This is a genomic window from Qipengyuania benthica (assembly GCF_030717865.1).
In the GTDB taxonomy this organism is placed as follows: Bacteria; Pseudomonadota; Alphaproteobacteria; order Sphingomonadales; family Sphingomonadaceae; genus Qipengyuania; species Qipengyuania benthica.
On the sequence record NZ_JAVAIL010000001.1, the window covers coordinates 389,574 to 444,783 of the forward strand.

Below are 55,210 nucleotides of genomic sequence, written 5' to 3' on the forward strand. Positions count from 1 at the left end.
TGCTTATTCGCCCGTCACCGGATGATCGGAGTAGCTCGTGCGGCAATTGACCATCGTAATACCTCCCGCCGGTGCCGATCGCGTGCGCGCGGCCGCGGAAGACAATGCGATCGAGGTGATGGCCGAGGTGGCGGCGGTGCGCGACGGTGCGCAGCGCACGCTGATGCTGTGCGATGCTCCCAATGCGAAGATCGAGGGCTTTCTAGCCGCCCTCGAGGATGTCGAGGAGCTTCGCGTCACCTTCGCGACGCAAGGGGTTCTGGCGCTGCGGCCGCCCGCGAACGAGCCCGAGGATCAGGTCACCGACATCCAGCCGCGCAGCCCGCTAGAGATCTTTCTCTCGGGGCTGCAGAGCATCGGGTCCTGGACCGGCTTCCTTAGCTATGCCGCGCTCGGCGGGGTGGTGGTGTGGATCGCGCTGTTCACCGAGAGTATCTTTCTGTTGGTCGCGGCGATGCTGATCGCACCCTTTGCCGGGCCGGCGATGACCACCGCGCTCGCCACCGCGCGCGGCGATCTCTACCTGCTCAGGCGGTCGCTGCTGCGCTACGTCGCGGCGCTGGCGACCGCGATCGCGGTGGCGGCGATCCTGAGCCTGCTTTTCGACCAGGATATCGCCACGCCGCTGATGACCTCGGTAAGCATGCGTTCGGTCATTTCGGTGCTGCTCCCGCTGGCTGCGGGCGCGGCGGGGGCGCTCAACCTTTGCCAATCCGAACGCAGCAGCCTGGTGAGCGGCGCGGCGACGGGGATGCTGGTCGCCGCAGCGCTGGCGCCGCCGGCCGGGCTGGTCGGGATGGGGCTGGTGATCGGACAGATGGATATCGTCTATTCGAGCCTGTGGGCGCTGGCGATCCAGATCGTCGGCATCAACCTGTCGGGCTTCGTCGTCTTCCGGCTCTATGGCGTCACCACCAGGGGTGCGCGTTATCCGCGCGGGAAGTCGGCGATCACCTTCGTCGCGCTCGCCTTCAGCATGGCGGCGGTGGTCGCGCTGCTCCTGGTCCAGTTCGCCAGCACGCCCCAGTTCCAGCAATCCTCGCTGTCGCAGCGGATCACGGCTTCGGCTCAGCAACAGATCGATGAGCGCGACGATGTGGAGCTGATCTCGGCGCAAGCCTCGTTCAGCCGCGCCCGTCCGCATGGCGAGAACCCGGTGCTGCTGACCATTTATGTCGAAGGCACTCTAAGCCCGGCACAGGAGATCCGGCTCGCTGCCGAGTTGCAGGCGAATATCGAAGACGAATACGAGGTTCCGGCTCTCGTCGATCTCACCGCACTGTCGCACTAGGCGCGAGTAGTCTTGGCAACATCGTGCTTGCATGTTTTGCAACGCGGGCTGCGCCGTTTCCGTTACGAACGGAAATAGCTTAGGGGTATCTACCCATCATGTTCGATTCCGTCGACGCCCTGCTTCTGGCCCGCATCCAGTTCGCCTTCACGGTGAGCTTCCATTTCATCTTTCCGGCGTTCTCGATCGGGCTCGCGAGCTTTCTCGCGGTACTCGAAGGGCTGTGGCTGAAGACGGGCAAGCAGCTCTATCTCGACCTGTTCAAATACTGGCTCAAGATCTTCGCGATCGCCTTCGCGATGGGCGTCGTCTCGGGCATCGTGATGAGCTATCAGTTCGGGACCAACTGGTCGGTCTTCTCGGACCTCGCCGGGCCGGTCATCGGCCCGCTGATGGCCTATGAGGTGCTGACCGCCTTCTTCCTCGAGGCCGGTTTCCTCGGCGTCATGCTGTTCGGCATGGAGCGGGTGGGCAAGAAGCTGCATTTCGCCGCCACGCTGATGGTCGCCGTGGGCACCTTCATCTCCGCCTTCTGGATCCTCTCGGTCAACAGCTGGATGCACACGCCGGTGGGCTTCGAGATGGGCGCCAACGGCCAGTTCCTGCCCGGCGACAGCTGGTTCGCAATCGTCTTCAATCCCAGCTTCCCCTATCGTCTCGTCCACACCGTGACCGCCGCCTACCTCACCACCGCTTTCGTGGTCGGCGGGGTCGGTGCCTGGCACCTGCTGCGCGATCGCAGCAATCTGCACGCGCGCAAGATGTTCTCTATGGCGATGTGGATGGCGGCGCTGGTCGCGCCGGTGCAGATCTTCGTCGGCGACATGCATGGCCTCAACACGCTGGAACACCAGCCGCAGAAGGTCATGGCGATGGAGGGACATTTCGACAGCCATCCCGACGGCGCGCCGCTGATCCTGTTCGGAATTCCCGACAGCGAGGAGAAAACGGTTCACTATGCGATCGAGATCCCCAAGCTGTCCTCGCTGATCCTCAAGCACGATCTCGATGCGCCGCTCGCCGGGCTCGACACCATTCCGGACGATGAGGAACCGCCGGTCGGGATCGTGTTCTGGTCGTTCCGGATCATGGTCGCGATCGGCTTCGCGATGCTGGGGCTTGGGCTGTGGAGCCTGCTGGCGCGCTGGCGGGGCGGACTCTATCGGTGGTCGTGGCTGCACCGCGCGGCGCTGGTCATGGCGCCCTCGGGCTTCGTGGCGGTGATCGCCGGCTGGGTGACGACGGAGGTCGGTCGCCAGCCTTATGTGATCTACAATCTGATGTGCACCGCCGATGCCGCGAGCCCGCTCGATGCGCCCGCGGTCGGTGCCTCGCTGGTGGCCTTCGTTCTGGTCTATTTCACCGTCTTCGGGTTTGGCACCTGGTACATCCTGCGCCTGATGAGCCATCATCCGCACACCGGCGAATATGGCGTGAAACGCGGCGATACCGGCCCGATCCGGACCGCCGGTATCACGCCCGGACTCACGCAGAACCCCGGCGATCCCGATACGATGCCGCGCAATCGCGAGGAGGCTGAGTGATGGGCGTGAATGTCGATCTCACCACCGTGTGGGCCTTCATCATCGCCTTCGCGGTGTTCGCCTATGTGGTGATGGACGGGTTCGATCTGGGCATCGGTATCCTGTTCCCGACCTTCGAGGTCGGGCCCGAACGCGACCGGGCGATGAACTCGATCGCGCCGGTATGGGATGGCAACGAGACCTGGCTCGTGCTGGGCGGCGGCGGCTTGTTCGCTGCCTTTCCGCTGGCCTACGCAGTGATCCTGCCCGCCACCTATCCGCTGATCATCGCCATGTTGCTGGGGCTGGTGTTCCGCGGGGTGGCGTTCGAGGCCCGCTGGCGCGATCCGGGCCACCGACGCTACTGGGACGCCGCCTTTACCGGCGGCAGCCTGGTGGCGGCGATGGCGCAGGGGATGACGCTGGGTGCGCTGCTGCAGGGGATCGAAGTGGTCGATCGCGGCTATGCCGGCAGCTGGCTCGACTGGCTGACTCCCTACACGCTGCTGACCGGCGTCGGCACGGTCGCGGGCTATGCGCTGCTGGGCGCGGCCTGGCTGGTGTGGAAGCTTGACGGGCCAAGTCAGGAGCACAGCCGCACGCTCGCCAAGCGCGCCGCCTGGGCCACCTTCGTGCTGATGGGCGCGGTCTCGCTCTACAATCTGCTGCTCAACGCCGAATATGCCGCACATTGGTTGAGCGCGCCGGAGATCTATTACGTAGCGCCGATCCCGATCATCACCGCGATCATCGCGGTGGCGCTGCTGCGCGCGCTGAGCGTCGAGCGCCACAGCAAGCCGTTCTGGCTGGCGCTGGCGCTGTTCTTTCTCGGGATGGCGGGACTGGGGGTGACGATGTGGCCCTATGTCGTGCCGCCGGGGATCACGATCTGGGATGCCGCCGCGCCCGAGCGCAGCCAGATCTTCATGCTGATCGGGGTGGCGATCACGATGCCGCTGATCATCGCCTATACCGCCTGGGCCTATTGGGTGTTTCGGGGCAAGGTCGGTCACGAAGGCTATCATTGATGGCGGGCTCCGAAGAGCGCCGCCGAGAACGGCCCGAGGAGCGTCCCTTGTGGCACAGGCTGGGCTGGATGGCGGCGATCTGGCTGGCGAGCGTGAGCGTGCTGGGGGTCGTCGCCTGGATCATCCGCTATTGGCTGAACGGCTGAAACCTTGCTGCGGCGGGGGGTTTGCAACCGCAAAGCCATGTGCAATCGCCCTCCAATGATGCCCGCAATATCCTGCAACCCAGCCCGCGCCACGCGGTCATGAGCGTAGCCCGGCTCACGATCTTTGCACGCTGGCCCGAGGCTGGCCTGGCGAAGACGCGGCTGATCCCCGCGCTGGGAGCGGAGGGTGCGGCGGCGCTCTATCGCCGGCTGCTCGAGCACACGCTTGCCGAAGCGCGCGCCAGCGGCTTGCCGATCGAACTACGCGTGACCGGGGCCGAGCCGGCGCGCTTTCAAGACTGGCTGGGCGGCGATCTGGCGGTGGTGGATCAGGGCGAGGGCGATCTCGGCGCGCGGATGGCGCGGGTCGCGGCGCCGGCGATCCTGATCGGCAGCGACTGCCCCGATTGCGACGCCGCGATGTTGCGCCGGGCCACCATCGCCCTGGCGCGCGCACCGGCGGTGGTCGGCCCCGCGAGCGACGGCGGCTATTACCTGCTCGGTATGGCGCGTCCGATGCCGTTCCTGTTCCACGACATGGCCTGGAGCACCGACGCGGTCATGCCCGAGGCGCTGCGCCGCTTCGCGCTGCAGGGTATCGCCCCCGCCATGTTGCCCGAGCTCGGCGATATCGACACGCCCGCGGACCTCGCGCGCCATCCCCAATTCGCACGATGAGCGTTACCGTGCTGATCGTCGCGCTCGACGAGGAACGGGCGCTGCCTGCGCTGGTCGAGCGGTCGGCCATGCTCGACCCCAGGCCGGCGGAGATCCTGCTGGTCGACGGCGGGAGCATGGATGGCACGGTCGAGATCGCGCGCAGCGCGGGCTGGCGGGTGCTCGCGGCGGAGCGCGGGCGCGCGCTGCAGATCAATCTGGGGGTCAAGGCGGCGCGCAGCGAACTGGTCTGCGTGCTCCACGCCGACACGCTGCCGCCCACCGACATGGTCGCGGTGATCGAGCGCACGCTCGACGATCCACGGACCGCGCTGGCCAGCTTCACCCCGGTGATCCGCGGGCCGCAGCGGACCCGCTGGGTCACCACCGCGCACAATTGGGCCAAGACCTGGTACGCGCCGCTGCTCACCCGCCCGCATCTGTTCCTGCAGGGCGTGCGGCTGCTGTTCGGCGACCACGCGATGTTCTTCCGCCGCGCCGAATTCCTCGCGCTGGGCGGCTGCAACCCGGGCGACGCGGTGATGGAAGAGGCCGATCTGTGCGTCAAATTCGCGACGCTGGGGCGAATCCGCATGGTCCCGCGCATGGTCGAGACCTCCGACCGCCGCATCGCCGCCTGGGGCCCGCTCAAGGCGAACTGGATCTATTTCAAGGTCGGCATGCTGTGGGCCTTCGGCTTGCGCAGCCGGATGGCGAAGCATTATCCCGATGTGCGGTGAGCGCGCCCGTCATCCCGCAGGCAGAAATCCCACCGCGATGCAGTGGTCGATCAGGCGGCGGATGTAGGCTTCGCCGGTCGGCGGGCAGGTGCGGCCGGTGAGCGTGCGGAAGGCGGTGTCGTCGAAGCGCGGGTCGCGCTGGAAATAGCTGGCGTAGAGCCCGGCGATGCGGCGGAACAGGCGGCGTTCCAGCGGGGCGAGCGCGGCGGGGTCGAAGGTTTCGGGGGCGACCAGCGCTGGTGCGGAGAAATGCGGGTAGGCGCCGATCGCGGTGGCGAAGCGCGTGACGGCAAGCGGCTGGCCCGAGACCAGGTGATAGGTTCCGCCCGCAGCCCGCTCCATCCGCTCCGCGATTGCGGCCACGCCGCGCGCGACATGATCGATTGGGACGAAATCCAGCGTCGCGCCGGGGGTGGCTGGCATCGCGCGAACCTTCCCTTCGGCGATCAGCTTGAAGGCGGCATAGGTGGTGTCGAACTGGCGGATCGCGCCGCTGGCGCTGTCGCCCAGCACGATCGAGGGACGCGCCACCGCCCACTTGCTGCCACTGGCCCGGACCAGCCGTTCGCCCGCCGCCTTGCTCGCCTCATAGCCATTGGCGAACCCGCCTTCGGGCAGCGGATCGTCCTCGCGCACCGTGCCGTCGCGCGTACCGCAGACATAGGCGGTGCCGATGTGGAGATAGGCCATGCCGCCGGCCCGGGCGAGCGCCAGCGCGTGGCGGGTGCCCTCGACATTGACGGCGCGATAGTCCGCTTCATCGAGATCGAACCGCACCGTCGCGGCGCAATGGATCAGCAGATCGTGTTCCGCCGCCACTCCTTCGAATTGTGCCGCATTCCAGCCGAAGCGTTCCAGCGAGACGTCCCCCGCCACGATGGCCGCCACCGGAACCGGCGCGCCGTCATTGGCGCGGATGTCGCGGTTGGTGTGTACCAGCGCGGTCACCCTGTGTCCGCCCGCCACCAGCAGCGCGCAGATTTCGCCGCCGAGCAGGCCGGCGGCTCCGGTCACGAGGATGTTCGACAAAGGGGCTTCCTGCAGGCCGAAAGGGGGCTTCGGGCTCGCATTGTCGGCATAATCGGCTAGGGGCAAGCCATGAACTTCACCCATGACGTTATCGTGATCGGCGGCGGTGCCGCGGGGCTCACCGCGGCGGGCGGCTGCGCGCTGTTCGGGCTGGAGGTGGCGCTGATCGAGGCGCGCGAGATGGGCGGGGAATGCCTCAACGACGGCTGTGTGCCGTCCAAGGCGCTGATTGCCGCCGCCAGGCGCGCGCAGGAGGCGCGCACACCGCTGCGTCATGGCGTCATGCTGGCCAGGCCGCGGGTGGACTGGCGCGGGGTCCATGCACACATTCACGCCGCCATCGCCGCGATCGCTCCGCATGATTCGCAGGAGCGGTTCGAGGAGATGGGCTGCGCGGTTTTCCGCGACTGGGCGAGGGTGACCGGCAAGCACACCGTGAAGGTCGGCAAGCGCACGCTGTCAGCACCGCGGATCGTGATCGCCACCGGTTCGAGCCCCGCCATCCCGCCGATCGCCGGACTGGCGCAGGTTTCCTATCTCACCAATGAGACGCTGTTCGACCTGACCGAGCGCCCCGAACATCTGGTGGTGGTCGGCGGCGGAGCGATCGGAATGGAGATGGCGCAGGCCTTCTGCCGGCTGGGCAGCGCGGTCACACTGGTCGAGCCGGGCGAATTGCTGGCGCGCGACGATGCGGACAATGTCGCGATCGTGCGCCGGACGATGGAGGAGGAGGGGGTGCGCTTCGTTTCGGGCAAGGCCGCCAGAGTCGAGGCGCGCGGCGATGGCATTCGCCTGCATGTCGAGAAGGGGGAGGCGATCGAGGGCTCGCATCTGCTGATCGCCACCGGGCGCAAACCCAATGCGAGCGGCTTCGGGCTCGAGGAGATCGGGGTGGAGATCGGCGAGGGCGGGATCGTGGTCGACCAGCGGCGGCGGACCTCGTTGAAGCATATCTACGCCATCGGCGATTGCCGCGACGGGCCGCGGCTGACGCATGTCTCGGGCTATGAAGGCTCGAACGTCGCGCTCGAGATCACGCTGGGGCTGCCGACCAAGGTGGACTGGTCGGCGCTGCCCTGGTGCACCTACACCGCTCCCGAAGTGGCGCAGGTCGGGATGACCGAGAAAGCGGCGCGCGAACGCCACGGCGACGGCGTAACCGTGGTGGTCGAGCGGTTCGACGACAATGAACGCGCGATCGCCGATGGCGACACCGCGGGCCAGCTCAAGCTGGTGCTCAAGGGCAAGAAGGTTCTGGGCGCGAGCATCGTTGGAAAGAACGCGGGCGAGATGCTGCTGCCGTTCAGCCAGTCGATCACCGGCAAGAGCAGCAGTTTTGCGCTCGGCTCGGCGGTGATCGCCTATCCCACCCGCAGCGAGATTTCCAAGGCGGCGAGCTTTACCGCGTGGGAGCCGACGGTGTTCGGCTCCGTGCCGAAGAAATGGGCGCAGACATTGGCGAAGCTGCGGCGACGGCTGGCGTGAGCCGGGCCGCGACCCGCAACGCGCCCGCCGGGCCGTCGCCGTTCCGGGTCGAGGCCCCCGCGCTGCCGCGTGGCAAATTCGCCGATCCCCAACGGACCGCCACCGGCGAGCGGCGCGCGAGCGTGCCGCTGTCCGCGCTCGAGACGCTGTGGCTCAACACCGGAACGCTGTGCAATCTCGCCTGCGCCACCTGCTATATCGAGAGCAGTCCCACCAACGACGCGCTGGTCTATCTGAGCCACGCGGCTGCGTTGCCCTTTCTCGACGAGGCGCAGGCGCTGGGCACGCGCGAGATCGGCTTCACCGGGGGCGAGCCCTTCATGAACCCCGAATTCCTGCCGCTGCTCGAGGAGACGCTGAAGCGGGGCTTCGATGCGCTGGTGCTATCCAACGCGATGAAGCCGATGCGGCGGCACGAGACGGCGTTGCTGGCGCTGCGCGCGCGATACGGCACGAAGCTGACGCTGCGGATCAGCCTCGATCATCACACGCAGGCGGGGCACGAGGGCGAGCGTGGGCCGCGCAGCTGGGGTCCGGCGATGCAGGGTCTGCGCTGGCTATCGGGCCACGGCTTCTCGCTCGCGGTCGCCGGGCGGCTGCTGCCAGGCGAGAACGAGGCCGAGGCGCGTGCGCATTATGCCGCATTGTTCGCGCGCGAAGGCATCGCGGTTGGTGCTGGCGACCCGGCGCGGCTGGTGCTGTTTCCCGAGATGGACGAAAGCGCGGACATTGCCGAGATCACCACCGGGTGCTGGTCGATCCTCGGCAAATCTCCCGCCGACGTCATGTGCGCGACCAGCCGGATGGTGGTCCATCGCAAGGGCGAGCCGGCCCCGCGCGTCGCCGCCTGCACGCTGATCCCCCACCACTCCGATTTCGATATGGGCGACAGCCTCGCCGAGGCGTCGGGCGAGGTCGCGCTCAATCATCCGCATTGTGCGCGTTTCTGCGTACTTGGCGGGGCGAGTTGTTCGGCCTGACCGACGCGGTTTGCGGATAGCTTTGCCGCCTCGTAGATTAAGGAGGCAGGCAAACAGAAGAGGGGGCGAGACATGTTCTTCGACGACACCACACTCGACATCGTAACCCGCGCGCTGGTGCTGTCCGCCATCGGCGTGGCCTGGGTCGTGGCGCTAGTCCGCCTGGTCGGGCTGCGCACGCTGTCGAAGATGACCAATTTCGATTTCGTGATCACCCTCGCTACCGGGTCCCTGCTCGCGGGGCTGGTGCAGGCGACGGCATGGACCGGTTTCTTCCAGGCGCTGCTGGCGATGGCGGCGCTGATCTTCCTGCAGTTCCTGCTGGCGAGGCTGCGGCGCAGTTCCGATCGCATCGAGGCTGCCATCCAGAACGGGCCGATGTTTCTGATGTACGATGGCGAGTTCATCGATGAGGCGCTCAAGGTTTCGCGCGTGGCCAGGAGCGATGTCCTCGCCAAGCTGCGCGAATCCAACGCGCTCGAGATGGGCAAGGTTCGCGCAGTAGTGCTGGAAACCACCGGCGACGTCTCGGTGCTCCACGGCGACCGGCTCGACGATCGCGTGGTCGAGGGGATCGAGCGCCCGTGACACTGGCTAGGCTGCCGGGGTGCGATCCAGCCGCTTCGCCAGCGCTACTCCGCCGACGATCAGGAATGGCACCAGCACCACGCTGAGCACGACCTTGGCGATGACCTGACCGATCATCAGATTGGTGATGTCGAACTCGCCATAGAAGGCGAGCGTGACGAAGATCACCGAATCGATCGCCTGGCTCAAGGCGCTGGCGATCGCCCCGCGCGCCATCAGCCCCAGCGTATTGCCTTCGCCCTTGCCGCGCAGCCGCGAGAAGATCCAGACGTTGAGCAGCAGCGACACCAGATAGGCCGCGGGCCCGGCCATCATGATCCGCGGAGTCTGCGACAGCACCGTCTCGAAGGCGGCCAGATCGCCGCCGCGAAACTCGACCATCTCGGGCGAGGCGGGCAGCGACAACACCACCCAGATCAGCGTGGCCGAGACCGCCAGCGGCAGGAAGCCCCACCACACCAGCCGGCTTGCGAGCTTTTCGCCATAGAGCTGGGCGATGGTGCTCGAGATCACCACCAGCAGCAGGAAGGCGAAGATTCCCGATTCCACCGCCAGATCGGTCGGCCACAGCTGTACCTGCTTGAACGCCAGTACGCCCGCGAGCACCGTCATCCCGCCATAGAACAGCAGGTAAACGAACAATCCGCGTGGCATGGCTGCGGCAGCGATGCGGGTCGAATCGGCAGGTTGGGTCATCTGGTCGGGCCCCGTTTCGCGGAATAGGTGGAAGATCGGTCGGTTAACGCAGCGCCGAAATTGACTAATGGGGCCATGCGCGCAAGACAGCGCCCGATTTCATCCGCAGTTCCCCCTTACCGGAAGGCTCCGCATGCCGCCCATCGTTGCCAGCCTTATCGGTATCTTGGTGATCCTCGCGATCGCCTTCCTGCTGTCGGTGGGCAAGCGCCGCATCCGCCTGCGGGTGGTGACCGCGGCCTTCGCGCTGCAGGCGCTGATGGCCTTCCTCGTGCTCGCCACCGATGGCGGCCGCGCGGTGATCCAGGCGATGTCCAACGGGGTGGCGGCGCTGCTCTCCTATGCCGATCAGGGCACGCAATTCCTGTTCGGGCCCAACGAGACCAACCCGCTGGCCAACACCTTCGCGCTGGGCGCGCTGCCGGTGATCATCTTCTTCGCCGCGCTGGTGTCGATTCTCTATCATCTCGGCATCATGCAGAAGGTCGTGCGCTGGGTCGGCGGCGCGATCGGCTGGGTGACCGGCATTTCCAAGGTCGAATCGCTGGGCGCCGCCGCCAATATCTTCGTCGGCCAGTCGGAAAGCCCGCTGGTGGTGCGCCCCTATCTCGCTGCGCTGGCGCCCTCGCGGCTGTTCACGCTGATGACCGTGGGCATGGCGGGCGTCGCGGGGACGATCCTCGCGGCCTATGCCGGGCTGCTGGGCAATGAATATCTGCCCTTCCTGCTCGCGGGCGCCTTCATGTCGGCGCCGGGCGGGATCCTGATGGCCAAGATCATCATGCCCGACGAGGACGAACCCTCGCCCGAGGCGGAGGGGCGGCTCGACCTCCCCGAAAACCGCATCAGCGCCGATGGCCCCGCGGCGCTGGTCGAAGGCGGCAAGGCGCACGAGGTCGAGATCGCCGAGACCTTCGAGGAAGGCCACAAGCCCGCCAACATCATCGAAGCGGCGGCGCAGGGCGCGCAGACCGGGGTCAAGCTGGCGGTCGCGGTCGGCGCGATGGTGCTCGCCTTCGTCGCACTGGTGGCGCTGGCCAACGGCCTGCTGGGCTGGGTCGGCGGGCTGTTCGGCTATTCCGAACTGTCGTTCCAGATGGCCCTCGGTGCGGTTTTCGCGCCGGTCATGTTTCTGATCGGCATTCCCTGGGAGGATGCGGGGATCGCAGGCGGGCTGTTCGGCACCAAGATCGTGCTCAACGAATTCGTCGCCTTCATCGAGTTGGGCGCGCTCGACCCCGGCGCCTTGTCCCAGCGCAGCCGCGCGATCGTCACCTTCGCGCTGTGCGGTTTCGCCAATTTCAGTTCGATCGCGATCCAGATGGCGGTCACCGGGGGGCTTGCGCCCAACCAGCGCCCCGTTATTGCGCGGCTCGGCCTGCGTGCGCTGGCCGCCGGTTCGCTCGCCAATCTGATGAGCGCGGCGCTGGCGGGGCTGTTCCTGCCGTATTGATAGGGTTTTAAGCCATGTCCGACATCGCCAGCGTTTCGATCGCCCGCCCGCTCGAGGAAGTGGCGCAGGAGCTGGGTCGCAGCTTCGAGGAATACGGTTTCGCGGTGATTCGCGATCACGGCATTCCGCAGGCGCTGATCGACCGCGCCGAAGCGATGTCCAAGGCCTTCTTCGCGCTGCCCGACGCTGACAAGCGCGCCTATCATATCCCCGGCGGCGGCGGCGCGCGCGGCTACACGCCCTTCGGCACCGAGAAGGCCAAGGGCGCCGAGGTTCAGGACCTCAAGGAGTTCTGGCACGTCGGGCGCGAACTGTCCGAGGGGCACGAACTCTCGCAATTCATGGCACCCAACATCTGGCCCGGCGAGGTCGAGGGCTTCCGCGCAACCTTCACCGAACTCTACGCCGCTTTCGAGGAGGCCGGAGGCCGCGTGCTCGAGGCGATCGCAATTCATCTCGGCCTGCCGCGCGGCTTCTTCGCGCCCACGGTCGAGGACGGCAATTCGGTGATGCGGCTGCTGCGCTACCCGCCGCTCGAGGGCGAGGATGCGGAAGGGGCGATTCGCGCTGCGGCGCATGGCGACATCAACACCATCACGCTGCTGCTGGGCGCGGAAGAAGCCGGGCTCGAACTGCTGACGGCCAGCGGCGAATGGCTGGCGGTGGATCCGCCCGAGGGCGCGCTTGTGGTCAACATCGGCGACATGCTCGACCGGCTGACCAACGGAAAACTGCGTTCGACCACCCACCGCGTGGTCAACCCGACCGGCGAGGCGGCCTACCGCGCGCGCTATTCGATGCCGTTCTTCCTGCACTTCCGCCCTGACTACGTGATCGAGACGCTGCCGTCCTGCATCGATCCCGCCGCGCCCGAGGATCATCCCGCGCCGATCTCGAGCCATGATTTTCTGATGCAGCGCCTGCGCGAGATCAATCTCGCCTGACCGGATTCGCGGCTCGGCTCCTGTGGCTGTGGCGCAACAGCGGCGAAAGTTCCCGCAGTGTGTCCTGTCGGGCACACCTGTAACGCACTGAATAAGCGGACGATTTCGTGTCCTTTCGCTCTTGCAGCATAAACCGTCAGCGCGTGTCTTTATCATGTCACATAAGAGTCGCTTGGGGGCGGCGAGCCCGCTAACGGCGGGACGCGTTTTTCGTTCCCCATCCATTCACGAGTCGAAGGGATCCGCTCGATGAAGATTAAGTACCTCCTGGCCGCGTCGGTCGTCAGCCTCACCGCAGCCACCGGCATGATCGCCGCCCCGGCCGCCGCCCAGCAGATCACCTCGGGAATCGAGGGTCGGGTCGTCGACGAAGCCGGTGCCCCGCTCGGAGGCGCCACGATCGTCGTGACCGATACCCGCACCGGTCAAAGCCGGACGCTGGTGAGCGACAGCGACGGTTCGTTCCGCGCCGCGTCGCTCGTCCCCGGCGGTCCCTACACAGTCACTGCCACCGCCAGTGGCTATGAAGGCCAGACGGTCGAGGGCACATACATCACCGTCTCGGGCAACACCGACTTTACCTTCGAACTGGCCCCGAGCGCCGCCGAGGGCCTGATCGTCGTCACCGGCGCACGCGCCAACGTGCAGCGGCTCGCGGTCGGACCGGGCACGGCTTACGGCGAAGCCACGCTCGAGGCTTTCCCCTCGCTCACCCGCGACGTGCGCGACATCATCCGTCTCGATCCGCGCGTCAGCCTCGACCGCGACAACGAGGTGGACCGTATCTCCTGTCTCGGCGGCAACGACCGGTCGAACACCTTCACGGTTGATGGCGTCGTCCAGGCCGACGTATTCGGCCTCAACGGCACGCCGTTCGCCGCGCGCAACGCGCTGCCGCTGCCGTTCGACGTCATCCGCGAGACCTCGGTCGAATTCGCGCCCTTTGACGTCGAATACTCCGATTTTACCGGCTGTCTCGTCAACGTCGTGACCAAGTCGGGGACCAACGAGTTTTCGGGCTCAGCCTTCTACACCTTCCGCAATGCCGACCTGCGCGGCGATTCGATCGACGGCGTTCCCAACATCGTCGATGATTTCGAAGAGAAGCGCTGGGGCGCGACACTAGGCGGGCCGATCATCCCCGATCGCCTGTTCTTCTACGCCGGCTACGAGGAAACCGATCTCGCCGATGCCAATGATTTCGGTCCGCAGGGCGCCGGTTTCCCCAACGAAGCCACCTTCGCCGATCAGGGCCAGTTCGACCGCTTCTCGCAGATTGCGAGCTCGGTCTACGGTCAGGATGTCGGCGGCTACCCCACGACCCTGCCCGAATCGAGCGTCCGCTATTTTGGACGTCTCGACGCCTACGTTACCGAGGGACAGCGGCTCGAGGCCACCTATCAGCGGCTCGAGGAAACCAATGTCGAACCCGACTTCGGCGGCTCCAACCTCACGGGCTTGAACTCGTTCGAGGACGAAGGCACGGTTTCCGACTACTATTCGCTCCGGCTCTATTCGGACTGGACCGACCGGGTTTCGACCGAATTGCGCCTCAGCCGCGCTGAAGTGTCCGACGTCCAGGGGCCGGTCGGATTCGGAGAAGCACAGTCAGAGAATCCCACGGTGCGTCTCGTAGTCGGCGTCTCGCAGCCCGGTGACGATGGCATTCTCGGGACCCTCGACGACGACAATGGCGTGCTCTCGACCGGACCGGGCATCTTCCGCTCGGCCAATGCGCTCGAAACCCGGGTCGATCAGGCGCGTTTCCTGATGAACATCGATGCCGGCGACCATGTGTTTAAAATCGGTGCCGAGATCAACGATCTCGAAGTCTACAACCTGTTTGCGGTGAACGCTACGGGTTCGCTCTACTTCGCCAATCTGAGCGATTTCGAGCAGGGCTTGGTCACCACGGGTACGACCTTCTTCCCGGACGCGGACGACGTCGTAAGCGGCGATGCCTACGGCGGCGACATCAACGCCACCCCTACCGGCGACATCAACGAGGCTGCGGCGACCTTCGGACGCACCATCTATTCGTTCTACGCTCAGGACGAATGGCAGGCGACCTCGCAGCTCTCGCTGACCGCGGGCCTGCGGGTGCAGTTCTACGATGGTGATGCACCGCGTCCCAACCCGGCCTTCTTCAACCGCTACGGCTTCACCAACGCCGTTCCGTTCAGCAAAATCGATCCGGTGCTCCTGCCGCGCTTCGCCGCCACCTACGAACTCGACAACAGCGGCTTGCTGAGCAACACCCGGCTGGTCGGCGGCGTCGGCATGTATTCGGGCGGCGACCCGGTGGTGTTCTTCTCCAACGCCTTCTCCAACAACGGCTTCTCGACCGGTCTCGGCACGACGCTGGCGTGCAGCCCCGCGATCACCGATGTCGTGGTCGGGGGCCAGTTCACCGGCTTCCCGGATTGCGCGGCGGCAGCCGGTTCGGCCCAAGCCGCTGCCGGTCTCGCCGATACCCAGTCGACCGATCCCGACTTCAAGGCTCCGACCGTACTGCGGGCCAATTTCGGTCTTAGTTCGGATCTCGGCACCGAGACCGGGTTCTTCGGGAATTGGAGGCTGAACCTCGACTACATCTATTCGAAGTTCATCGACCCGATCAACGTCGTCGATCTGTCGCAGACCCCCGACGCTCGCCGGGCGGATGGTGGCTTCACCGTCGATGGTCGTCCGATCTATCGTGCGATCGACCCTTCGAGTGCAGGCTGCACCGCTGTCCTGCAGGGCACGGGCGGAACGCCGCCGGTCTACAGCAACGTCAACGCAGCATGCTTCAACACCGGCCGTGACGACGAACTGCAGTTGACCAACGGCCAGAGCTACGAAAGCCACACGGCTTCGATCCTGCTGTCGAAGGACTTTGCAGGCGGCTTGTTTAGCGATGGGGGCAGCACGGCGCTGCGGTTCGGCTATGCCTGGACCGACTCCGACAACTTCCGCAATGTGGGTTCCTCGACAGCCACCTCGAACTACGATGTTACGGCGGCTTTCGACCGGCAGAACCCGGCGGTTTCGACCTCCAACTTCGAGACCCGTCACAACTTCACCGCCGCGCTCTCGTTCCGCGAAGAGTTCTTCGGTGATTTCGCAACCCGTCTGGGGGTCTATTTCAACGCCCGTTCGGGCAGGCCCTACAGCCTGACCTTCGACGGCGGCGGCGTGTTCAACGATAGTGCGTCGGGTTCGGGCAATGCGCTGATCTATCTGCCTACCGGGATCAACGATCCCAACATCTCGCCCTCGTCCGACGCGGGTGCGGTGCAGGATTTGCTGGACTACCTGGCGAATTCCGAAGTGGGCGAGCAGTGCAATTTCACCCTCGGGCAATCGATCGACCGCAACACCTGCCGGAACCAGTGGTTTTACGATCTCGATCTGCGCTTCAGCCAGGAACTGCCGTTCATCGGCAGCCTGACCGGCCTGGTGGACGATCGCATCGAACTGTTCGCCGACATGGACAATCTGCTGAACTTCTTCGACGATGGCGCGAACGTTTTCAGCCGTCGCGGCGGCTTCAGCCAGACTGTCGATCTCTACGATGGCGGCGTCGACCCGCAGGGTCGCTACATCGTTCGCGGCTTCAACCCGGAAGACGAAAACTCAATCAGCACCTCGTCCTCGATCTGGCGTATCCAGATTGGCGTGCGCTACGAGTTCTAAGCGAACCCCTACCGCTTGAACGGGAATACAGGATCGGCGGTCCCCACGGGGGCCGCCGTTTCCTTTTGCGGCGGGTTCCGCATGATGGAACGCGGCGCGGCGGGTGAACGTTTCCCGTTCAATGGATGTCGAATCGACCCGCTACCGCGCGACCCGGCGCCGCCCCAACGGCTGGGTGATCGCCGGGGTGGCGCTGATCCACGTCGCGCTGTTCTACGGGTTGATCCGCGCGCTTGCGCCCGGCGCGGTGCAGACGGTCGAGAACTCGGTGGTCGCGGCCTTCTCGGTTACCGTCACCACGCCCGAGGAAACTCCCCCGCCGCCGCCGCCGGAAGCCGAGCCGGAGCCCGACGAGGGCGCTCAGGGGGATCCGGGGCGCGATGCGGTGGCGGCGCCGGTCGCCGCGCCGACCCCGGCGGTGCAGTTGCGCGAGGACCGCCCGATGCCGCGCGCTACCTCGACCGGGACCGCCCCCAGCTCCGGCGCGCAGCAGGCGGGCGAGGGCACCGGCGCGGCGGGTAGCGGTCAGGGGACCGGAAGCGGCCGGGGCGGGGAGGGCCGCGGCGGGACCGTCGCGACCAAGCCGGTCAAGATCGCGGGCGATATCAACTCGGCGCGCGATTTTCCGGTCCCCGGGGGCGGGCGCCAGGCGCGGTTCGGCAATTCGGTGACGGTGGCGATGACGGTCGGCGTCGATGGCCGGCCACGCGATTGTCGCATCCTGCGCCCCAGCCCCGACCCCCAAGCCGACGCGATCGTCTGCCGGCTGGCGCTCGAACGCTTCGTGTTCCGCCCGGCGACCGACGAGCAGGGCAATCCGGTACCCGCCACCTACGGCTGGCGGCAGGACTGGTTCGCGCGTTAAAGCGGGCTTTATCATCCGGTGCTAGAAGCTGGCGCTGTTCGCTAGAAGGGCGCTAGAGGCGGGGCATGTCATCAATTCATCCGGTCATCCTGTGCGGGGGCAGCGGTACGCGGCTGTGGCCGCGCAGCCGCCCGGCGCGCCCCAAGCCGTTTCTCGACCTGCTGGGTGGGCGAACTCTGTTCCAGCGCAGCCTCGACCGGGTAGGCGGACCCGCCCGCTTCGCGCCGCCGCTGATCGTCGCGGGAGCGGCGCATGTCGCCGCAATCGAAGAACAGGCGGAGAAGAGTGCCGGAGCGCGTCTGCTGATCGAACCGGAACCGCGTAACACCGCGCCCGCCATCGCGCTTGCGGCGCATGCGCTGGCACCCGATGACATCATGCTGGTCTGCCCCAGCGATCACCATATTGCCGACGAAACGGCGTTCCTGGCCGGCGTCGAACGCGCCGCCCATCTCGCCCGCGAAGGCTGGCTGACCGCCTTCGGGATCGCTCCGACCGAGCCTGCGACCGGCTATGGCTACATCCGGATCGGCGAGCCGCTGGCAGGCGGACACCGCGTCGACCGCTTCGTCGAGAAGCCCGACCGCGCCATCGCCGAAGCCTTTCTGGCGAGCGGCGATCATGTCTGGAACGGTGGCATATTCTGCATGCAGGCAGGGCGCTATCTCGAGGAACTCGCGCGCCACCGCCCGGCGCTGGCGGCCAGTGTCGCCGCAGCAATGGCGCAAGCCGAACACCGGGGCTGGCAATGCCATCCGGCGCCCGCCCCCTTTGCCGCGATCGCCGGAGAATCGATCGATTATGCGGTGATGGAGAACACCGATCGCGCGACGGTGGTCTCCGCCGCCATGGGCTGGTCCGACATCGGTAGCTGGGATGCGGTGCTGGCCGCGCGCGCGCGCGATGCTGCGGGCAATTCCGCCACGGGCCCCGCCGATCTGGTCGAATGCCGCAATGTGCTGGTCGAAAGCGACGGCCCGCGGGTCTCCGCGATCGGGCTCGAAGATGTGGTGATCGTGGTCGATGGGGACGAGGTGCTGGTGACCACGCGCGCCGGGGCGCAGGCGGTCGGCAGGCTGCCCGGCGCGTGCGGGCAATGAGCGCCGATCCGGCTCGCTCGGGCCCGCTGCTCGCCACGCGCAGCGTCGCCAAGGTCTGGGGCCGCACGCAGCTGCCCGCGCCTTTTGCGCGCATCGAGAGCGAGCCGGTGGGCGAGATATGGTTTGAGCCCGGAGCGCTGCTGCCCGACATCCTGATCAAATATCTTTTCACCAGTGCCAGGCTGTCGGTCCAGGTCCATCCGCGCGCGGGCGAGGCCGGGGCAGGAGTGCCGGGCAAGGACGAATGCTGGCTGGTGCTCGATGCCGAGCCCGGCGCGCGGCTGGCGATCGGCTTCGACCGGCCGATCACCCGCGCGGCGATGCGCACGGCGGCGCTCGACGGTTCGATCGCGGAGCGGCTGGTGTGGCACGAGGCCGCGCCGGGCGATTTCTTCTACCTGCCCGCGGGCACGGTCCATGCGATCGGCGCGGGGATCTCGCTGATAGAGGTCCAGCAGAACACCGACATCACCTACCGCCTGTTCGATTACGGCCGCCCGCGCGACCTGCATCTCGACCAGGCGCTCGCGGTGGCTTCGGGCGAGGTCTATCGCCGCGAACTGCACCGCCGGGTCGATCCGGCCGCGAGTGCCTGCCTGGTCGAGGGCCCGCATTTCCGCGTCGACCACCTGGTCGGTGTACCCGGCGACGACTTGCTGAGAGTGCACCGAAGGGCGTACCAGGTGCTTCCGCTCGAAGGCTGCGTCGAGGTGGACGGCGTCGTCGCCGGTCCGGGCGAAAGCGCGATGGCGGCTTCGCTCGAGGCGGTGGATTTCGCCGCCAGCCGGCGCTGCCTGGCGGTCGGAGCGGTCTAGCTTCCGGCTTCGAACGCCGTCAGGATTCGCGCCAGTTCCTCGCGACCATAGGGTTTGACCAGCAATCCGCTGGCGCCCATTTCCTCGAGCTTGTCCTCCATCTCGCCATAGCCGGTCGCGAGCCAGAACGGCACGCCCATCGCCTTGAGCCGCCGGGCCACCGCCTCGCTCGATTCGCTCCCCAGATTGTAATCGAGCAGCGCCAGATCGAAGCGGGTGTTGTCCAGCGCATCGAGCGCAGCCTCGACCGAGCTTTGCACCACGACCCGTTCGACCCCGAGTTCGCGCAGGCTTTCCTCGGTGTCGAGCGCGATGATCATGCTGTCCTCGACCAGCAGCAGCGAACCGATCGACGCGGCGAGCGTATCGGCGCCCTTGTCGCGCAGCCTGGCGCCCGCGGCCTTGCGCTGCGTGCGCTCGCCATCAACCTCGTGGCAGGTGACGAAGCGGCCGGGCACCCAGAACTCCGCTTCGACCCCGCCGAGCCGGTAGTCGAGCTGTGCGCGGCCGTTGAGCTCGAAGGGAATCGACTTCTCGATGATCGTGCTGCCGAAACCGCGCCGCTCGGGCGGTTTTACCGGCGGTCCGCCGCGTTCCTTCCAGCACAGCGTCATCCCGTCGTCGTCGCAATCGACCTCGATCTCGAGCATGCCGCTGCTGTCGCACAGCGCGCCGTATTTGGCGGAATTGGTCATCATCTCGTGGATCACCAGCGCCAGCACGGTGTAGGCTTCGGGCGCGACCATGGCGTCGTCGCCGCTGATCCGCACCCGCTCCATCTTGCCGCTGACATAGGCTTGCGCCTCGGTCTCGATCAGTTCGCGCAGCGAGGCGGGCGACCAGTTCTGGCGGGTGATGTTGTCGTGCGCAGCGGCCAGCGCGTTGATCCGCCCGCCGACCAGACCGGCGAATTCCTCGATCGACACGGCATCGTGGCGCGACTGGTTGATCAGCCCGCGGATCAGGTTGAGGATGTTGCGAACGCGGTGGTTCAGCTCCGCGATCAGCAATTCCTGCTGCTGCTGGGCCTTGGCGCGCTCGGCGGCGACCTCGTCGGTCAGCCGCAGGATCACCTCGATCAGCGTGACCCGCAGGTTCTCCGCCAGCTGCAATTCGCCCTGCGTCCAGGCGGCGCTGCGGCCGCTGACGGTCTGCTTCCAGATGGCGAAGCTGCGGCGCGGCGACAGGCGGTCGCCCTCGGCTCCGGGCTCGACCGGCTTGTCGGGATTGCCCGCCCATTCGACCGTCTGGTTCAGCTCCTTGCGCCACAGCACGACATAGTCGCGCGGGCTGCGCGAGACCGGGATGATCAGCGCCCCCACCGCGCGGTCGGCAAAGGCCTGCGCCTTGTCGAAGCGCTGGGCGAGTTGCTGGGTGGCGATCACCGTGCTCGGTGCGGCGGCGTTGAGCTGCGGCCTGAGCGCGTGGAATTCCTCCTCGGTCGGGGTCGAACCGATCGCCTTGTAGATGCCTTCGACATAGGCGCTGATCCCGTTGTGCGGCAGCGAGCGCTCGATGATCGGGCGCAGCGTCGGCAGGGCCTCGACGAGCGACTGTCCCCCCACCACCGCGCGCATCAACCGGTCGTGCAGTTCGCGGCCCAGTGCGACCAGCTCGGTCTGCCGCCGCCCCAGCGAGCGCTCCACCGCCAGCGAGAACATTTCGGAGAACAGCTCCGCGCCGGTGCGCAGCGTATAGGGCAGCACCCGCGGCGCGTAGTGATGGCAGGCGAACAGCCCCCACAATTTGCCCCCGACCACGATCGAGATCGAAAGCGAGGCCTCGACCCCCATATTGGTGAGATATTCGATATGCACCGGCGAAACCGAGCGCAGCGTGCTCATCGACAGGTCGATCGGTTCGCCGTCGTCGCCCACACCGGGCTCGACCGGGACCGGCGTGGAGCGGACATCGCTGATGATCCGGAAGCGGTTGCGGATATAGAGTTCGCGCGCCTGCTGCGGGATGTCGGAGCGCGGGTAGTTGAGCCCGAGGAAGCTGTCGATCCCCTCGGCCAGCGATTCGGCGATCACTTCGCCGCTTTCGTCGTGGCGAAAGCGATAGACCATCACCCGGTCGAACCCCAGCAGCCCGCGCAGCTGATCCGCCGCCGTCTGGCACAGCGTGACCACGCCCTGGGCCTTCTCGAGCTCGCGCATCACCGGCTGGACCAGGCGCAGCTGGCGGTCGATCGGGTCGCCCTGATGCGGTTCGATCTCGATGATGGTCAGCCCGCCGCTGGTGTGCAGGGCGCAGTCGAAATCTTCGCCATTGCCGACCAAATCCACGTTGAAGATCCGCTCGACATCGTTTCCGCCGAGTAGCAGCGAAGCGGCCTTGGAGAGCAGCGCGATCGCATCGGCGGCGAACAGCGTCCTTACCGGATCGCCGGGCTCGGGCGCAGCGTCAACTCCGAGGATTTCGGCGAAGTTCGCCGAGCGGTGCGCCACCATCCAGTCACCCGTCAGCGCCAGCAGCGCGCCGAAATCCTGGATCATGCCCAACCGATGGATCGGCTCGCGATCGCAATTGGTCAGATCGACGGCTTGGGGGGTATCGGTCATCGGTCGGTATTCCGGGTCTGGTCGGTTAGGGCGGCAAGGAACGCCGAGAAGACGGCTTGCGCTCCGGCAACCGCGCGGCTGGCGAGTTCGGCGGAGGCCGGGCGCTCGATACGCGCGCGCAGCCCGGAAAAAAAGGCGGACATAGCGGGATCTGCGAGAAAACGCTCGGGACCTGCGGCGCCGATCTTCCGGCGCTGGTGGAGCATGGCGCGGTTGCCGAGCGATGATCCCGCCAGCGCCCACACCAGTCCGATCGGCTCGGCGCCCTGCGGCAGCGCGAATGCGGTTGAGTGCGGGAGCGCCAGACCGAGCTCCGCCAGATCGCGCGCGATCAGCGGCGCCTGCGCCGGCGGGGCTTGCGTCTCGGGCAGCGCCCGCGCGATCCAGCCTTCGATCGGTGCGCGTGCGCGATATTGGGTGAGCAGAAAGGTCGCATAGCCTTCGCGCGAATCCACCGGCCAATCGCCCATCGCCGCATCGAGGCGATCATGCGATTCCCGGGTCTCGCGCTTCATTATCCGGCGCAGCGTATCCTCGCCCGCGCGCGTGTTTCCTCGATCTGCCTGCAAGTCCCGTTATATCCCGACCAGGTTCGCGAGCCGGAGGACGTGACCGTCCTGGCGGACCCGCGATCGTCCAATGGAATGGAGCGCTTCGCAGCGCAATCGGTTCCGGCGAAATATCGCCGGATGCACCGACGCCGAGCGCCGCTTGCTACTTCTTGGCGAGAAGTTTCTGCCCCTTGTCGCGGATCGCACCCGCCACCATGGGTTCCATGAACGACAGCGCGAGCGGCAGATTGACTTCGAAGACCACCTGATGGTCCTCGATGATGACCGTACCGTCGATCCCCTGTCCCATCGCCCGCACCCCCAGAGTCATGTGATCCTCGTCGGGCCAGGCGGTCGTCACTTCGGCGATCCCGCCGGGCACGAAGCTGGCGATTTCGGGACTGCGTTCGCGCAGGCGGCGGCGCACTTCCTCGCGCGGCAGGTCGTGGGCGATGGGTACGCGCATCAATCGGCTCCGGTGGGCTTGGGGGTAGGCTTGGGGGTCGGATCATGCTCGAGCTCGGGCGAGGTCGCGGCGCCTTCCCCGAACTTGTAATCGAGAAAGCGGTGCTTGATCGCCAGGTCGTCGAGCGAGCCTTCGGCCAGCTGGCGGGTAATCGAATCGATCTCGCCGCTGATCTTGCCGAGACTGTCGGTCAATTGCTCGTCGGGAGTACCGCCCATCCGCGTCTCGCGGCGCAATTGCGCGGGGATGCGGCGATAGCTGTCGATCATCTCGGGCAATTGCTCACCCACCAGCGCGCGGATCTCGCGCGCCTTGGGATGCTGCTGGTCGAGCCCGTCGAGCTGCAGCCCGAGCCCGTCGAGCTGGACTCCGATCTGGTCCACCAGCGTCACCGCGGGCGGCGGGAGCGCGGGCCGCTGCGCCTCGAGCCACAATTCGGTTCGCCCGACCATCTGCTGGACATCGCCCTTGTTGATGTCCGAGCGGTTGGGGGTCTTCATCCGGGGGAATTTGCCCAGCACCGCCACCGCGACCACGCTGGCGAGCAGCAGCGCCATCACCCCGGCAAAGCCGATTCCGTCGAGCACCATCCCGAGGACGCCGGCCGCCACCCAGATCGCGAACAGCGCGATCACGATGTTGCGGATCTTGGCGACCCAATGCTTCTGCTTGGCCGCCGCCGAACCCTTGCCGATCGAGACCGCGCGCCGGTGGCGCCCGCCCGAGCGGTTGTCGTCGCGCAAGCTGCGGCCTTCCTCGATCAACCGGTCGCTGTCGTGCGTCAGATCGCCCAAACCGCTTCTCCTGCGTTCAATCCCGCCTTCAATCTTCGATGCTCAGCAGGCTGGATTCCGAAACCTGCCGCTGCGCCTGCGCCTGCCCTTCGGCGCGGGCGATGTAGCCCTTCGACTTCTCCATCTCGTCGCTGAGCACATTGACCGTCTGTTTCATCGAATCGAGCGCGCGCAGCTTGAACTGATCGACCTCGTCCATCGTGTCGTAGATGTTCTGGAACGCACGCTGGAGCGTCTCGAGCGGGATGGTGCTGGCGGCGGCCTGCTCGTGGATCTTGCCGGTCTGGTCGCGCAGCATGGCGCTGGTGGAATCGATGATCCCTGCGGTGGTTTCGTTGAGTGCGGTGATCTGCCCCAGCACCAGCCGCTGGTTGGTCATCGCTTCGGCCACCGTCACCGCGGTGCGCAGCGCGCCCACGGTGGTGGTGCTGGCGCGGTCGACGCCCTTGACCAGTTCGACGTTGTTCTTCTTGACCAGATCGAGCGCGAGATAGCCTTGCACGCTCACCGCCATCTGGGTGAGCAGGTCCTGCGTGCGTTGGCGGACATAGAACAGCGCGGTCTCGCGGATCGCCTTGGCCTTGGCCGGATCGGTCGCATCGAGTTCGGCGGCTTTCTCCTCCAGCCTGGTGTCGAGCGTCTTGGAGATGTGGATCATCTGTTCCAGATTGCCCATCGCCTCCCACAGCTTCTGGCGCTCGACGTCGATCGCCGCATTGTCCATCAGCAGCTCGTCCTTGCCGCTGGCCAGATTGGTCAGGATCGACTGGATGTGCGTCTGCGCGCTCTGGTAGCTGCGAAAGTAATTGTTGAGCTTGTTGCCGAAGGGGATGATGCCGAGAAACTTGCGCGTGCCGGTCAGCTTGCCGCGCTTGCCCGGATCGAGATCCTCGACCACGCGGCGCAATTCGGCGAGATCGGTGCCCACGCCCTGGTCCTTGTCCATCGCGCGGACCGGACGGTCGAGGAAGCGGTTGGACATGCCGGCTGCGGCGGCGATTTCCTTGCGACCCATATTGGTCAGCTGATCGACCTTCTTGCCGAATTCGGGTGAATTGGCATCGGCCGAGACGAGATCGTCGACGAAGCCGTCGACCTTGGCCTGAAGCTTGGTTTTGTTCTCTTCGGAGACCGGCACGAGGCCCGCGGCTTTCTCTGCCGCGACGCGCGGGACCGGATCGGGAGGGGTCAGGTCGAATGCGGGCTCCGGCGCGGTGGCGGTCGCGGGCGTGGCGCGGGGCGCAGGCGCATCGGCGGGCTTGGGGCCGGTCTGGGAATTCAGCTCGTCGGTCATCTCGTATCCTCGTCCTGTTCCGCGGCGATGGCGGTCCGCTGCAATATGGCATCGCCCACTGTGTTATGCAAATAGAACGGCTGGCGAACAACGCGTTCCCCTGTTGCTCGAATTTGTCGCCCGAACTTGCTTTCCCTCGCTTCCCGCGCTGCCTAAGGCAAGGGCTCCGAATGCGATAGAGGGCCGGATGCACGCAGATGCGCAAGTGACGGACAAAGCGGCGAAGCGCCGACCGGTCGCCAGCCGCCCCGACGACGACGAGGATTTCGGCGTCTCGCTGGCGCGCTCGATCGAGGTGTTCCGTCGCTGGTGGCGGATTTCGGTGATCGAGACCGTCGATCGACCCGAGGTCATCGCCCGACGGCGGGAGGAAGCCTACACCTCGCCGCGCTATCTGTTCATGCTCTCGATGTCGGCGGGGATCGCGATTCTCGGCATGTTGCTGTCGTCTCCGGCCGTGGTGATCGGCGCGATGCTGATCGCTCCGCTGATCGGACCAATCATCGGCGCGGGCTTCGCGCTCGCCATCGGCGATTACCGCTGGCTGGCCGGCTCGGTCCGGGCGCTGCTGGCGGGGACGGCGCTGGGCGTCGGCCTGACCGCGCTGATCGTGTTCGTCTCGCCGCTGCAGACGATCACCCCCGAGATCGCCGCCCGCACGCAGCCCAACCTGTTCGATCTCGGGGTGGCGGTGTTTTCGGCGCTTGCGGGTGCCTATGCCATGATCCGCGGGCGCGAGGGCACCATCGTCGGGGTGGCCATCGCGACCGCGCTGATGCCGCCGCTGGCAGCGGTCGGGTTCGGACTGGCGACGATGAACTGGACCGTGTTCTGGGGCGCCGGCCTGCTCTACATCACCAATCTGATGACCATCGCGCTGGTGGCGACGCTGATGGCCAGGCTCTACGGGTTCAGCCACACTCTCTCGGAACGCCAGACCAATTGGCAGACGGTGATGATCGTGGTGATCTTCGTCGCTCTGGCGACCCCGCTGTTTTTCTCGCTGCGGCAGATCGTGTGGGAAACCAATGCGGCGCGGCAGATCCGCGCGAGTTTGGTCGCAAGCTTCGAGTCCGATGTCCGGATCTCGGAAATCGATTTCGATCTCGATTCCGACCCGATCACGGTCGATGCCACCGTGCTGACGCCCGAGACCAGCCGGGTCGCCGAACGCGAGAGCGAGGAATCGCTTTCGGTGCTGCTGGGCAAGCCGGTTCTGCTCGATCTGACGCAATTCCTCGTCGGGACCGAACTCGAGGCGGAAGCCGCGGAAATCGCCGCCGCCCGAGCACGTGAGAGACGCGACGACGTCGAGGCGGCGCGCGAATTGGGGAAGAGCCTCGCGCTGATTGCCGACGCGGATGACCGGTCGGTGGTCGTCGACCGCGAGAACCGGCGCGCCGTGGTCCGCGCAGGCAGGCTCGAGGGCGCCGGGCTGGCGACCTATCGCGCGATCGAGGAGCGGATTACGGAGGATTATCCCGATTGGGCGGTGGAACTGATCCCGCCGCTGTCGGCGCTGCCGGCGATTCCCTTTGCCGATGGCGAGTTGGCCCCGGCGGGGCTCGAAAATCTCGAGCTGGTGGCCTGGGCGGCGCAGCGGCGGGGATTGCCCGTCGCGCTGCAGGGCGGAAGTCCCGAGACCCGCGAGATCGCCGCCGCCGTCCTCGGCGAACTGGATCTCGAACCGCAATTGCAAATCGGCGGTCCGGTGATGCAGGCGCGCTGGGACACCGACGCCGAGGACTAGCGCAGGGCCTGGCTCAGGCGGCGATGTCGAGCGGCTGGATTTCGCCCGCCAGATACAGCTTCTTGGCCTTGGCGCGGCTGAGCTTGCCCGAGCTGGTGCGCGGCAGCGTGCGCGGCGGGACCAGTTCGACGACGCAGTTCATGCCGGTGACGCCGCGAACCTTGTCGGCGATCTGGTCGCGCAGCTTGATCCGCTCCTCGGGGTCCGAGACGCGGCAATGGACCAGCACCGCAGGCGTCTCGTCGCCGTTCTCGGTCTCCACCGCGAAGGCGGCGATGTCGCCATGGTTGAAGCCGGGCAATTGCTCGACCGCCCATTCGATATCCTGCGGCCAGTGGTTCTTGCCGTTGATGATGATCATGTCCTTCGCCCGTCCGACGATGAACAGATAGCCATCGGCCATATAACCCATGTCGCCGGTATCGAGCCAGGCCCCGGTGCCATCTTCGCTCGGGACCAGACATTCCTCGGTCGCTTCGCGGTTGCGAAAGTAGGAATGCATCACGCTTTCGCCGCGGCACCAGACCTTGCCGATCTGGTGATCGGCGCGGCGCGATCCGTCTTCGCCGCGGATTTCCACCTCCATCCCGGCGATCGGCTTGCCGCAATTGACGATGGCGCGGTAGCGGGCGGGCCGGCGCAGATCGCGCGGTCGGCCAGAGAGGCGTTCCTCCTCGACCAGTTCGACGCGGATGCCCTCGCCCGGCGGCATCACGGTGACCGCAAGGGTGGATTCGGCCAGCCCGTAGCTGGGGGTGAAGGCGGAGGCCTTGAACCCGGCCTTGGCAAAGGCGTTGACGAAGCTTTGCATCACATCGGGCCGGATCATGTCCGCGCCATTGCCCGCGATGCGCCAGCGCGACAGGTCGAAGCGGTCCTCGACATGGCTCTGGCTGGAGATGCGCCGGGCGCAGATGTCGTAGCCGAAGGTGGGCGAATAGCTGAGCGTCTGGCCCTGGTTGCGGCTGATCAGATCGAGCCAGGCGAGCGGGCGGCGCGCGAAATGCTCGGTGCGCAGGTAGTCGACCGACATCTGGTTGGCGATCAGCGAGAGGAAGCATCCGACCAGCCCCATGTCGTGATACCACGGCAGCCAGCTCACCACGCGGTCGCTGGACTGGACCTGCATCGAGGTCGCGTGGCCGCGCAGATTGTGCAGCAGCGCGCGGTGCGTCACCGCCACGCCGGTTGGGAAGCGCGTCGAACCGGAGGAATATTGCAGATAGCAGATATCGTCGGGACTCGCCTCGGGCAGTGCGCATTCGGGCGCCGGGCGGGCGGCGAATTCGTCCCAGCTTTCGCCCAGGCAGCCCTGCCGGTCGGCGCCGGCCTTGGCCATCCCGGCGATCTCGCCGGGATAGAGCAGCATCTTGGGGTCGCTGCTTTCGAGTTGCACCGCGAGCTGGTCGATATAGCTTTCCTTGCCCCCGAAGGTGGTCGGCAGCGGCAGCGGCACGGGCCAGGCTCCGGCATAGACGCAGCCGCAGAACAGCGCGGCGAATTCGGGCCCGGTCTCGGCGATCAGCGCCACCCGGTCGTCCTTGCCGATCCCCATCGCCACCAGCCGGCGTGCCGCCTCGAGCGCGTCGCTGCGCATTTCGGAGAAGGGATAAGCGTGGATCAGCGTCCCGCGCATATCGTGAAAATTGAGACCCTTCGCACTGCGCGCGGCGTAGTCGATCGCCTCGTTGAAGGTGGCGAAGTCCGACCGCCGGCGCGGCAGGTCGCAGGTGTTCGGCGTCGGCGTCAGTGCGTCGTCACTCATAAGCGCTATGGTTTCCGTGAAAAGTCAGGGCCTTGCGGCATCCCTTGTGAACCCCCGGCAACGCGGCGTCGTTCGGCGCGCCGCGATAAACTTTCCCATTCGATAACGAGTGTGGCACCATTATGGCAAATGGACCATGGCAAACGTCCCCAGAAGGCGCGAGCGCGCTCGCCCCGACCGCTCGATCCGGCGCGGCTGGAAGAGCTGGCGCTGGCCTATGTCGCGCGCTTCGCGACCACCGCGGGCAAACTGCGGACCTATTTGAAGCGCAAGCTGCGCGAGCGCGGCTGGGCCGGGGAAGGGGACCCGGAAGCGGAAGAGGACGCGCCGCCGCCCGATCTCGAGGCGCTGATCGAGCGCTTCGTCGCGCATGGCTATGTCGACGATGCGGGCTATGCGCGGATGCGCAGCGCCGATCTGCTGCGGCGCGGCTACGGCGCGCGGCGGGTATCGCAGCAGCTGATGCAGGCGGGCATCGCCGAAGATCTGCGCGCGGATGTCGCTCCCGAGGAGGCCGAACGCCGCGCCGCCGCGCTGGCGCTGGCGCGCAAGCGGCGCTTCGGACCCTTTGCCGCTGGTCAGGCTCCGACGGGCGAGGACGCACACAAGATACGCGAAAAGCAGCTTGCGGCGATGGTCCGCGCGGGCCATGATTTCGACCACGCGCGCCGGGTACTCGATGCTTCGGCGCCGGACGATCTCGCGCAATGGGTCGCAGAGGCCCGGGAGGACTATCAGGAATGAGCCGCATTGCCGCACTGGCCGTCTGCGCGCTGCTCGCCGCCTGCTCGCCGCAGCCGGCGGCCGAGGCGACCCCGAGCGCGGCCGCGGTCGCGAGCGTCCACCCGGTCTCCGGGCTGGAGGTGATTCCGCTGACCGTGACCAGCGGCGACACCGTGCATCGCTTCGCCGTCGAACTGGCGGCATCGCCCGAGGCGCAGCAGCGCGGACTGATGTTCCGCACCGAGCTGGGCGATAGCGAAGGCATGATCTTCCCGTCCACCCCGCCGCAGGTGCGCAGCTTCTGGATGAAGAACACCCCGCTCCCGCTCGACATCATCTATATCGGCGAGGACGGCCGCATCCTCAACATCCACCCCATGACCACGCCCTATTCGCTCGATTCGCTCTATTCGACCGGCGTCACCAGCGGAGTGCTCGAATTGCGCGGCGGCCGCGCCGAGGAACTCGGCATCGAAGTGGGCGATCTGGTCGAATGGTAGCCACACATATGCTTGGCGATACGGGGCAAATCGGCTAACCGCCGGCCCATGGGCATCCTTGCGAAAATCTTCACTTGGTGGAACGGCGCCACCATCGGCACCTCGCTGCACACTGCCCGCAAGGGCATCAAGGTCGGCACCGACGCGCAGGGCAACAGCTATTACCGTGCCAAGCAGAAGCATGGCGATGGCCGCGAGCGTCGCTGGGTGATCTACAACGGCGCCAACGATGCCAGCCGCGTGCCCAGCGAATGGCACGGCTGGCTCCACGGCTCCTTCGACGATGTGCCCGAAAGCCACCTCCCTCCCGCGAAGATCTGGGAAGCCGATTTTTCGCCCAACGCCACCGGGACTGCGGGCGCCTATCGCCCGGCCGGCGCGCTCGAGCGGGGCGGCAAGCGGGCCCGCGCGACGGGCGATTACGAAGCCTGGTCGCCGGACGCCTGATCGCGTGATGCGCATCCTCGCGCCCGTGTCGCTGCTGCTGGGTTCCGCCCTGCTGCTGGCCGCCTGCACCGAAGAGCCGCCCGAGCCCGAACCGGTCGCCACCGCCATTCCGGAAAGCTTGCGCGATTCAGCCCCGGCTTCGCCCGAGATCGCCGAGGAGGCGCAGCTCGGCACCCCGCTGGCCGAGCGGGTGGCGACGATCGGCCTGCTCAACAAGCGCAACAACGTCTCGCAGGAGCTGGAAATGTCGCCGGGCGAATCGCGCCGGGTGGGCGATGTGATCGTGCGGCTGCAGACCTGCGAGCGCACCGCGCCGTGGGAACTGCCGCAGGAAGTCGGAGCCTTCGTCCAGGTGCTGGTGCTCGAGCGCGGCTCCGAAGAAAATTTCCGCAAGATCTTCTCGGGCTGGCTGTTCGAGAACGCGCCCAGCGTCAACGTCGTCGAACACCCGATCTACGATGTCTGGGTCAAGGATTGCACGATGGAATTCCCGGGCGAGGGCGCCGAGACGCAGTCCGCTCCCGAAGCCTGAACGAAAGACTGCCAGGCCTCGGGAAGGCTGCACCCGGGCTTACCGCGCGCTGCGGCAAGCAGCTCCAGATAGCGCGCCTGCGGGATCGCCACCGCGCCCAGCGAGGCGAGATGGCCGGTCATGAACTGGCAGTCGAGCAGGCGATAACCCGCCGCTTTCATGCAGGCGACCAGCCAGGCGAGCGCCACCTTGCTGGCATTGTCCGCGCGGCTGAACATGCTTTCGCCGCAGAACACCCGGTCGAACGCGACCCCGTAGAGCCCGCCGACCAGCTCGCCATCCAGCCGGCACTCGACCGAGTGGGCGTGTCCGGCGCGGTGCAGCGCGCGGTAGCTCGCCTCGATCCTGAGGCTGATCCAGCTTTCGGCATGCTCCTCGCGGGGCTGGGCGCAGGCGTCGATCACCGCGTCGAAATCGCCATCCAGAGTCACCGCGAAACGTTCGCTGCGGATCAGCTTGCGCAGGCTCCTGGAGGCGTGAAACCCTTCGAGCGGGATGATCGCCCGCTCGCGCGGCTCGACCCAATAGACCTCCTCGTCCTCGCGGTAATCCGCCATCGGGAACACGCCCGCGCGATAGGCGCGCAGCAGCAGCTGGGTCGGGATCGGCGCCGTCACGGCAGCGGAATCGGGCGGCGGCGCGTGCATTGCGGCTCCCTAGCAGGGGTGCGGGCAAAATACCTCCCGGAATAACCAAAACCTTGCCATTGCGCGCCGCCGGGGCTACGTGCCGCGACCGGCTGCAGGGGTGTAGCTCAGTTGGTAGAGCATCGGTCTCCAAAACCGAGGGCCTGCGGTTCGAGTCCGCACACCCCTGCCATTTCCTGCCGATCCCTCGCCTTAGCACGCTCCCGGTCTCGCGCCGGTTTGCAACCTTGTCGCTGCGCGCTATCCGCATAGTCTCGCGCGGAGCGGTTATCGCGCGCAATTGGGGAGGTGCTGGCTGACCATGGGAATCGAGGCCCTGCGCGAGGCGCGCTGGCTGGATTCGGGCCGGGTGCGGGCCTATGCCGTGATTGTCGGCGTCGCTGCGGCGGCGCTGCTGGTCGCCGCCTATGTCGAAGCGACCGGACCGACGGGCAGCGATTTTCTCGCCTTCTGGGGTGCGGGGCGGGTAAGCGCGGGCGGCGACCCGGCCAGCGCCTACGACCTTGCGGTTCAGCAGCGGGTGCAGACCGCCACCGGATCACTCGGCTGGTTCGCCTTCGTCAATCCGCCGCCCTTCCTGTTCGCCGCCACGCCGCTGGGCGTGCTGCCCTATCCGCTGGCCTGGCCGGTCTGGGTGGCGCTCACTTTCGCGGCCTGGGCATGGGCGAGCGTCCGCGCGTTTCCGCGGCTGTGGCCGCTGGTGCTGGTCTATCCCGGGGCGCTGATCGCGGCGACCCATGCGCAGACCGGCCTGCTGACCGGCGCGCTGCTGGTGTTCGCGGCGACGCAGCTCGATCGCCGTCCGCTGGCGTCGGGGGCGGCGATCGGCGCGCTGGTGATCAAACCGCATCTCGCGCTGCTGCTGCCGTTCTGGCTGGCGGCGGGGCGGCGCTGGCGCGTGTTCGTGGCGGCGGGAGCAAGCGCGGCGGGACTGGTGCTGGCGAGCTGGGCGGTGTTCGGTACGCGCACCATGCTCGCCTATCCCGACAGCTGGCAGGCGAGCGCGGCGCTGATGGAAGTGACCCGGGCCGACTTCTTCCTGCGGATGGCGAGCCTCTATTCGCAGGTCCGGCTGATCGCGGGCGAGCCGGCGGCGATGATCGCCGGAGCGGCGCTGGCGCTGGCGACGGTCGGCTTCGCGCTGCTCGCCTGGCGGCGCTTTGCCGGGGATGCGCCGGGTTCGGCGGCTGCGGTGCTCGCCGCTGCCGCGCTCGCGCCGCCCTATCTGTTCAATTACGATCTGCCGTTCCTGATCGTGCCGACGCTGTGGCTCGTGCGCGAAGGGCTGGCCGAGGGTTTCCGCCCCTATGAAAAGCTGGGACTGGTGCTGCTCTATTTCGCCCCCTTCGCCAGTCGCGCGCTGGCGCTGCCGCTGGGAGCGAACCTCATGCCGCTGGCCTCGGCCGCGCTGCTGGCGCTGGTCTGGAGTCGTGGGAACCCGAGCGGGCGCTGATGGGTTGCAGACCGAGGACCGGGAAACCCGTTCGAAAGGAAGCAGCCATGACGCACTCGACCTATCGCAGCAGCAGTCCGGATCGCTGGACCATGCCCAGGGGCGCGAGCGATACCAGCCTGCGTCGCCAGATCCACGGCCGCATCCAGCCGCTCGACCCCCCGAGCTTTCTGGAGCGGCTGTTCGGAATGCGCTGAGCCGGCGCAATCACCCGACCAGGATTGCGACACACAGCAAAGGGGCCGGAAGCGTGACGCTTCCGGCCCCTCTGTTTGTAGGCCCACGCTTGTCGGCAGGCCGTCTATAGCATCGGCATCGTCGCTCAATATTCCTCGGGCTCTTCCGGGGTTTCGCGATGGAAGTCCTTGCCCGCGGTGCGATCGCCGCGCGACAGCTTGAACACCACGCCCGAAAGCAGTGCCAGCGCCAGCAGGTTGGGCAGCGCCATCGCGGCGTTGGAGATGTCGCCCAGCCGCCAGACCAGCTGCGAAGGCTGGGTCGCACCGATGTAGATCGCGATGCACCAGATCACCCGCCAGCCGATGTGAAGCATCTTCTCGCCGCCGCGAGTCGAGCCCGGAACGCGGTCGTAGAGGAAGGTGATCGCGCGTTCGCCGTAGTAGCTCCACGTCAGGAGCGTGGTGAACACGAACAGGATCAGCGCCACCGAGGCGACCAGCGTGCCCAGCGGGATCGAGGCGATCTCGTAGGGGAAAGCCGCGGCAAAGGCGCCCGAGGTGGTGACGAAGCCGCTTTGCGCGGTGGTCCCCAGATCGGATTGCCAGACATGCGCGACCGCCTGGCCCTGGTAGGTGAAGTCGCCCTGCACGGTCAGGATGACCAGCGCGGTCATGGTGCAGATCACCATGGTGTCGATGAAGGTGCCCAGCATCGCCATGCGGCCCTGCTGTTCGGGATCGTCGGTCTGCGCCACGGCATGCGCGATCGGGGTGGAGCCCTGGCCGCTCTCGTTGGAGAACAGCCCGCGCGCCACGCCCGCGCGGATGGCGAGGATGATCGCCGCCCCGGCAAAGCCGCCGCTGGCGCTCTGGAGGTTGAAGGCGCCCGAGAAAATGCGCCCGAAGGTCTCGGGAAGATCGCCGAAATTGAGGATCAGCGCGATCACCGCCATCACGATATAGGCGCCCGCCATGAACGGCACGACCTTCTCGGCGACGCTGCCGATCGACTTGATGCCGCCGATGATGACCACGAACACCGCGATCGCGATCACCAGCCCGCCCAGCCAGCGTTCCCACCCGAACAGCTCGTTGAGCCCGCTGGCGACCTCGTTCGCCTGGATCGAATTGCCCGTCACCAGCGCGCTGAACAGCGTGCCGAGGCAGAACAGGATCGCGAGCCAGGTCCATTTCGGCCCCAGCCCCATCATGATGTAGGTCATCGGCCCGCCGCGATAGACCCCGTCGGAGGTCTTCTCGCGGTAGCGGATCGCGAGGCTGCCTTCCGCAAAGCCCAATGCCATGCCGAAGATCGCGGTCACCCACATCCAGAAGATCGCGCCGGGGCCACCCAGCGCGATCGCGGTGGCGACGCCCGCCAGATTGCCGGTGCCGACCTGGCCCGAAAGCGCGGTCGAGAGCGCGGCGAAGGGCGAGATCTCGCCCGCGCCGGCACCCTTGCGGCTCTTGAACAGGCCGGCGAAGGCGCTGCCCAGCTTGACCAGCGGGTAGAACCGCAGGCCCACCATGATCCACAGCCCGATCCCCAGCAGGACCAGCGTCATCGGCGGGAAGGGGATCACCTCGACCCCGTTCCAGGTGCCTCCCCAGATGAAGTCGGAAATATTGGTGACGCGGTCGATCAAAGAGAACGACCCGGTATCGCTAGCGGCCATCAAGGCACCCCCATTTTCGGCCCCCTGCTCCCGGGCCAGTGTTCGAAGCGGCGCACGCTATCGCCGCGAGGCGGCAAAAACCAGCCCCTAACCGCCCCTTGGCCGCGCTTTCCCGCGCCCGATCGCCGGCGCACCGCGGCGCGCTTGCATTCGCGGGCGCATGGCCCTAGACGCCAGAACGTCTTCCGACATCGATGGCCCGGTTATGCCCCTCCCGACTTGAAACGGGGCGGCGCTGCCCCCATCCCGGAAGGCAGACAGTTTCGATCGCAGATGAGGGCGTCCCGGATGGCCGAGAAGACCAAGAAGACATCGCCGGCAGAATTCGTGAACCAGGTTCGCGCCGAGACCAGCAAGGTCGTCTGGCCGACCCGGCAGGAGACCGTGCGCACCGCGATCTTCGTGTTCATCATGGTGATCATCCTCTCGGTGTTCTTCCTCGGGATCGACTCGCTGTTCGGTGCGGTGGTCGCCTGGCTGCTGACGCTGGGCTGATCGCGCTTTCCCTCCATCGCCGCGTTCCTCGCGCGACAGGTCACTCTTCGACAAGGTAATCCATGGCACGCTGGTACATCATCCACGCTTATTCGGGCTTCGAGAACAAGGTTCGCGATTCGATCATCTCGGAAGCCGAACGGCTCGGCCTGTCCGACGGCGTCGAGGACGTCCAGGTTCCCACCGAGACCATCACCGAGGTCAAGCGCGGCAAGAAGGTCCAGACCGAGCGCAAGTTCATGCCGGGCTACGTGCTCGCCAAGCTGCAGATGACCGACGACGTCTATCACCTCGTCAAGAACACCCCCAAGGTCACCGGCTTCCTGGGCAATGACAACAAGCCGCAGCCGATCTCGGAAAAAGAGGCGGCGCGCTATTTCGGCGGGGTGGAAGAAGCCAAGTCCGCTCCCAAGCAGCAGATCTCGGTCGATTACGAGATCGGCGATCAGGTCAAGGTGCTCGACGGCCCCTTCGCCAGCTTCAACGGGCTGGTCGAGGAACTCGATTTCGACAAGCAGAAGGTCAAGGTCGGCGTCTCGATCTTCGGCCGCGCCACTCCGGTGGAGCTCGATTTCGAGCAGGTCGAACTGAGCAAGTAAGCCGCCCGCTGCGGACCGGCCCTACCAGCCGGCCCGCTAGCAGGCGACTGGCAGGCGACTCGTTACAATCCGAACGTCCGGTCGACGATCTCGGCCGCGCGCCACGGTTCGCCGCCTTGGACAGGTTCCGGACGGATCGCCGACAGCGGCGCCTCGATCCGGTAGACCAGCCCGTCGGCGGTGAACTCGCGCGTCGCACTGCCGCGCAGCATGGCCGGGATCACCCGCGTCAGCAGCTTGGTGCCGAAGCCGCGCGCCTGCGAAGCCTCCTCCTCCGCCGTCGGACCGGCGCCATGCTCGCGCCAGACCAGCCGGAACGTGCCGTCCCCGGGCTCTGCCGCTTCCTCGAAGGACCAGGAAACATCCACCCGCGCCTGCTCCGCCGGGCCGAGGCTGTATTTCTGCGCATTGGTGGCCAGCTCGTGCAGCGCCAGGCTCAATTGCTGCGCGGCTTCGGAGCCGATCGCCAGCGCCGGGCCGGCGATCGTCACGCGGGTGCGGATATTGGGGAGCAGCTTGTCGAGCTGGGTGAGGACCACGGTCTCGACATCGCCCGCGGGCCCGTCGCCGCCCTCGATCACGGTGCGGGTGGCGTCGGCCAGCGCCCAGATGCGGCCCTGCAGCGCTTCGAGGAAATCGTCCTTGGTGGTGGCCGAGCGCGCGCTTTGCTGCGCGATCGAGGCCACCACCGCGAGCAGATTGCTGCTGCGGTGGATCGCCTCGCGCGCCTGCACCGCCAGCGTGGCGTTGAGCCGGCTGAGCTCGGCGGTGCGCGCCTCGACCGTCTCCTCGAGCGAGGCGAGCGTCGCCTTGTGCGCCTCGATCTCGCCGCGCAGCCGCTCGTTGGCGGCGGCCATGTCGGCGGGGGAGGGCAGCGCGACCAGCGTCGGGATCAACCGGAACAGCACCACCGCGGTGATGCAGGACACCACCCCGGTCGCCAGCTTGAACAGCCCGACCTGCGGATAGATCGGGACCCACAGCGTCACCATGGAGAGCGCATGGGTGATCCCGCACAGCAGGATGAAGGAGGCGAACAGCATCACCAGCCCGCGATGCGGCACATCCTTGCGGCGCTTGAGCACGGTCAGCAGCGCGATCGGGATCGCCGAATAGGACAGGAAGATCAGCAGGTCGGACCCGGCCCACAGCACCACCAGCCACGGTTGCCACAGCAGGCACATGCCATGCGGCATATATTGCCAGATATCGGAAAAATGGCTCATGCGCAGACTCCGAAAGGGGCGCGAACAGCGCCCCGCTGCCCGATCAGGCGGGCCCCGACAACCGGTTGTTGTTCGACTGGCTTATCTCAGATCGTCGCGCAGCTTAGCCGAACGCGAATGGCCGGGATAGTAGCGGAATGACAGTTGGTTAACCGCGCGGTACCGCTGCGCTGCCGGCGTTCGGGCGCGGCGTAACGCTCCGGCACGGCGGACCGGTACGGCGGATCGGCGCGGCAGATCGGCCGGATGGAAGCGAAATGGCGGCGCGCCCGGTCGACCGGGCCTGCACCGCCCGGCTCAATGGGCGGTCTGGTCCTCGAGCGCATCGGCATCGATCCGCGCGAGCGCTTCGGCTTCGGCGGCGCGCTTGAGCGAGCGTTCGTGCTCGGCCTTGACCCGGTCTTCGGCGACCTTGCGCGCCTGTTCGGCGAGGCCGCGCCAGGTGGCTTCGGAGCGCAGCGCGCGATCGCGGACGTTGTCCAGCTGCGCGGCCTGGGCTTCGCTTGCGGATTCCTCGGCGCGGGCGTGATAGAATTCGAAGGTCTGGCTCATCGCGTCGGGCTCCTGGGGAGTGGGGGGCGGGATCTGACCGGATGCCTCGGCCGGCTCGGTATCGGCTGGCTCGGCGTCGGTGCGTCAGGCGTCCCGCAAAAGTGCCGCGCGCCGCACTCGCTGATGCGAATGCGGCGCGCAGGCGGTGTCGCGAATCAATCGGCGGGCGAGAGGTTCACGGCGCTTTCCTTGCCGTTGCGGCCCTGCTCGACTTCGAAGTTCAGACGCTGTTCCTTGTCGAGCGTCTGCATGCCGGCAGCCTGGACGGCCGAGATGTGAACGAAGCTGTCGGCCGAGCCGTCGTCGGGCTGGATGAAGCCGTAGCCCTTGTCGGCGTTGAAGAATTTAACGGTGCCAGTCTTGGCCATGGGAGATTCCTTTCAGGAAACCTTGGTTTGCCCGGGCGGCGGAAGTGCCGATCGGGCCGTGCGTCTGGTCGTCAGATGAAAGGGAATCGTCGCCTGGTTTACGCCGGGGCTCGTGAGAGCATGCGGCGGTCGTCAACTTCGGAGTGTCGCAACTTTCGACTTCTGCCCGAGCCTTATGGCACAGGTGGCCGGGATTACCTAATGAAACCCGTTTAGAGGAATGTCCCTTCGCCTGCGTAAGACTTTGACACCCTGTGCCGCGCGCCATAGCTTCCGCATTCTGTTGGGGGGAGGTACATGGATACAGTTGTTTGGGCGCACTTTTTCGGGATTGAGAAGCGGACAGCTACGGCACCAGATTTTGAGGATGCTGTTCGCGCGGTTTGGGAATTGGGGGAAGAGCCAGGCGAGAGGGAACTTGAGCTTTCTGCGGATGATACACGAATCCGTATCGAGAGATTCACCGAACAGGGAGACTGGATCGAGGGAGAAGTCGTTCGTGTCCAAACGTCCAACATCCCACCAGAGGCTTTTCCTGAAGGACTGCAGCGCAGCCGAGCGCAGTCACAGGGCCACAGCATGGTCTTCCGCTATCATAAGAGAATGCACGTTCTTCTGGCGGAAAAAACCGCATAGGAATGACGGTTTCTCGGTTCCTCCGCTACCTTAAGCGGAACGATCCCTTGGCTAGATACGTAGCACCGCCGACCGCTGACGAAGATAGCTGGGCCAAGTTCGGACGGAAGACCATTTCTCGATTTTCTGTGGGGCTCTCGGCGATTGCCGACCCTGCCGATATTGGCGGCGTAGCTGGAGCTGTCAGCAGCGCGAGCAAACGCCTCCACGATATGACTCACGCGCCCACGGTTCATATCAGCATGTATTCTGGCGGAGCCGAGGATGGGTTGGAGAAGGGCGCAATTCGTGGGGCAATCGAAACCCTCCTTGGAGGTGATCCGAACTACGAAGTTACGGCCCTCTCTGTGTCTGGAGAGGACGAGGACGACCGGGGAAGCACGGCGATCGATTTTCTCGATGACGTACTGCGAGAACGAGAAGAAATTGATCTGACCGAATTAGATGCCGATCAGTCTTACAACGAGCGGATAAGGTTCCTCCACGATTGTTTCGCGGCCCACATTGACTATCTTGAGAGGTATTATGGCATGGGATGAACGCGCCGAACTGTGGTTCGAACGGCTTTACCCATACGGTCTAGGAGCTGCGGTGTTCGTAGCCGCCACCGTGTGGCATGAAGCTGGTCGTGCGTATGTACGCTCTATGGGTTTCGGCTCGGCGGAGTTAGTTTCAGCTAATTTTGACGTGATGGTCACCCTCACGGCATTTCTGTTTTCCGTGTTCGTTCTAGCAATTGCGCCCGGCGGTGGCTTTATCGAGCGGATTTTCCGCACATCAGTGTTCAGAGAGTTTAAGCGGTACGTGGTCGAAGCGTTGCTTCTCGGCTCGTTGTCAGCTGCTCTTAGCCTTCCCTACATGGCCACTAAGAATGGCGGCATTTGGAGGCTTCAGGCGATTGATGCGCTGTGGCTCGCTTTAGCCGTAACTGCGCTACTCGCTTTTTTTAGGGTAGTGAAAATCTTCATCCAGTGGATGGGTTACGATGCCAAGCACCGAGAGAAGCGGAAGGCACGATAGCCTCTCTCAAAAGCGGGGGCTCTAGGCCCCACCCAACCCTTGCAAATCCCCCCGTTTCCCGCTACCGGCGCGCCTCCCAAGCAACAGTTCGGGAATCCGCGGGAGGTCCGGTCAGCCGGATCGCTCAACCGCTTACCATGAGCCTGCCGTGTAACCACTGCGGGCGACAGTGAGAAAAGGAGGCCACAATGGCCAAGAAGATCGAAGGTTACATCAACCTTCAGGTGCCCGCCGGCGCCGCCAACCCGTCTCCGCCGATCGGCCCCGCGCTGGGTCAGCGCGGCGTCAACATCATGGAATTCTGCAAGGCGTTCAACGCCGCCACGCAGGAGCTCGAGAAGGGCGCTCCGATCCCGACCAAGATCACGGTCTATGCGGATCGCAGCTTCACCTTCATCACCAAGACCCCGCCCGCCAGCTTCCTGCTGAAGAAGGCCGCCAAGCTGAAGTCGGGTTCCAAGGAGCCGGGCAAGGTTTCCGCCGGGACCATCAAATCGAGCCAGGTCAAGGAAATCGCCGAGACCAAGATGGCCGACCTCAACGCGAACGATATCGACCAGGCCATCAAGATCATCAGCGGCAGCGCCCGTTCGATGGGCCTCGAAGTGGTGGAGGGCTGAACATGGTAAAGCTGACCAAGCGCCAGAAGACGCTCGCCGAGCTGGATAGCGAAAAGCTGTATTCGGTGGACGAGGCTCTCGCCACGCTGCGCCAGTACGCATCCACCAAGTTCGACGAGACCGTCGAGGTCGCGATGAACCTGGGCGTCGATCCGCGCCACGCCGACCAGATGGTCCGCGGCATGGTCTCGCTGCCCTCGGGCACCGGCAAGGACGTCCGCGTCGCGGTGTTCGCGCGCGGCGACAATGCCGACAAGGCGACCGCCGCCGGAGCCGACAAGGTCGGTGCCGAGGATCTCATGGAAGACATGCAGAACGGCAATCTCGACTACGACCGCGTCATCGCCACCCCCGACATGATGGGTGTCGTCGGCCGGCTGGGCAAGCTGCTCGGCCCCAAGGGCCTGATGCCCAACCCCAAGCTGGGCACCGTGACCCCGAACGTGGAACAGGCCGTGAAGGACGCCAAGGGCGGCCAGATCGAGTTCCGCGTGGAAAAGCAGGGCATCATCCATTCGGGCATCGGCAAGCTCAGCTTCGACGACGCCGCGCTCAAGGCCAATTTCGAGGCCATGACGCAGGCTATCGTCAAGGCGAAGCCCTCGGGCTCGAAGGGCAAATATGTCCGCAAGATCTCGCTCACCTCGACCATGGGCCCCGGCCTGAAGGTCGATCTGGCCGAAGTCGAAGGCGCCTGATTTCAGGAATTGCTCTCCCGGTTCGCGCCGGGGAGCCAAAGATACAGCAAGGGGCCGGGGGGAAACCTCCGGCCCTTTTGCCGTGCGCGGGAGGTTTGCGGAAAAATTGCGGGCCTCGACCGTTGATGGGGTGAAACCAGGAAGGACACACCATGGAACCCGTACTCGCCGCCGCCACCGTCATCGGCCCGATCCTGCTGCTTGCCGCGATGATCTGGGCCTGGCAGCGCAACCGCCGCGCCAGCCGCAGCAACGAGATCGAGGCCGAACGCGGCGCGCGCGATCTGCGCCACGATATCGAGGACCGCCCGCAGAAGGACGTCGATCTCTAGCTGACTATAGGTGTGCGCGGATCAGCCGTAGAGCGTGTTGGAGGCCAGCTGCTCTGCGATCCGCAGCGTTTCCGCCACCGGATCGGCGGGCGCCAGCGTCTCCGCCGGGTCGAGCGCGACCACCGTGGGCGGATCCTGGGCATAGGTGCCGGTGCGCACGCCCTTCATCCGCGCCACCGCCTCGCACAACCGCTCGAACCGGCGGCGGACGATGCGGTTGACCTTGCCGCGCCGGCGGTTGACCAGCTCGAAGCTGTGCGAGACCATCGTGAAGCACGGCTTGCCCGCGTCGCGCGCATGGCGCAGCGCGCGGACCATCTCGCGCGCCGAGAGCGCGGTGATCTGCGCGTGGCGCAAGCCTCCGCCGACCGTTGCGATGCAGCCGATCGGGACCTCGATCACGCCTTCGTGGCGCAAGGGCACGCGGTCCTCCGGGCTCAGCGAGATCGCGCAATCGCCCCCGGCGATGCCCGGCGTGTGGCTGGTGTCGTAACCGATCCCGCAGTGGGCCAGCGCGCGCAGCGTGGTGTCGTTGGCGCCGTAATTGCCCGCGCGGAACGCCACCGGCGGCGCGGCCCCCGCCGCGACCAGCGTATCGCGCGCCCAGTCGATCAGCGCGCATTGCTGCTCGAAGGTGAAATCCTTGATGTTGCGCCCCGTCGCACCGCCGGTCGCGCGGGCCAGCGGATGCACCGCGCCCGCCAGTTCGAGCCATTCGGTGTGGATGTGCAATTGCACGTCGTGCCCGCGCTCGAGGATCGGGCCGACCACATCCTCGACCGCGGCGACGCCCCACAGCAGCGCCGGCATCGGATCGACGAAACACACCCCGCGGTGGCCGTGGCGGTTGAACATGTCGAGTTTGTAGCCCAGCCCGTATTCGCCCGCCTCTGTCTGCCCCGATACGGCGGCGGCGAAGTTGCGGGCGCGGCAATCGGGCCCCCGTTCGCGGACCATTCCCGACGAATATTCGGTATCGATGGTGATATAGGCCAGCATGTCGGGCGGGATCGGTAGCATTATTTCATCGCGAGGGGAATTGGCCGGAAGCAGGCGCGGGCCGGGCGGACAATTGCCGGGTGTAGAACCAGCCCAGCGCGATCAGGCTGGCGCCCAGCGCCGCGAAGGAGGCGATCCGCAGCAGCCCGCCCAGTTCGGCGGCATCGATCGCGAACACCTTGACCACCGCGGCCAGCATCAGCACCAGCGAGCCGATCCGCCAGCTGCGCTGCTCCAGCCGGCTGCCCAGCAGCAGGAACCCCAGCGCCAGCACGATCCCCGCCAGCGAGCGCAGCAGATCCTCGGTCTCGCCCAGCGGCACCGCGGCAGGCAGCGCCCCCGCATAGGCCTGCCGCAGCAGCGCCACCGCGCCGACGCTGGCGAGCGCCATGATCGCGGCGTCGAACCACGGCCGCAGCCTCTCGCCCGACCAGCGCCGCGCCAGCCACGCCGCCGCGATACCCGCGCCGAAACCGGCGGTGAGCCAGTTCGCCAGCGGCAGCGCGCCCACCGCCTGCCGCGCGAACAGCGGGTTGTGCCAGAGCAGCGTGAAGACCGCGAAATGCGCCAGCGCGGCGAGGGCGAAGCCGCGCGCCAATCCGAGGCTCGCGCCCAGTCGCGGGACCCCCGCCGCCGCGAGCCCCGCCGCGAGCCCCGCCGCGCCCAGCAGCGCGATCTGCCACACCGTGCGCTCCGCCATGCCGAACTCGATGAAGCGCGCCAGGCTATCGATCGCGAAGACCTGCTTGTAGAGCGTGTGGATCACCACCAGCAGCAATCCGGCGGCCAGCCCTTGCCCGCGCCAGCTCGTGCCCGGCAGAACCGGTGCGCGCAGGCGCAGCGCCGCCAGCCCCGCCAGCGCCGCCGCGGGGGGAAGCAGATAGGCCAGCGCCTCGCGCCAGCCCGGCGTATCGCCGAGCATGAACGGCTCGCCCACCAGCGCCAGCGCGCCCGCGCCGAGCCATTCGCCCAGCGGGTCGAGCGCCCACAGCAGCGCGATGGCGAGCAGCGTCAGCCGCGCCATCACGCGGGCGGGCGCCCGCCAGGCGAGCGCCACCGCCAGCGTCGCTGCGCACCATGCCAGCGCCTCCGCCGGCAGGACCTGCGCCAGCGCGCCATAGACCAGCAGCGCCGCCAGCGCCTCGGCCCCGCGCCGCCAGGCATCGCGCCGCTCGAGCAGCGCCAGCGCCACGAAGGGCAGCGCGGCGGCGGCCCAGCGCAGCAGGCCCCGCAGCGGCGGAGCGGGCTCGCCGCCATCCGCCAGTTTCAGGGCCTCGGAAAGGAAATGCGGCGTCCCGACCAGCACCAGCAGCCCCGCCGCCGCACCCGCCCACAGCAATGTCGCCAGCGCCGCGTCGTATTCCTTGCGCAGCAACCAAGCGGGCAACGCCAGCACCGGCAGCGCGAGCAGCGGCGCGCCCCAACCCGGGGTCGACAACAGCAGCGCGCCATAGACCAGCGCCAGACCCGAGCCGAGCAACCATGCAAAATCTACCGCCCCCTCTGCGCGCGTCGTCCGCCATGCCGCGACCAGCGGGAATGCCGCCAGCGCCACGCAGGCCAGCGCCAGCCATGGCTCGAACGGATCGGCATCGAACTGCCCGAACTGGCCATAGGCGACCAGCGCCAATGCGGGCGCGACCCCGGCGATCTGCCACAGGTCGAACCTCCGCGCGGCCCCGCGCAGCGCCAGCGCCAGCGGCACCCCGGCGAAGACCAGCGCCAGCCCCGCGCCGAACGCGGCGAACGCCAGCGGCTCCGGCGCGGGCCATTGCGCCAGCAGCAGCACGCCGACCGCCGCGGCCACGCCATTGGCTTCGCGCAATTCCGTGCGCCGCCAGCCGAACCCCGCCAGCGTACCGCCGAGCAGCAGGTAGAACGCCCAGGCGAGCGGCGCAAAGCCGCCCTGCGCGACCAGCACCGCAAGCTGAAGGCTCGCCAGCCCCGCCGCCGCCAGCCACATCGGCCGCGCAAACCGCTCCGCCTCGGCCCCGGTGTCGGCAAGCGCCGGCAACACCGCGCCCAGCACGATGAAATAGAGCCCCAATGCAAGGATATCGACGAAGTCCGGATCGCCCGCGAGCAGCAGCAGCGCGCCCCAGCCGAGCCCGCCGACCAGAGCGGTCGCCCCCATCCACGGGCGCTGCTGGCTGCGCCCCGACAGCGTCAGCCCGGCGGTGACCAGCCCGAGATAGAGCGCCAGCAGCGGCAGGTTCGCTTCCTCGCCGCCGACCAGCGCGGGCGCGGCGAATCCGCCGACCAGCCCCAGCACCGCGCTCGGCAGCCCGAAGCGGAACGACAGCGCGATCGCGCCCGCGGTAACCAGCGCCAGCCCGACGAAGGCCAGCGTCTGGCCCATCAGCCCGTACTGGCTGCCCGCGAGATAGAACCCGGCGTAGAGCGTCGCCAGCCCGGCGCCCGCCAGCGCCTGGCGCACCCGCGGATCGGCGACCCGGCGCTCGAAGCGATAGGCGAGTTCGGCGCCCGCCAGCAGCAGCAGGCCGAACGCGAACGCCAGCCCGACCCGCACCGATGGCGTCAGCAGACCCGCCTCGATCGAATAGCGCACCGCGAACACGCCCGCGACCGCCAGCGCCACTCCGCCGCCCCAGATCGGCAGACGCCGCCCGAAGATGTCCTCGAAATCGAATTTCTCGCGCCAGCGAGGCGGCGGCGCGTCGGGCTCGTCCCGCGTGTGGAGGTCGTCGGGCGCAGGCTCGGATAGGGGCGCAGGCTGGGATAGGGGCGCAGGCTCGGATACGGGTCCCGGCTCGGTCCGCGCGGCGGCGTCTTCAGCGGAGCGCGCCAGCGTGACGCTCGGGACCGAGACCCATGGATTGCGGGTCGCCCGTGCGGCGGATTCTGCAGCGGCGTGTTCGGCAGGCGGCGGCGCGCCGCCCGATCGGTCGCTCGCGCCATCGCCCGTCAGCCTGGCCAGCGCGGCGTCGGTCAGCTCCTGCTGCTGCGCGAGCATGGCCAGCGCGCGTTCGGCGCGGGCGAGGCGCTGCCACAGAAAGGCTGCAGCGCCGCAGAGCGCGATGATGACCAGCCATTCCACGCGCCGCGTCCCCTCTCCGCCGCCACGCTAACCCGCTTTGGCTTCGCCGCAAAGCCTCGATGAGAACCGTTCGATCGCGGGCGCCGAGAATTCAGATCCCGCCGGGGGTGAAATCGTAGCCCGCGGTGGCCAGCCCGTCGCACAGGCTGTCGACGCAGCTCGCCAATTGATCGGCACCGGTCGAGCGGACCACGAAATTGGCGCCGACCCGGCCTTCGCGAAAGAAGGGATAGCTGCCGATCTGGCAGGCGGAATGCGCCTGTTCGACCTCGCGCAGCACATCGGCCACCTCGCTCTCGGCGGTCCAGCAGCCGATCGTCTCGGTGAGCAGCACCGCTCCGCCCTCGAGCGTCCCGGTAAGCGCGTCGAGCATCCCGGCGGTGATATGCGGGACGCCCGCCATCAGATGGATATTGCCCAGTCTGATGCCGGGCGCACCCGACATCCGGTTGGGGATCAGCTCGGCGCCTTGCGGCACTCGAGCCATCCGCAGCCGGCCCTCGGTCAGCCCGCCGGGCTTGTCGGCATAATAGCGGGTCAGCAGCGCACGCGCCTCCGGGTGGACGACCACTTCCACACCCAGCGCCTCGGCCACCGCATCGACGGTGATGTCGTCATGCGTCGGGCCGATCCCGCCGGTGGTGAACAGATAGTCGTTTTCGCTGCGCAAGGCGTTGACCGCGGCCACGATCCGCGCCGTGACATCGGGCACCACGCGCACTTCGGCGAGGCGGATGCCCTGCACCTGAAGCCAGCTGGCGACCTGCGCGATGTTCTTGTCGTGGGTGCGGCCGGAAAGAATCTCGTCGCCGATGACGACTAGACCGGCGGTCCAGATGCGTTCGCTCATACCGGCTGGCTTAGCCCGGAGAGGGCGCGCTGGCTACTGTGCGGCTCCGGTGTCGCGATGTGCATCTAAAACTATCTATTATTTCGGCGCGGGCAAGAAGAATGCGATCGCAAACATCGAGAACCCCAATCCGTAAATCCAGCCATTCATCGGTGCGCCGTCTTCTAAGTGAAAGAGCGGAGATATAACTATCAACAGGGTTGCAATAAGGCTCGTGCTCGCTTTTGGACGATACTGCGGAAACTTGAACCAAATGACGGCGCAAGCGGCGAACGCAATTGTGAGAAAAGCAAGACTGAAGAGCAACGAGTTTTCGATCGCTATCGCAAGTGCACCCGCCGCAACCAGGCATATCACCCATCCCAGCACCGACCAGCGGACAATCGTTTGTTCAGTCATCTCAGCAGCCACTCGGCTGTGGTCGGATCAAGCGAGTTACTCTTCGAATCGGCTTTGGCCAACGTTGCAGGGTCCCCATCGCCATGCAGCTACTCCGCCGCTTCGAGCCGTTCCTCGCGGTGTGCCGCATCGGCATCGGCGCGGCGCAGCGCGAGCACGCCATCCTCGATCGGATCGCTCGCCATCCGCTTGCGGTCGACGACATATTCCTGGTTGAGCCGCCAGGGATAGGCGACCGCGTTCTTGGGCATGATCTGCTTGGCGCGCTGGATATAGCCGCTGGAGAAATCGAAGATGTCGTCCTCGACCAGCGCGTGATCCTCGGCCAGCACCGGCACCGCGATATCGGCGCCCTTGGCCTTCATCGCATTGAGCACGCGGCAGATGTAATCGGAGTTGAGATCCGCACGCAGAGTCCAGCTGGCGTTGAGATAGCCGAACACCACCGCCAGATTGGGCAGGTTCGAGAACATCACCCCCTTGTAGTAGAAGCGTTCGGCGAAATCGACGCTCTCGCCATCGACGGAGACCGCGATCTTGCCCGCGACCGCCAGCTTGAGCCCGGTCGCGGTGACCACGATATCGGCGGGCAGGAAGCGGTCGTCCGCCAGCCGCACGCCGCCCTTTTCGAACGCCTTGATCTGGCCGGTGACGATCTCGGCCTTGCCGCTCTTGATCGCGTTGAACAGATCGTCGTCGGGCACCAGGCACAGCCGCTGGTCCCACGGATCGTAGGGCGGGGTGAAGGTGGCGCGGTCGAACTTGTCGCCCAGCGCCTTCTCGATCTTCTTGTAGAGGAACTGCTTCACCTTCTCGGGCTTGGTGCGCGCGCGCTTGAAGCCGATGTCCTGCATCTTGATGTTCTTCCAGCGGGTCAGCCGGTAGGCCGTCTCCTCGGGCAGGAACTTGCGCAGCAGGTTCGCCAGTCGGTCCTTCGCCGGGCGCGAGAACATCCAGGTCGGGGTGCGCTGGAGCATGGTGACCTTGGCGGCCTTGCCCGCCATCGAGGGCGTGATCGTCACCGCGGTGGCACCCGAGCCGATCACCACCACCTGCTTGCCGGCATAGTCGAGATCGTCGGGCCAGAACTGCGGGTGGATCACCTGGCCTTCGAACGCGCCGAGATCGAATCCGGGGTCGTAGGGCTCGTCGTAATCGTAATAGCCCGAGCCCAGATAGAGGAAATTGGCGGTGAGCCGCTTGTGCTCGCCTTGCGCAGTCTCGATCTGCACCGTCCAGCGCGCGGTGGCGCTGTCGAAATCGGCGGCGATCACCTTGTGGCCCAGCCTGATGTGCTGGCGAATGCCGCGCTCGTCGACGATACGGTCGAGATAGTCGAGGATCGCGGGCGCGTCGGCGATCGATTTCTCGTGCTTCCAGGGTTCGAAATCGAACCCCAGCGTGTGCATGTCGCTGTCCGAGCGAATCCCGGGATAGCGGAACAGGTCCCAGGTGCCGCCCAGATTGTCGCGCCGTTCGAGAATCGCATAGCTGGCGTGCGGCGATTTGGCGGTCATATGCGCGGCCATCCCGATCCCGGAAATCCCCGCTCCCACGATCAGCACGTCGAAATGGCTGGCCTGTTCGGTCATCTTTGCTCTCCTAATCCCGGGAGCGAAGGTAACGCAGACCCCGCGCCGGCGCCAGCCCCGTTGCGCATTGCAACCCGTTTGGGGTAGCGGCAGCGCATGAAAGCCCATCTGCTCGCCGCCGCCAGCCTGTGTCTCGCCGGTCCCGCCCTTGCGCAAACGGGGGCGCAGACAGCGCCCGCGTCGGAACGTCCCGACGAGGAGGCCGCGCCGCGCAAAGCGCAGCCGACGGACGCGACCGGGGCGGAGATCGTGGTGATCGGCGAGGGTCTGCCCGACACGCCCTCGGTCACCGCCTATGCCAGCCGCGAGCTGACCCGCGAACAGATCGTCGCCGCACCCTCGGGGCGGATCGAGGAGGTGCTCGGCGCGGTCGCGGGGTTCCAGCAGTTCCGCCGCTCGGACAGCCGCTCGTCCAACCCCAGCGCGCAAGGGGTGACGCTGCGCGCGCTCGGCGGCAACGCCACCAGCCGCGCGCTGGTGCTGCTCGACGGGGTGCCGGTGAGCGATCCCTTTTTCGGCTATGTCCCGCTGACCGCGCTGGCGCCCGAGCGGCTCGAGAGCATACGGGTGACGCGCGGGGGCGGGGCGGGGCCGTTCGGCGCGGGCGCGCTGGCGGGGACGATCGAGTTGGAAAGCGCCGGGGTCGGCACGCTGCCGCCGCTGGGCGCGAGCGTGCTGGTCAACGATCGCGGCGGCACCGAGGCCTCCGCGCTGCTGGCGCAGGAACTGGGCGCGGGCTTCGTCACCGCGGCGGGACGCTGGGACCGCGGGCCGGGCTACTTCACCACGCCCGAGGACCAGCGCGTCCCCGCCTCGGCGCGTGCGGGTTACGAGAGCTGGTCGTTGGCCTTGCGCGGCGTCGCGCCGCTGAGCGACACGCTCGAGCTGCAGGCGGCGGGGCTGGTGTTCGACGACCGGCGCACCTTGCGCTTCGAAGGCGCCGACAGCAGCGCCAGCGGCGCCGACGCGAGCCTGCGCCTGGTCGGCCGCGGCGCCTGGGCCATCGACGCGCTCGCCTATGTGCACACGCGCAATTTTACCAATCTTGTCATCAGCTCCTCCCGCTTCACCCGCGTCCTCGATCAACGCAATACGCCCACCACCGGGATCGGCGGCAAGCTCGAACTGCGCCCCCCCGTCGGCGGCGACAACGTGCTCCGGCTCGGGCTGGACTACCGCCGCGCCGAGGGCGAATTGCAGGAGGATGCCTACAGCGCCTTCAGCGGCGCGCTCACCGAGACCCGGCGAGCCGGCGGCACCACCAGCGACATCGGCCTGTTCGTCGAGAACGACTGGACCAGCGGCGCGCTGGTTCTGACCGGGGGGTTGCGGCTCGACCGCACCCGGATCGGCGAGGGCTTCTACATCGCCCGGACCCCCGACCGTGCGGTGGTCACCGAAGAGCTGACGCCTTCACGCACCGACTGGACCCTGTCGTGGCGGGCGGGGGCGACCTATGCACTCGACGAGCAATTGCGCCTGCGCGCCGCCGCCTATCGCGGCCTACGCCTGCCGACGCTCAATGAATTGCTGCGCCCCTTCGTGGTCTTCCCGGTTGTGACGCAGGCCAATGCGGCGCTCGAGAACGAGCGGCTGGTGGGTTACGAAGCGGGTCTCGACTGGACTCCTGCACTCGGCGTCGAGCTCGCGCTGACCGCGTTCGACAACCGGGTCGAAGGCGCCATCGCAAACGTCACCATCGGCCCCAATCTGCGCCAGCGACAAAACCTCCCCGCGATCGATGCGCGCGGCATAGAGGCGGGCCTGCGGGTCGAAAGCGGCGGATTGAGCTTCGATGGCACGCTGGCCTACACCGATGCCGAGGTGGACGGGAGCGGGGCGACGCTCGCGCTCGACGGCAACCGCCCCTCGCAGACCCCGCGCTGGGCGGCCGCGGCGTCGCTGGCCTACGAACCGGCAGCCGACTGGCTGGTTGCGGCGACACTGCGTCACGTCGGCGCGCAGTTCGAAAGCGATGTCGAGACCGATCGCCTGCCGCCGGCGACCACACTGGGTGCCTATCTGCGGGCGCCGCTGGCGGGCGGCTTCGCACTGGTGCTGCGCGGGGAAAACCTGCTCGACGAGCGGATCGTCACCCGCAATTCGGACGGCGATATCGATCTGGGGACGCCGCGCACGCTGTGGGCGGGACTGCGCTACGGGTTCTGAGTTGCTCCCCTAGGCAGGCTCAGCCCCCTTCGCCGGGCTCGTCCATCGTCTCGACGATGTGCTGGAGCACGCTGGGGTGGAGCGGGGTCTCGAACTCGATACCGACCACGCTTTTCTCGCGCCAGCGCACCTTGGCCGCGATGGGACCGATCGTGCCGACGCGGAAAGTGATCGCGGTATCGATCGGCAGCACCGAGAATCTGTCGAAGAAGCGGCAACCGGTTTCCGATATGTCCTTGATCCAGATGTCGCGCGACGAGCCGATGCGCGAGCGATAGCGTCCCGCCACCTGCACCTCGTGGCGCGGCTCGCGGCGCTGGTTCGAAGATTCCGGCTTCTCGATATCCATGTCAGCGTCCAACATTCCTAGTGCGACGCGCCAACCGTCCAAGCGGCTTGCGACCTCGATACCAGAATGCACTCAACGCCAACAGGGGCAAGGTCGGATTGGCGCTGCCCCACAGGCCGAACCGAGCCACCCCCGCCGTCGGGGCGGTGATGGCTCGGGGCCAGCTCCTAGAAGCTAAGGCGGGCCGACAGCTTGATGTTGCGCCCGGCCAGCGGGACGAAGTCCTTGGTGAAGCTGGCATGGCGGCGGGCATCGACATCGAACAGATTGTCGGCCGACAGGATCAGCAGCGTCTCGTTGCGCGCGCCGAACGGCCGCCACGAGACCGAAGCATTGACCAGGGTATAGCCTTGGGTCGGCAGTTCGAACGATGCGGTCCGGTCCTGATCGGCGACCCATTCGGCTTCCACCCGGGCGCCCAGACCGTCCCGGTTGGCCTCGATTCCGCCGAGAACCCGCAGCGGCGGTATTCGCGGCGCGGGACCGTCGCCGTCGATTTCGGCTCGGGTGTAATCGGCCACACCGTCGATCGTGACCGTCAGCCCGTCGCGATCGATCAGATCGTAGGCTGCCTGCGCCTCGACCCCGTAGTAATCGGCATCCGACTGCAGGAACTGGAACAGCGGGAGGCCGTCGGCTTCGAGCCCGGTATCGGTCTCGTAGATGAAATTGTCGAACCGGCTGTAATAGGCGGCAAGCTGGAAGCGTGCGGGTCCGGTTGCGCCCCGCAGATAGGCCTCGATCCCGAGGCTGCTTTCCTTGTCGAGCGCGGGATCGCCGATCTCGAAGGCCTGGGTGGCGATATGCGGGCCGTTGGAGAACAGTTCTTCGGCCGAAGGAGCGCGCTCCACGCGGCTCAGATTGAGGCCCAGTTTGACGTCGGGAACGATCTCGTAATTGATCCCGCCAGCGATGGAGAAGGCGTTGAAATTGCGGTCGACGGCGGTGATCACCGCATCCTCCTCCAACCCGATCGCGACCGCGTCGGATTGCACGTCGGTGTGTTCGAAGCGTGCCGACGCTTCCAGGCCGAACCGGCGGCCCAGATCGAATTCCTGCAGCGTGAACACGCCGTATTGGTCGGTGACATTGGGCGGCACGAAGGCTTCGGCCCCGACCGCCGCGAAGTCGCGGGTGGAACCCTGGAACCCGGTCACGCCGCGCCAGCCGTTGCGATTCGCCTGGACCAGTTCGAGACGGGTTTCGAACCCCTGGGTCTTGAACACGGTGCCGACCTCGTCGCCTTCGAATTCGGTGTGCTGATAGTCGGAGAAGCCGGCGCGGAACTTGATCTTCTCCAGGAACCCTTCGGTGAAGAGCTCGCCGCGCAAATCGGCGCGATATTGCTTCAGATCGATCGACACCGGAGCTTCGCCATGTTCGTCGTGGCCTTCCTCCTCCTCTTCGTGATCCTCCTCGCCCTCTTCGCCATGCGCATGTTCGGCGCCCGGTCGAGCCGGGATGCCGTACCGGCTGTCGAAATAGCTGACCGATGCACCCAGGCTACCGCCCTCGTTGATCAGCGCGAAGCCGGCACCCAGCGTGTAGGTCTCGGTCGCGCTGTTGGGCAGGACGCCTCGGAGTTCGGCGAACTCCCGCGCCTCTTCGGCTTCTTCCAGATGCCCTTCTTCGCGCTCTTCCTCGGCAACCGCCAGTTGTTGCGCGCGGAGCGTCGGTGACAGCACATAGCCGCCGACCTCGACATCCTCGGTCTTGCGATAGCTGCCGTCCACATGGACCACGAATTGCTCGCCGAGCGCCACATCGGCTGCAGCGCTGCCGCTATAGCCGTCGTAAGCCGAGGAATAGGAGCCGATTGCGTCCAGATGATAGCCGCTCTCGGGCACCGCGCGTGGGATGCGCCGGTCGAGCGCGTTGACCGCACCGCCGATCGCCTGGCTGCCGAACAGGAGCGCCGCGGGACCGCGGAATATCTCGACACGTTCGGTGACCAGCGGATCGATGGTGACCGCGTGATCGACCGAGGTGTTCGATACGTCCAGAGTTCCGATCCCGTCGGTCAGAACACGGACGCGTTCGCCCTGGAAGCCGCGCAGGACCGGACGCGAGGCACCGGGACTGAAGGAAGTTGCCGAGACGCCCGGCTGGTCGGCGAGAATGTCCCCGATCTGCGGCTCGAGATCGCGCAGGATATCGTCGCCGGTTACCACCGAGGTACCGGCCAGGATATCGAGCTCTTCGACGAAATCGGCGGTGACGACGATTACCCGGCCCTCTTCGCCGTGAACGGGATCGCGACTGGTATCGGGCGCAGCGGATTGGGCCAGTGCCGGGCCGGCGAGAATGCTGGTCGCCAGCAGCGCGTATTTCTTCAAAGCAAATTCTCCGGAATGGATGTTACAACATCCCATTCGAGATAGATGGTCTCGACGCTTCACGCAAGGCATCACTTCGGCATGAGCGAGCAGAAAGGCGGAACGACCGATGGCGGACTGTCTCGGAATCCCGGCTCTCGTCGCCGCGAAATCCGCGCGACCGGCGTTTGACAGCGCGACGGAACTCTCGCCGTGCGATCCGCACCTGTCTTGTCCAAGGCGCGAGTTGACCTGAATTGCTCGATTGCCCGAGCCAGCGTATGGGCGATGCCAATGCGTTAACGCCCTCCGATGTAGGGATGGCGGCCGAGACATAGCTGGTGGATCGCCCGCCGGTCCCAATCCCGGTCTTCTCGGAAGCGGAGGGTTCGGCCTGGCGTCGCGAGCAGGGCTATTCTGGAGGGCGGATGTCGAAGATCGATCATAAACCGGGCGCCGACGCCCTTGCCTTTTTGGTCGACCAGCACCTTTCGCCGACTCCGGAAAATTATACGCTCGCCTATATGGCGCTGGCCGATCCGGGTTCGCCGATCGGTCGGATGGTCGAGGCGTTCACGTCCGAAGGGTTTCGCCTGCGGCAAAGCGACGCCGATGAAATCATCCGCCTCCACCTGACCCGTTCGGTGCGGGGGGCTGCACGCCAGGATCGCACGCAACACGACGCGCTGCGACATCAGGCGCTCAAACTCGGCGAGGCCGCATCGTCGGCTGCAGCGGCAACCGGGGCGTTCGCGCGGGAACTGAGCGCGGAAGCAGGCAGCTTCGGGGAGGGTGAAACGCGCACGGTCGAGATCGTCGCGCGGATGATCGAACGGTCCCAATCCACCGCAAGCGATCTGGACGCCACAGCCAGCGAAGTTGCCGCCTTGCGACTGGAACTGGAAACCGCGCGTGACGACGCTCAACGCGACCAGTTGACGGGGCTTGGCAATCGCCGTGCCATCGATCGCCATCTGCAGCGGCTCTCGAACAAGGGAAGCCCGCGCGTGGTCGGATTGTGCGACATCGATTTCTTTAAAAGCATCAACGACCGATACGGACACGGGGTCGGCGACCGGGTCCTCAAACAGGTCGCCTCCTCGCTATCCAGCGCCTGTGCCCCGCATTTCGTCGGTCGCTGGGGTGGCGAAGAGTTCCTCGTCGTGATGGAGTCGGACGATGCAGCAGCCGGCGTCGCCTTGCTCGACCAGGCGCGCGCGGATCTGGCGAAGCGGGAATTCAAGCTGCGCGAGAACGACCAGCCGATGGGTCAGATCACCTTCTCCGGCGGCGTCGCGACGGCAACCGGCGATCACGCCGACAGCATCGCCGCCATCCACCGTGCCGACGCGGCCCTCTACCGCGCCAAGGCCGAAGGGCGAAACCGCATCTGTTCGGATTGAAAGCTCCGACCCATCTTCCCGCTCCTCTCAAGACCCTCAAGCCGCAGCTTCATGCTGAGGGATCGCCCGTTCCTGCGGGCCTTTGTCGATATGCGTGACCACTAAGGAGGCTGCGGGGCCCTCCCCAAACGGTTCCCTTGCGACTTCCGCAAGACGGTTGCCGATCACTCCACGGACATGGGTATTCGCTTGAACGGAGCGCTGAGACTGGCAGGCAAGCTCAAGTCCGCCGCGGCGCGACTGTCTGCGACACCGATGTCGATGTCGCTCTGGATCACGTCTTCGCGGTAGGTTCCGTGCAGACGGTCCCACAGGCTCAGCCCGCTCGACCAGTTGCTGTCGCGTTCGGCAGGAACGATCGAGTGATGAATGCCATGCATTTCGGGGGTGGTAAGCAGCCATGAAAGACGTCGATCCCATCCGTCCGGCAACTGCAGGTTGGAATGGTGAAAGAGGATCGAGGCATTGAAAAAGGTTCGCCAGACCGACAGCGTCCCAGGTGCGATTCCGCTGCATCTGACCTGTAAAAGGCGCCAGGGCAGTGACACCAGCATATCGACCGCGTGAAACCGCACGGCGGTGGATGAGTCCATATCGGGATCGATGTGGTGAACGCGGTGAAAGCGCCACAGAAAACGGCTTTTGTGCGTCGCGATGTGCCAGAGATAAAACATGTAATCCATGAGCACGAAGCCAGCGACAGCGCGCAATGGCCGGGGCAGCCAGGCAGCTATGCCGCGCGGCGAGTGCGCATTGGCGATGGCAATCCGTTGGGTAAGGGGAACCTCCACCGTCTGGATTACCGCCGCACACATGGCTCCCATGGCGGCATTGCGGAGGTTGCGGGGCAGTTCGGGTCTGCACTGCTTGCGAAGGGGCCGCCGCCTCTCGGAAGCGATCAACGCGATCAGGCCTCCAGCAGCCAGGTACGCAAGGAGCTTGATACGGCTCATCTGCGAGGTTCCGCAGACGAGCTCGTCTGGGTTCCAGAACAGGCTTCACGATGCGCCCTCCCGGAATGGCCGCGCCAGGTCCTGGCAAAGGCTCGGCTGCAGGCTCTCTGCGTCAGATCGCACCTTTGGGCATGAGGCTTCTACCCGCTTTCAGAGCTTCCGGCACGGTCAAAGCGACCGTTGCGAAATGCGTGAGAGCATCGACCACGCACCAG

54 protein-coding genes and 1 tRNA gene (1 of these 55 running past the window's edge) are annotated in these 55,210 nt (G+C 66.6%); 33 read left to right on the top strand and 22 right to left on the bottom strand.

The annotated features are described in order from the left end of the window. Positions 1-37 precede the first annotated feature (37 nt). The 6 genes from Q9K01_RS01950 to Q9K01_RS01975 all read left to right on the top strand — a co-directional run bounded on the left by Q9K01_RS01950 (position 38) and on the right by Q9K01_RS01975 (position 5,385). Positions 38-1,291, top strand: coding sequence for a DUF389 domain-containing protein (locus Q9K01_RS01950; RefSeq protein ID WP_305928527.1), 1,254 nt, complete (start codon positions 38-40; stop codon positions 1,289-1,291). A 98-nt stretch (positions 1,292-1,389) separates the two neighbouring features. Beyond that, the gene (locus Q9K01_RS01955; RefSeq protein WP_305928528.1) at positions 1,390-2,835 is read left to right on the top strand and encodes a cytochrome ubiquinol oxidase subunit I; all 1,446 of its coding nucleotides are present in this window, start codon (positions 1,390-1,392) and stop codon (positions 2,833-2,835) included. Continuing rightward, positions 2,835-3,842, top strand: coding sequence for a cytochrome d ubiquinol oxidase subunit II (gene cydB, locus Q9K01_RS01960; protein WP_305929156.1), 1,008 nt, complete (start codon positions 2,835-2,837; stop codon positions 3,840-3,842). Before Q9K01_RS01955 ends, cydB begins: the two co-directional genes overlap by 1 nt. Further along, positions 3,842-3,988, top strand: a complete 147-nt coding sequence (locus Q9K01_RS01965) for a DUF2474 family protein (RefSeq protein ID WP_305928529.1) — start codon at positions 3,842-3,844, stop codon at positions 3,986-3,988. Before cydB ends, Q9K01_RS01965 begins: the two co-directional genes overlap by 1 nt. Positions 3,989-4,027: 39 nt before the next feature. Then, positions 4,028-4,666: a TIGR04282 family arsenosugar biosynthesis glycosyltransferase gene (locus tag Q9K01_RS01970; protein ID WP_305928530.1), complete on the top strand. Its 639-nt coding sequence runs from the start codon at positions 4,028-4,030 to the stop codon at positions 4,664-4,666. After that, positions 4,663-5,385, top strand: coding sequence for a glycosyltransferase (locus Q9K01_RS01975; protein WP_305928531.1), 723 nt, complete (start codon positions 4,663-4,665; stop codon positions 5,383-5,385). Before Q9K01_RS01970 ends, Q9K01_RS01975 begins: the two co-directional genes overlap by 4 nt. Positions 5,386-5,394: 9 nt before the next feature. On the opposite strand, the gene Q9K01_RS01980 is transcribed toward Q9K01_RS01975, so the two are convergent. After that, complete coding sequence (locus tag Q9K01_RS01980) at positions 5,395-6,498, bottom strand: SDR family oxidoreductase (RefSeq protein WP_305928532.1); 1,104 nt, start codon at positions 6,496-6,498, stop codon at positions 5,395-5,397. Here Q9K01_RS01980 and Q9K01_RS01985 point away from each other — a divergent pair. The 3 genes from Q9K01_RS01985 to Q9K01_RS01995 all read left to right on the top strand — a co-directional run bounded on the left by Q9K01_RS01985 (position 6,484) and on the right by Q9K01_RS01995 (position 9,470). Further along, a complete protein-coding gene (locus tag Q9K01_RS01985) occupies positions 6,484-7,902 on the top strand; it encodes a dihydrolipoyl dehydrogenase family protein (protein ID WP_305928533.1) in 1,419 nt (472 codons plus the stop codon). The genes Q9K01_RS01980 and Q9K01_RS01985 overlap by 15 nt on opposite strands. Further along, positions 7,899-8,882 (top strand): radical SAM protein, encoded by a 984-nt coding sequence (locus Q9K01_RS01990; RefSeq protein WP_305928534.1) that lies wholly within the window; start codon positions 7,899-7,901, stop codon positions 8,880-8,882. Before Q9K01_RS01985 ends, Q9K01_RS01990 begins: the two co-directional genes overlap by 4 nt. A 72-nt stretch (positions 8,883-8,954) precedes the next feature. Continuing rightward, the gene (locus tag Q9K01_RS01995; protein ID WP_305928535.1) at positions 8,955-9,470 is read left to right on the top strand and encodes a DUF421 domain-containing protein; all 516 of its coding nucleotides are present in this window, start codon (positions 8,955-8,957) and stop codon (positions 9,468-9,470) included. A 6-nt stretch (positions 9,471-9,476) separates the two neighbouring features. Here Q9K01_RS01995 and Q9K01_RS02000 read toward each other — a convergent pair whose 3' ends face one another. Beyond that, positions 9,477-10,166 carry a queuosine precursor transporter gene (locus Q9K01_RS02000; protein WP_305928536.1) on the bottom strand — a complete coding sequence of 230 codons (690 nt, stop codon included), beginning with the start codon at positions 10,164-10,166 and terminating at the stop codon, positions 9,477-9,479. Between the two features lie 133 nt (positions 10,167-10,299). Here Q9K01_RS02000 and Q9K01_RS02005 point away from each other — a divergent pair, with 133 nt between their 5' ends. From Q9K01_RS02005 to Q9K01_RS02030, 6 genes are all read left to right on the top strand, one after another. Next, positions 10,300-11,619, top strand: coding sequence for a NupC/NupG family nucleoside CNT transporter (locus Q9K01_RS02005; protein ID WP_305928537.1), 1,320 nt, complete (start codon positions 10,300-10,302; stop codon positions 11,617-11,619). Between the two features lie 14 nt (positions 11,620-11,633). After that, a complete protein-coding gene (locus Q9K01_RS02010) occupies positions 11,634-12,563 on the top strand; it encodes an isopenicillin N synthase family dioxygenase (protein ID WP_305928538.1) in 930 nt (309 codons plus the stop codon). Between the two features lie 249 nt (positions 12,564-12,812). Continuing rightward, positions 12,813-16,241 (top strand): TonB-dependent receptor, encoded by a 3,429-nt coding sequence (locus Q9K01_RS02015; protein WP_305928539.1) that lies wholly within the window; start codon positions 12,813-12,815, stop codon positions 16,239-16,241. A gap of 121 nt (positions 16,242-16,362) precedes the next feature. Next, positions 16,363-17,106: an energy transducer TonB gene (locus tag Q9K01_RS02020; RefSeq protein ID WP_305928540.1), complete on the top strand. Its 744-nt coding sequence runs from the start codon at positions 16,363-16,365 to the stop codon at positions 17,104-17,106. Between the two features lie 65 nt (positions 17,107-17,171). Next, positions 17,172-18,206 carry a mannose-1-phosphate guanylyltransferase gene (locus tag Q9K01_RS02025; protein ID WP_305928541.1) on the top strand — a complete coding sequence of 345 codons (1,035 nt, stop codon included), beginning with the start codon at positions 17,172-17,174 and terminating at the stop codon, positions 18,204-18,206. After that, the gene (locus tag Q9K01_RS02030) at positions 18,203-19,021 is read left to right on the top strand and encodes a class I mannose-6-phosphate isomerase (RefSeq protein WP_305928542.1); all 819 of its coding nucleotides are present in this window, start codon (positions 18,203-18,205) and stop codon (positions 19,019-19,021) included. The genes Q9K01_RS02025 and Q9K01_RS02030 overlap by 4 nt, the downstream gene beginning before the upstream one ends. On the opposite strand, the gene Q9K01_RS02035 is transcribed toward Q9K01_RS02030, so the two are convergent. The 5 genes from Q9K01_RS02035 to Q9K01_RS02055 form a co-directional block, all read right to left on the bottom strand. Continuing rightward, positions 19,018-21,585 (bottom strand): HWE histidine kinase domain-containing protein, encoded by a 2,568-nt coding sequence (locus Q9K01_RS02035; RefSeq protein WP_305928543.1) that lies wholly within the window; start codon positions 21,583-21,585, stop codon positions 19,018-19,020. The two genes, Q9K01_RS02030 and Q9K01_RS02035, sit on opposite strands and share 4 nt — an antisense overlap. Beyond that, the gene (locus Q9K01_RS02040) at positions 21,582-22,100 is read right to left on the bottom strand and encodes a biliverdin-producing heme oxygenase (RefSeq protein ID WP_305928544.1); all 519 of its coding nucleotides are present in this window, start codon (positions 22,098-22,100) and stop codon (positions 21,582-21,584) included. The genes Q9K01_RS02035 and Q9K01_RS02040 overlap by 4 nt, the downstream gene beginning before the upstream one ends. 199 nt (positions 22,101-22,299) lie before the next feature. Continuing rightward, entirely contained in the window at positions 22,300-22,602 is a 303-nt protein-coding gene (locus Q9K01_RS02045) for a polyhydroxyalkanoic acid system family protein (RefSeq protein ID WP_305928545.1), read from the bottom strand. Next, a complete protein-coding gene (locus Q9K01_RS02050; protein ID WP_305928546.1) occupies positions 22,602-23,396 on the bottom strand; it encodes a hypothetical protein in 795 nt (264 codons plus the stop codon). Before Q9K01_RS02050 ends, Q9K01_RS02045 begins: the two co-directional genes overlap by 1 nt. Before the next feature lie 28 nt (positions 23,397-23,424). Further along, positions 23,425-24,690, bottom strand: coding sequence for a toxic anion resistance protein (locus tag Q9K01_RS02055; RefSeq protein WP_305928547.1), 1,266 nt, complete (start codon positions 24,688-24,690; stop codon positions 23,425-23,427). Positions 24,691-24,895: 205 nt separating this feature from the next. Between Q9K01_RS02055 and Q9K01_RS02060 the strand changes: the two genes are divergently transcribed. Beyond that, a complete protein-coding gene (locus Q9K01_RS02060; RefSeq protein WP_305928548.1) occupies positions 24,896-26,440 on the top strand; it encodes a DUF389 domain-containing protein in 1,545 nt (514 codons plus the stop codon). A gap of 13 nt (positions 26,441-26,453) precedes the next feature. Here Q9K01_RS02060 and Q9K01_RS02065 read toward each other — a convergent pair whose 3' ends face one another. Further along, a complete protein-coding gene (locus Q9K01_RS02065; protein WP_305928549.1) occupies positions 26,454-28,205 on the bottom strand; it encodes a fatty acyl-AMP ligase in 1,752 nt (583 codons plus the stop codon). 129 nt (positions 28,206-28,334) lie between these two features. Between Q9K01_RS02065 and Q9K01_RS02070 the strand changes: the two genes are divergently transcribed. From Q9K01_RS02070 to Q9K01_RS02085, 4 genes are read left to right on the top strand one after another with little or no spacing between them, the layout of a single operon-like run. After that, on the top strand, positions 28,335-28,949 hold the full coding sequence (locus Q9K01_RS02070) for a regulatory protein RecX (protein ID WP_305928550.1): 615 nt from the start codon (positions 28,335-28,337) through the stop codon (positions 28,947-28,949). Continuing rightward, complete coding sequence (locus Q9K01_RS02075; protein WP_305928551.1) at positions 28,946-29,428, top strand: DUF192 domain-containing protein; 483 nt, start codon at positions 28,946-28,948, stop codon at positions 29,426-29,428. The genes Q9K01_RS02070 and Q9K01_RS02075 overlap by 4 nt, the downstream gene beginning before the upstream one ends. A gap of 48 nt (positions 29,429-29,476) precedes the next feature. Then, on the top strand, positions 29,477-29,875 hold the full coding sequence (locus Q9K01_RS02080) for an NADH:ubiquinone oxidoreductase subunit NDUFA12 (RefSeq protein ID WP_305928552.1): 399 nt from the start codon (positions 29,477-29,479) through the stop codon (positions 29,873-29,875). Between the two features lie 7 nt (positions 29,876-29,882). Further along, on the top strand, positions 29,883-30,407 hold the full coding sequence (locus Q9K01_RS02085; protein ID WP_305929157.1) for a DUF2155 domain-containing protein: 525 nt from the start codon (positions 29,883-29,885) through the stop codon (positions 30,405-30,407). On the opposite strand, the gene aat is transcribed toward Q9K01_RS02085, so the two are convergent. After that, positions 30,329-31,054, bottom strand: coding sequence for a leucyl/phenylalanyl-tRNA--protein transferase (aat, locus tag Q9K01_RS02090; RefSeq protein ID WP_305928553.1), 726 nt, complete (start codon positions 31,052-31,054; stop codon positions 30,329-30,331). The two genes, Q9K01_RS02085 and aat, sit on opposite strands and share 79 nt — an antisense overlap. Before the next feature lie 96 nt (positions 31,055-31,150). On the opposite strand from aat, the gene Q9K01_RS02095 reads away from it, so the two are divergent. The 3 genes from Q9K01_RS02095 to Q9K01_RS02105 all read left to right on the top strand — a co-directional run bounded on the left by Q9K01_RS02095 (position 31,151) and on the right by Q9K01_RS02105 (position 32,704). Further along, positions 31,151-31,226 (top strand) — tRNA-Trp (locus Q9K01_RS02095). 129 nt (positions 31,227-31,355) lie between these two features. Further along, a complete protein-coding gene (locus Q9K01_RS02100) occupies positions 31,356-32,507 on the top strand; it encodes a glycosyltransferase family 87 protein (RefSeq protein ID WP_305928554.1) in 1,152 nt (383 codons plus the stop codon). Between the two features lie 47 nt (positions 32,508-32,554). Then, positions 32,555-32,704, top strand: coding sequence for a hypothetical protein (locus tag Q9K01_RS02105; protein ID WP_305928555.1), 150 nt, complete (start codon positions 32,555-32,557; stop codon positions 32,702-32,704). 125 nt (positions 32,705-32,829) lie between these two features. Here Q9K01_RS02105 and Q9K01_RS02110 read toward each other — a convergent pair whose 3' ends face one another. Then, entirely contained in the window at positions 32,830-34,362 is a 1,533-nt protein-coding gene (locus Q9K01_RS02110; protein ID WP_305928556.1) for an alanine/glycine:cation symporter family protein, read from the bottom strand. 288 nt (positions 34,363-34,650) lie between these two features. On the opposite strand from Q9K01_RS02110, the gene secE reads away from it, so the two are divergent. Continuing rightward, the gene (secE, locus tag Q9K01_RS02115) at positions 34,651-34,857 is read left to right on the top strand and encodes a preprotein translocase subunit SecE (RefSeq protein ID WP_305928557.1); all 207 of its coding nucleotides are present in this window, start codon (positions 34,651-34,653) and stop codon (positions 34,855-34,857) included. A 62-nt stretch (positions 34,858-34,919) separates the two neighbouring features. Further along, positions 34,920-35,456 (top strand): transcription termination/antitermination protein NusG, encoded by a 537-nt coding sequence (nusG, locus tag Q9K01_RS02120; RefSeq protein ID WP_305928558.1) that lies wholly within the window; start codon positions 34,920-34,922, stop codon positions 35,454-35,456. A 62-nt stretch (positions 35,457-35,518) separates the two neighbouring features. Here the strand turns inward: nusG and Q9K01_RS02125 are convergent, their stop codons facing one another. From Q9K01_RS02125 to Q9K01_RS02135, 3 genes are all read right to left on the bottom strand, one after another. After that, the gene (locus tag Q9K01_RS02125) at positions 35,519-36,682 is read right to left on the bottom strand and encodes a sensor histidine kinase (protein WP_305928559.1); all 1,164 of its coding nucleotides are present in this window, start codon (positions 36,680-36,682) and stop codon (positions 35,519-35,521) included. Positions 36,683-36,979: 297 nt separating this feature from the next. Continuing rightward, complete coding sequence (locus tag Q9K01_RS02130) at positions 36,980-37,234, bottom strand: hypothetical protein (RefSeq protein ID WP_305928560.1); 255 nt, start codon at positions 37,232-37,234, stop codon at positions 36,980-36,982. A gap of 155 nt (positions 37,235-37,389) precedes the next feature. Then, the gene (locus Q9K01_RS02135) at positions 37,390-37,602 is read right to left on the bottom strand and encodes a cold-shock protein (protein ID WP_305928561.1); all 213 of its coding nucleotides are present in this window, start codon (positions 37,600-37,602) and stop codon (positions 37,390-37,392) included. A 297-nt stretch (positions 37,603-37,899) separates the two neighbouring features. On the opposite strand from Q9K01_RS02135, the gene Q9K01_RS02140 reads away from it, so the two are divergent. The 6 genes from Q9K01_RS02140 to Q9K01_RS02165 all read left to right on the top strand — a co-directional run bounded on the left by Q9K01_RS02140 (position 37,900) and on the right by Q9K01_RS02165 (position 40,908). After that, positions 37,900-38,238: a hypothetical protein gene (locus Q9K01_RS02140; protein ID WP_305928562.1), complete on the top strand. Its 339-nt coding sequence runs from the start codon at positions 37,900-37,902 to the stop codon at positions 38,236-38,238. Between the two features lie 47 nt (positions 38,239-38,285). Then, positions 38,286-38,777, top strand: coding sequence for a hypothetical protein (locus Q9K01_RS02145; RefSeq protein WP_305928563.1), 492 nt, complete (start codon positions 38,286-38,288; stop codon positions 38,775-38,777). After that, on the top strand, positions 38,764-39,258 hold the full coding sequence (locus Q9K01_RS02150) for a hypothetical protein (protein WP_305928564.1): 495 nt from the start codon (positions 38,764-38,766) through the stop codon (positions 39,256-39,258). The genes Q9K01_RS02145 and Q9K01_RS02150 overlap by 14 nt, the downstream gene beginning before the upstream one ends. Before the next feature lie 188 nt (positions 39,259-39,446). Further along, on the top strand, positions 39,447-39,878 hold the full coding sequence (rplK, locus tag Q9K01_RS02155; RefSeq protein ID WP_305928565.1) for a 50S ribosomal protein L11: 432 nt from the start codon (positions 39,447-39,449) through the stop codon (positions 39,876-39,878). A gap of 2 nt (positions 39,879-39,880) precedes the next feature. Continuing rightward, complete coding sequence (gene rplA, locus Q9K01_RS02160; protein WP_305928566.1) at positions 39,881-40,576, top strand: 50S ribosomal protein L1; 696 nt, start codon at positions 39,881-39,883, stop codon at positions 40,574-40,576. A 152-nt stretch (positions 40,577-40,728) separates the two neighbouring features. After that, positions 40,729-40,908 carry a hypothetical protein gene (locus Q9K01_RS02165; RefSeq protein WP_305928567.1) on the top strand — a complete coding sequence of 60 codons (180 nt, stop codon included), beginning with the start codon at positions 40,729-40,731 and terminating at the stop codon, positions 40,906-40,908. Positions 40,909-40,929: 21 nt separating this feature from the next. On the opposite strand, the gene Q9K01_RS02170 is transcribed toward Q9K01_RS02165, so the two are convergent. From Q9K01_RS02170 to Q9K01_RS02190, 5 genes are all read right to left on the bottom strand, one after another. Further along, on the bottom strand, positions 40,930-41,928 hold the full coding sequence (locus Q9K01_RS02170; RefSeq protein WP_305928568.1) for a polysaccharide deacetylase family protein: 999 nt from the start codon (positions 41,926-41,928) through the stop codon (positions 40,930-40,932). 4 nt (positions 41,929-41,932) lie between these two features. After that, complete coding sequence (locus tag Q9K01_RS02175; RefSeq protein ID WP_305928569.1) at positions 41,933-44,965, bottom strand: DUF2339 domain-containing protein; 3,033 nt, start codon at positions 44,963-44,965, stop codon at positions 41,933-41,935. A 91-nt stretch (positions 44,966-45,056) separates the two neighbouring features. Next, complete coding sequence (locus Q9K01_RS02180) at positions 45,057-45,815, bottom strand: competence/damage-inducible protein A (RefSeq protein WP_305928570.1); 759 nt, start codon at positions 45,813-45,815, stop codon at positions 45,057-45,059. Positions 45,816-45,893: 78 nt separating this feature from the next. Further along, the gene (locus Q9K01_RS02185) at positions 45,894-46,214 is read right to left on the bottom strand and encodes a hypothetical protein (RefSeq protein ID WP_305928571.1); all 321 of its coding nucleotides are present in this window, start codon (positions 46,212-46,214) and stop codon (positions 45,894-45,896) included. An 89-nt stretch (positions 46,215-46,303) separates the two neighbouring features. Continuing rightward, positions 46,304-47,806, bottom strand: coding sequence for a flavin-containing monooxygenase (locus Q9K01_RS02190; protein ID WP_305928572.1), 1,503 nt, complete (start codon positions 47,804-47,806; stop codon positions 46,304-46,306). 96 nt (positions 47,807-47,902) lie between these two features. Here Q9K01_RS02190 and Q9K01_RS02195 point away from each other — a divergent pair, with 96 nt between their 5' ends. Further along, the gene (locus tag Q9K01_RS02195; RefSeq protein ID WP_305928573.1) at positions 47,903-49,975 is read left to right on the top strand and encodes a TonB-dependent receptor; all 2,073 of its coding nucleotides are present in this window, start codon (positions 47,903-47,905) and stop codon (positions 49,973-49,975) included. 19 nt (positions 49,976-49,994) lie between these two features. Here Q9K01_RS02195 and Q9K01_RS02200 read toward each other — a convergent pair whose 3' ends face one another. Continuing rightward, positions 49,995-50,324 carry a PilZ domain-containing protein gene (locus Q9K01_RS02200; RefSeq protein WP_305928574.1) on the bottom strand — a complete coding sequence of 110 codons (330 nt, stop codon included), beginning with the start codon at positions 50,322-50,324 and terminating at the stop codon, positions 49,995-49,997. Positions 50,325-50,491: 167 nt separating this feature from the next. After that, positions 50,492-52,660 (bottom strand): TonB-dependent receptor, encoded by a 2,169-nt coding sequence (locus tag Q9K01_RS02205; RefSeq protein WP_305928575.1) that lies wholly within the window; start codon positions 52,658-52,660, stop codon positions 50,492-50,494. Between the two features lie 407 nt (positions 52,661-53,067). On the opposite strand from Q9K01_RS02205, the gene Q9K01_RS02210 reads away from it, so the two are divergent. Next, positions 53,068-54,042, top strand: a complete 975-nt coding sequence (locus Q9K01_RS02210) for a GGDEF domain-containing protein (RefSeq protein WP_305928576.1) — start codon at positions 53,068-53,070, stop codon at positions 54,040-54,042. 164 nt (positions 54,043-54,206) lie between these two features. On the opposite strand, the gene Q9K01_RS02215 is transcribed toward Q9K01_RS02210, so the two are convergent. Together Q9K01_RS02215 and Q9K01_RS02220 are read right to left on the bottom strand one after the other, a co-directional pair. Beyond that, positions 54,207-54,995: a sterol desaturase family protein gene (locus Q9K01_RS02215; RefSeq protein ID WP_305928577.1), complete on the bottom strand. Its 789-nt coding sequence runs from the start codon at positions 54,993-54,995 to the stop codon at positions 54,207-54,209. Positions 54,996-55,107: 112 nt separating this feature from the next. Then, positions 55,108-55,210, bottom strand: partial view of a vitamin K epoxide reductase family protein gene (locus Q9K01_RS02220; protein WP_305928578.1) — the final stretch only. Its footprint extends 449 nt past the window's final position; 103 of the gene's 552 nt are visible here — the last part of the coding sequence; its start codon lies beyond the right edge, outside the window; it ends in the stop codon at positions 55,108-55,110.

What these genes read in the sequence shown, in the direction of transcription:
- Q9K01_RS02020 (WP_305928540.1), top strand. Translation starts at nt 16,363, where the DNA reads ATGGATGTCGAATCGACCCGCTACCGCGCGACCCGGCGCCGCCCCAAC.
- Q9K01_RS02165 (WP_305928567.1), top strand. Translation starts at nt 40,729, where the DNA reads ATGGAACCCGTACTCGCCGCCGCCACCGTCATCGGCCCGATCCTGCTG.
- Q9K01_RS01985 (WP_305928533.1), top strand. Translation starts at nt 6,484, where the DNA reads ATGAACTTCACCCATGACGTTATCGTGATCGGCGGCGGTGCCGCGGGG.
- Q9K01_RS02080 (WP_305928552.1), top strand. Translation starts at nt 29,477, where the DNA reads ATGGGCATCCTTGCGAAAATCTTCACTTGGTGGAACGGCGCCACCATC.
- Q9K01_RS02200 (WP_305928574.1), bottom strand. Translation starts at nt 50,324, where the DNA reads ATGGATATCGAGAAGCCGGAATCTTCGAACCAGCGCCGCGAGCCGCGC.
- Q9K01_RS02030 (WP_305928542.1), top strand. Translation starts at nt 18,203, where the DNA reads ATGAGCGCCGATCCGGCTCGCTCGGGCCCGCTGCTCGCCACGCGCAGC.
- Q9K01_RS02070 (WP_305928550.1), top strand. Translation starts at nt 28,335, where the DNA reads ATGGACCATGGCAAACGTCCCCAGAAGGCGCGAGCGCGCTCGCCCCGA.
- Q9K01_RS02005 (WP_305928537.1), top strand. Translation starts at nt 10,300, where the DNA reads ATGCCGCCCATCGTTGCCAGCCTTATCGGTATCTTGGTGATCCTCGCG.
- Q9K01_RS02085 (WP_305929157.1), top strand. Translation starts at nt 29,883, where the DNA reads ATGCGCATCCTCGCGCCCGTGTCGCTGCTGCTGGGTTCCGCCCTGCTG.
- Q9K01_RS02210 (WP_305928576.1), top strand. Translation starts at nt 53,068, where the DNA reads ATGTCGAAGATCGATCATAAACCGGGCGCCGACGCCCTTGCCTTTTTG.
- Q9K01_RS02045 (WP_305928545.1), bottom strand. Translation starts at nt 22,602, where the DNA reads ATGCGCGTACCCATCGCCCACGACCTGCCGCGCGAGGAAGTGCGCCGC.
- Q9K01_RS02075 (WP_305928551.1), top strand. Translation starts at nt 28,946, where the DNA reads ATGAGCCGCATTGCCGCACTGGCCGTCTGCGCGCTGCTCGCCGCCTGC.
- Q9K01_RS02100 (WP_305928554.1), top strand. Translation starts at nt 31,356, where the DNA reads ATGGGAATCGAGGCCCTGCGCGAGGCGCGCTGGCTGGATTCGGGCCGG.
- Q9K01_RS02130 (WP_305928560.1), bottom strand. Translation starts at nt 37,234, where the DNA reads ATGAGCCAGACCTTCGAATTCTATCACGCCCGCGCCGAGGAATCCGCA.
- Q9K01_RS02110 (WP_305928556.1), bottom strand. Translation starts at nt 34,362, where the DNA reads ATGGCCGCTAGCGATACCGGGTCGTTCTCTTTGATCGACCGCGTCACC.
- Q9K01_RS02215 (WP_305928577.1), bottom strand. Translation starts at nt 54,995, where the DNA reads ATGAGCCGTATCAAGCTCCTTGCGTACCTGGCTGCTGGAGGCCTGATC.
- Q9K01_RS02010 (WP_305928538.1), top strand. Translation starts at nt 11,634, where the DNA reads ATGTCCGACATCGCCAGCGTTTCGATCGCCCGCCCGCTCGAGGAAGTG.
- Q9K01_RS02135 (WP_305928561.1), bottom strand. Translation starts at nt 37,602, where the DNA reads ATGGCCAAGACTGGCACCGTTAAATTCTTCAACGCCGACAAGGGCTAC.
- Q9K01_RS01965 (WP_305928529.1), top strand. Translation starts at nt 3,842, where the DNA reads ATGGCGGGCTCCGAAGAGCGCCGCCGAGAACGGCCCGAGGAGCGTCCC.
- Q9K01_RS02140 (WP_305928562.1), top strand. Translation starts at nt 37,900, where the DNA reads ATGGATACAGTTGTTTGGGCGCACTTTTTCGGGATTGAGAAGCGGACA.
- Q9K01_RS02065 (WP_305928549.1), bottom strand. Translation starts at nt 28,205, where the DNA reads ATGAGTGACGACGCACTGACGCCGACGCCGAACACCTGCGACCTGCCG.
- Q9K01_RS02125 (WP_305928559.1), bottom strand. Translation starts at nt 36,682, where the DNA reads ATGAGCCATTTTTCCGATATCTGGCAATATATGCCGCATGGCATGTGC.
- Q9K01_RS02170 (WP_305928568.1), bottom strand. Translation starts at nt 41,928, where the DNA reads ATGCTACCGATCCCGCCCGACATGCTGGCCTATATCACCATCGATACC.
- rplA (WP_305928566.1), top strand. Translation starts at nt 39,881, where the DNA reads ATGGTAAAGCTGACCAAGCGCCAGAAGACGCTCGCCGAGCTGGATAGC.
- Q9K01_RS02035 (WP_305928543.1), bottom strand. Translation starts at nt 21,585, where the DNA reads ATGACCGATACCCCCCAAGCCGTCGATCTGACCAATTGCGATCGCGAG.
- Q9K01_RS01955 (WP_305928528.1), top strand. Translation starts at nt 1,390, where the DNA reads ATGTTCGATTCCGTCGACGCCCTGCTTCTGGCCCGCATCCAGTTCGCC.
- rplK (WP_305928565.1), top strand. Translation starts at nt 39,447, where the DNA reads ATGGCCAAGAAGATCGAAGGTTACATCAACCTTCAGGTGCCCGCCGGC.
- nusG (WP_305928558.1), top strand. Translation starts at nt 34,920, where the DNA reads ATGGCACGCTGGTACATCATCCACGCTTATTCGGGCTTCGAGAACAAG.
- Q9K01_RS01980 (WP_305928532.1), bottom strand. Translation starts at nt 6,498, where the DNA reads ATGGGTGAAGTTCATGGCTTGCCCCTAGCCGATTATGCCGACAATGCG.
- Q9K01_RS02190 (WP_305928572.1), bottom strand. Translation starts at nt 47,806, where the DNA reads ATGACCGAACAGGCCAGCCATTTCGACGTGCTGATCGTGGGAGCGGGG.
- Q9K01_RS02000 (WP_305928536.1), bottom strand. Translation starts at nt 10,166, where the DNA reads ATGACCCAACCTGCCGATTCGACCCGCATCGCTGCCGCAGCCATGCCA.
- Q9K01_RS01975 (WP_305928531.1), top strand. Translation starts at nt 4,663, where the DNA reads ATGAGCGTTACCGTGCTGATCGTCGCGCTCGACGAGGAACGGGCGCTG.
- secE (WP_305928557.1), top strand. Translation starts at nt 34,651, where the DNA reads ATGGCCGAGAAGACCAAGAAGACATCGCCGGCAGAATTCGTGAACCAG.
- Q9K01_RS02040 (WP_305928544.1), bottom strand. Translation starts at nt 22,100, where the DNA reads ATGAAGCGCGAGACCCGGGAATCGCATGATCGCCTCGATGCGGCGATG.
- aat (WP_305928553.1), bottom strand. Translation starts at nt 31,054, where the DNA reads ATGCACGCGCCGCCGCCCGATTCCGCTGCCGTGACGGCGCCGATCCCG.
- Q9K01_RS02015 (WP_305928539.1), top strand. Translation starts at nt 12,813, where the DNA reads ATGAAGATTAAGTACCTCCTGGCCGCGTCGGTCGTCAGCCTCACCGCA.
- Q9K01_RS02025 (WP_305928541.1), top strand. Translation starts at nt 17,172, where the DNA reads ATGTCATCAATTCATCCGGTCATCCTGTGCGGGGGCAGCGGTACGCGG.
- Q9K01_RS02195 (WP_305928573.1), top strand. Translation starts at nt 47,903, where the DNA reads ATGAAAGCCCATCTGCTCGCCGCCGCCAGCCTGTGTCTCGCCGGTCCC.
- Q9K01_RS01995 (WP_305928535.1), top strand. Translation starts at nt 8,955, where the DNA reads ATGTTCTTCGACGACACCACACTCGACATCGTAACCCGCGCGCTGGTG.
- Q9K01_RS02150 (WP_305928564.1), top strand. Translation starts at nt 38,764, where the DNA reads ATGGCATGGGATGAACGCGCCGAACTGTGGTTCGAACGGCTTTACCCA.
- Q9K01_RS02185 (WP_305928571.1), bottom strand. Translation starts at nt 46,214, where the DNA reads ATGACTGAACAAACGATTGTCCGCTGGTCGGTGCTGGGATGGGTGATA.
- cydB (WP_305929156.1), top strand. Translation starts at nt 2,835, where the DNA reads ATGGGCGTGAATGTCGATCTCACCACCGTGTGGGCCTTCATCATCGCC.
- Q9K01_RS02105 (WP_305928555.1), top strand. Translation starts at nt 32,555, where the DNA reads ATGACGCACTCGACCTATCGCAGCAGCAGTCCGGATCGCTGGACCATG.
- Q9K01_RS02180 (WP_305928570.1), bottom strand. Translation starts at nt 45,815, where the DNA reads ATGAGCGAACGCATCTGGACCGCCGGTCTAGTCGTCATCGGCGACGAG.
- Q9K01_RS02055 (WP_305928547.1), bottom strand. Translation starts at nt 24,690, where the DNA reads ATGACCGACGAGCTGAATTCCCAGACCGGCCCCAAGCCCGCCGATGCG.